The following is a 57,671-nucleotide window of genomic DNA, read 5'->3' on the forward strand; positions in this document are numbered from 1 at the left end:
TGATGATATCGTGTTGTATGCTGAAGACTATCAAGAAAGCCATGAAGTCAAATTAACGGATATCGCTATTTCAGACAAGCATTGGCCGAATTATATTCTCGGTGTAGTGGATCAATACCAAAAAAGAGGTGCCGTATTGGGTGGGTTTAATCTTTATATTGATGGTGATGTGCCATTGGGTGCCGGCTTATCTTCTTCAGCAGCAGTAGAATGTGCTGTTACTTTAGCCCTTAGTGAGTTGTTTCAATTAAATGTGGAACAGATTGATATCCCACAAATTGCACAAAAAGCAGAGCATACCTATGCTGGCGTGATGTGTGGTATCATGGATCAATTTGCGTCGGCCTTTGGTAAAGAAAAAAATGTCATTAAGCTGGATTGTCGCTCCTTGGGATTTGAATACGTGCCACTTGACCTCAAAGGTTATGAGGTGGTCCTATTAAATACAAACGTGAAACACTCCCTTGCTTCGACGGCTTACAATACACGTAGAGAGCAATGTGAGCAGGCATCGGCATGGGTAAGGGAGCAATATCCGGAGGTGAAAAATCTGCGAGACGTTACAGTGGACATGCTGGATGAACTGGTTAAAGATAAAGATGCAGATATCTATGCCAAAGCAAGTTTTGTTGTCCGTGAAAATGAAAGGGTAGAGAAGTCTTGCGAAGCATTACGTTCAGGGGATATTGAACAGTTGGGACAATATATTTTTCAGAGTCATGAGGGCTTGAGCAAAGTATATGAGGTCAGTTGCCCCGAATTGGATTATCTGGTTGATTATGTCAAACAATTCCCCGAAGTCATTGGTGCACGGATGATGGGCGGCGGCTTCGGTGGCTGCACAATCAATATTGTTAAAGAAGGTGCCGTTGCATCAATTTTGCCAACCTTGGAGAAAGAATATCAACAAAAATTTGATAAGGAACTTTCAGTCATCCGGGTAGAAATTGCGAATGGTACGCGTGTACTTTAGCTAATAAACGGATAAAACAGAACAGAGCGGACAGTCTATAATAAGTGTCCGCTCTCTTCTATTTTATGGGATTAAAGCGGAGCCCCCGCCCGAATTTAGTCAAGTTTCCTCAGCGCCTGCTCTATGTCTTCAATTAAATCTGCTATATTTTCAATACCAACTGAGATACGCAGCATGCCCAAAGTAATACCGGAGGCTTTCTTCTGTGCTTGTGTGTGATGGCCGCCCCACATGCTGGCTGGATGTACAATAAGCGATTCAACACCACCCAAACTGGCGGCATTGATAAATATTTCCAGGTTGTTAATTAAAGATTGTGCATTTTTGAAGGCCTGCTCTTCATCCTGTCCATCAACTTCAATACAGACCATTCCTGAAAAGCCGCGCATCTGGCGAGCCGCCAGTTCATACTGGGGGTGGCTGGAAAGCCCCGGATAACTTACGTTCTTAATCTTAGGATGCCGATCAAGGAAGCTAGCGAGTTCTAACGCATTTGAATTGATTTGTTTGACACGTAGACTCAGCGTTTTCAGTCCGCGGAGCAACAGCCAAGAATCCAATGGTGCCAGGGACGCACCCAGAGCAACACTGCGTTTCCATACTTTTGCAATATAGTCATGACTTCCACAGACAATGCCAGCCGTTAGATCGCTATGCCCGCCCAAATATTTCGTGGCACTATGAACAACAATATCAATCCCAAAGTCTCGCGGTGTCTGGTTTATGGGGGATGCAAAGGTATTGTCAACCATACTCAAAATATCATGTTGCTTAGCTAATTCACCTACGGCCTTTAGATCCGTAATATTTAAATTGGGATTGGAAGGAGTTTCGATATAGATCAGCTTGGTATTTGCCTGAATAGCCCGGGCAAAGGCTGCGGTATCCGTTTGGTCCACGGCTGTGACGGTGATGCCATAGTCGTTCAGAAATTCTTTAAAAAAAATAGCTGTTCCTGAGTAATGGGCAAGCTGTGCAACGATATGGTCACCGGATTTCACAATAGCTAATATAGCTGTACTGATAGCGGCCATGCCCGTAGCAAATACGAGTGCATCTTCTGTTTTCTCCAGTTTGGCGACTACCGCCGCAACTTGGCTATTTGTTGGATTGCCATGACGGTGATAAAAGTAAGGATGCTTGGGTTCGGTCGCTGCCTTGATGTATTCCGTGGGATCACTGTCGGCAATATAAGTTGATGTCTGAAAGATAGGAGCCGTTACAGCAGCAGTTGAATTGAAGTGTTGTCCTTCATGGATGAGTATCGTTTCGGTATTGGATGCCATGCTAATTTTTATTGATAAGTGTCCTTTTTTTAGCTTCAATAAACACATCACATATATGTCTGTTCCTGATAGCCAATAAGAGCCTTCAATATCCTTTCATTGCACTTGGCGCAGATTGCTATAGGAAGGTTTCTTGTATACCCAAATATAAATAAAATCTACACAATAAGTAGATTTTATTTATAGCTGAGTGCCAAGAGTATTATGATAACATCTGTTTGAGTAGGTTTAGCGCGTAGCTTATTGTATTTACATTACTTAGCGCAAGGCGAAGCTGCCCTTTAACCTCTTTGAGATTGCTGATTTCAGGGTGGGACTGCACAAAAGACAGGACCCGACCAAATTGATCCGATTCGAAATAACTCGATTTTGGGTTATTGACAAAATATCCTTTTAAAGTATTCTTCTTATAAGATATCTTTTCGAACCCAATTGTTTTTCCAAACCATTGCAGACGTAAAGTATTGAATAGTTCGAATACTTCGTGCGGGATCGGGCCAAAGCGGTCTTCGAGTTCTTTCTCAAATGCCGCCAGCTGCTGTTCGTTATCGAGTTTGGAAAGCTCCGTATAGAGATTATAGCGTTCGGTGATATTCGTTACGTACTCATCGGGGATTAATACTTCAAGATCTGTGTCTATTTGTGTAAAATTAACATATTTGCGTTCTTGTTCATCCGCAAACACCTCCGAGAACTCATCGTCTTTCAGTTCTTGGATGGCTTCATCCAAGATTTTGTGATACATTTCAAAACCTATTTCAGCAATAAAACCCGATTGTTCTCCGCCCAGTAGATTGCCTGAACCCCGGATATCTAAGTCTCGCATGGCAACATTGAATCCCGAACCTAGTTCTGAGAATTCCTCTATCGCCGAAAGCCGTTTGTATGCCTCCGATGTTAATGTCGATAATGGTGGACTCAATAAATAACAGAAGGCTTTTTTATTCGAACGACCTACACGGCCCCGCATCTGGTGAAGGTCACTCAAACCGAACATATGCGCATGGTTGATGATAATGGTATTGGCATTCGGAATATCCAGACCTGCTTCAATAATCGTAGTTGCGATAAGTACATCAAAATCATGGTTGATGAATTTGAGCATCACGTCTTCCAATTCATCACCCTCCAGCTGACCATGGGCCACACCAACACGTGCCCCGGGTACGAGCTTGCGGATTAAATTGCCCAATTGAGGAAGGTCAGCCACGCGGTTATGAATAAAGAAAACCTGTCCGCCTCGATCGAGTTCATAACTGACTGCTTCACCGATCAATGATTCATTAAATACGTGAAGCTCGGTCTGTACCGGTTGACGATTGGGTGGAGGAGTAGATATAATGCTTAGATCTCGCGCTCCCATCAAGGAGAAATGCAATGTCCTTGGGATAGGGGTTGCTGTTAAGGTCAACGAGTCCACATTGGCGCGCATAGCCTTTAACTTCTCTTTCGCGGCAACACCAAATTTCTGCTCCTCATCAATAATCATCAAACCCAGATCCTTGAACTTGACATCCTTACTCACCAAGCGATGCGTACCGATAATAATATCTATTTTTCCTTCCGCAAGACGAGTCAAAGTATCCTTGATCTGCTTCGTCGTTTTAAAACGGTTGATGTAGTCAATATTGCATGGAAGCCCTTTTAGGCGCTCTGTAAATGTACGGTGATGCTGTAATGCTAAGATGGTTGTTGGAACTAACACAGCAACTTGTTTGCTATCTGCAACGGCTTTAAATGCTGCCCGGATGGCAACTTCTGTCTTTCCAAATCCGACATCACCACAGATCAACCGGTCCATTGGATGTGGCGATTCCATATCTTTTTTTACATCTGCAGTAGCCTTTTCCTGATCTGGGGTATCCTCATAGATAAACGATGCCTCCAGTTCATTCTGCAAATAGCTGTCTGGAGAGAAGGCATTCCCATGCTGAGCCTTCCGTTTTGCATAGAGCATAATCAGGTCACGGGCAATATCCTTGACCTTCTTCTTGGTCGTTTTCTTTAATTTATCCCAGGCATCCGTACCGAGCTTGTTCATTTTCGGAACCGTACCCTCCTTGCCCGAATATTTTGAAATCCGGTTTAACGAGTTGATATTGACATAAAGCAAATCATTGTCTGCATAGATCAGCCGGATCATCTCCTGTGACTTGCCGTTGACATCGACCTTTTCAAGACCGCCATATCGGCCCACACCATGATCAATATGGGTGATAAAATCTCCGGGTTTAAGATCCCGTAGATCTTTTAGCGTGATTGCCTGCGAACGTTCGTATGCTTTTTTTCGTTTGTATTTGTAGTACCTGTCAAATATCTGATGATCAGTATAACAAGCAAATTTCAAGCTGTCATCCCTAAAGCCTTCACGCAATGCTTTATGAATAGGGATAAACGTAGCCGCTTTGTCAAGATCCTCCAATATCGTATAGATCCGTTCAACCTGTTTCGTTGAATCCGAAAAGATCAGATTCTGGATCCGATGGCTCTCATTTTCCTTGAAATTATGGATCAGCAGATTAAAGTCTTTATTAAAAGATGGTTGTGGATGAATATCAAACTTGATCGTGACTTCCCCCTTATAGAAAAACTGTTTTCCAAATTCAATGATCGGGAAATCAAAAAATAGGGCATTGAGGTTTTTCTCATCGGTAAATTCATACTCTGGATTATGCCATTCCGGATTATCTTTTTTCTGTTTATCGGTCAGACTGGCCCAAAGTTGTTTCGCTTTTTTCAACCCGTCCTTGACAATATCCAGTGTAAACTGGGCATCTTTAATCCAGATGGAAGCCCCCTGATCGATATATTCCAATAAGGAAATGTGCTGCGAGGTCAGGAACTTGGCCTGAACATTCGGAACAATGGTAACCTTATGGATTTTATTGACCGAGAGCTGAGATTCAATGTCAAATGTTCGAATGCTTTCGATATCATCGCCAAAGAATTCGATGCGGTAGGGAAGGTCATTCGAGAAAGAAAAAATATCTACGATACCACCTCGTATTGCAAATTGCCCAGGTTCATAGACAAAATCTACACGTTCGAAATCATATTCGATCAAAAACTCATTGATAAAATCAATACTTAAAGCAGTGTTTTCTGTAATCTCCAGCGTGTTTTTCTCCAGATCGGTACGATTGATTACCTTTTCAGCAATTGCTTCCGGGTAGGTGACTACCATCTTTGGTAATTCAGACGTATGATTGAGCGAACTTAATGTTTCAGCACGCTGTAGTACGTTTGCCGAATCCGTCTGTGTGAAATCAAAAGCTTTTCGGTAAGAAGAGGGGAAAAAAAGTACCTGTTTGTCCAATAAGCTTTCCAGGTCACTCAGAAAGTAGGAGGCATCTTCATGCGTTGGCAAAATAAAGACCATTGGACGCTCCTGCAATTTGTAGGATGAGACGGCAATGAATGCATCCGAAGAACCGATAAGACCTTTCAGTTGAATCTTTGGATTTTTGGACTGCATAGCCTTTGTAAGCGACTGGACTGATTCGCTTTGGCTGTATTTTTCTAGTATTTCTTGAATTCCCACGAGCAAAAATTTCGAATAATTGCGAATTTAATTAATTCCTCGAAAGTATATGGTATATTGTGCTAAATTTTTTGGTAAAAAAACTTGTCGAAAAGATAACTTTTGCTACCGGGACAAAAAGGGAATATCCCATGAATGGCGAGCGAGAGTATTTTGGCAAACGACCAGTTGTGCTGCCTCTCATTGAAGACTAACAATTGAGGTTCCGCAATGAATTATTTTGCTAAGTGGAATGTATAAGCAAAGGCTAATAAGATTAAAAGGATCGCTAAATAGATTAATTTATATTGCTCGTAGGCAGTAACACGATAGGATCCAATTTTAACACGGTTTTTGCTGTTTCTCATAATTAATTCAGGTCGAGCTCAATTCGCTGTTCACTAATATAGCTTTTTAATGTTGTATTACCAAAAGCATGTAGTGCGTTTTGAAAATCTTCCCGATAATCGAACTGAAAGTCCTCATGAAGTTTATCATATTTACCGACAGCATGTTTAATACGGCCCGTGATATATTTATGCAATTTATGGGCTGCCGATTGATAAGATGAATCAAATAGTCGCTCATAGTCGCTGATGACCCGTTGTAGGATATAAAAACGGAATTCAGCTTCACTGGTTTTGTCTTTGGTGACTTTCTCATGCTCGTTCACCAGACCGCTTGCCTGTTTGACCAGCTTGCTCAGCCCGATAAAATTGCTGTGATGCGGTGTATTGCCAATCTGACTTGTTCCAATGTCAAACAATTGAGCTAATTGCTTCCGCAATTTATCAATACGTTCCTCCAGATCATATTCATTCTCCAACAATTGAAAATGCAATTGTTTCATCAGCATTTTGTCCTTACTGATCAGACGGACAAGTAATTTGTCTTTTTCTTTTTGAGGTAGCTCTAGGACAGCTTTCTTTAACTCGGCATCTTGATGTAGAGACATAGTGTTTGCGTAAAATTATCTTGTTATTAGCGATTAAAGAGCAAAGATGAAAGACTCCTGATTGTTCAGCTAATAGTCCGTTATCCTTGCTCCTTTATCCATATCTTATCAACCGTCCTGAATATGTGGGCAGAAAGTGTCATCCTGATCCCACACTATAGGTCAGCTGGTTGATTGTTAATACAATATTCTAAATTTGATCGTATTGTCAATCTGCTTCAATTGCTTCAATAGATCTTTATCATATTCGCCCTGGATATCTGTAACGGCATAGCCAATATCGCTCCTAGTCATTAAGAACTGTGCAACGATATTGATGTTGTTTTGTGCATAGACCTTATTGATTTGGGCCATGATACCCGGTACGTTTTTATGGATATGCAGTAATCTTGTCACCTGTTTTACTTTTGGTAATACGAGATTCGGGAAATTACGGCTGAGATAGGTGTCACCATTGTTGATAAACTCGGCCATGCGACGTGGTATAAATTCCGAATTTTTCTTTTTACTTTTCTTATCATCAAATACGACAATTCCCTTAGCATTGCAAATATCTTTATTGATATGCCCCTTGATGTCGCCCAAATAACCGATTGTTTTTAATTTATCTGCCTGTTGAAGCTGTTCATCAGTGATATCGATATTGTCGCCTAGCAAAAGCATGCCAACATCTTTTATATATTTCTCTTCGAAAGTTTCTTTTGTACGGATCGAGAAACCATCTCTTTTCAGAATATGAGCAGCAATCTCCGGAACATCCCCGACAATGAGACAAAGGATGCGGTTTTTAGGATAAGAGATCGCACGTGGCAGATCATTGACATATAGGAATTCATCAAAGCTAGGCGTGATGAAATCCGCTTTTTCAGTGACACTTTTACGTTGGATGTTCTCGGTGAAGGCAAAAAACTTTTCGATTAAACCCGATTCTTTCAATTGGAAATCCGAATAACCATCGCCAATACCAAAAAGCCGACCCTCGATATTCAGTTGTTTTAAGAGCTGTACTTTTCCGCCTTCAGTGGATAGCGGATTATCCTCATCAAAACCGATGATATTGCCTTCCTCATCAAACCTAAAAGTGTTTGCGTAGATATTTTCGGTTTTGATATGATAAGGTGTCACCACGGGCGTGATAAATTCCTTAAATCCACCAGAAACAATCCAGGCCGTATCCGAATTTTTTTTGAAAAATTCACGATTACGTGAGAAAGACGTTGAAACCTTTTTCTTGAGGTGAGATACCAATTTATCCAGGTGGCTTTTGTTCGCGTTTAGCAATTTCACACGACCAGCCAAGGCTTCACGGAAAGAGAGTTTTCCCTCCATGGCAAGATTGGTGTATCGTTCAATTTCATTGTAGATAGATTCGCGGTCAGGATGATTTTCGAGTGAGATCCGGGCGAGCTCATCGAGCGCTTCTACTTGGGTAAATGTACTATCAAAATCAATGATGTAATAGTTTTTCATCTTAATTATTTGTTTTTTAATGGCGATGAAGCTATCAGGAGCAAACTGTTCATTTCCTTGGTAAGCAATTGGAGCTTTTGATGGTTTCATCGGGATACTGTTTAGAAAATGAAACAATCATAAACACGCAGGCTTTATTTTTAATCGGATAGTTTGGTAAGCTCATGACGGGTTCAGGGTTCGGTTGTTTAATATTTTATATTGTCTTTACTGTTTGCTGTACAAATTTGCAATTTCTTTTAATGTCTGTTCCAATGGACGGTAACTGTGGTTCAGGAGTGATTGTACCTTCGTATTGGAATACTGTAATTTGGCACTTGACGCTGACGCTGTTTCTTTGGTCAGGGAAGATCCTGATTTCTTGAAGACAGCGAGCATGCTGGAGACAGTGGATGCGATCTGAAGAAGAGTCTCGGAAACTTCAATCGTAGGTTCGGGCTTGTTCATCAGGACGCTGGCCACACTGAGTAGATCTTTATTGGGAATATTGAGGTGATTGATAATATAGCGTTCAGCGGTAATCTCGCCTTTTTCCATCAATTGGATCATAATCGACGCGACATCCTCAACATCGACGATACCGACACTCCCTTTTGGATAAAACTTCAATCCCTTATTGATCATTGAGAATATGGCTCCAGATCCCTTGTCTTTAGCTGCCGCTCCCAATATCACCGAAGGGTTTACAATAACGGCATCGAGCCCCTCAGTAATACCGCGCCAAACCTCCATTTCTGCCTGATATTTAGACAATGAATAGTTGGAGGTGCTGGGGCTATGCTCCCAATGGTTTTTTTCAGATACGGGTAAGTTGTCTTTGTTGGTGCCCAATGCTGCGATTGAACTAACATGGAGTAGACGAATGTTTTTCTCCAGACAAAGGTTGACAATATTTGCTGTTCCTTCTACATTGACCTTAAAGAGTGATTTAGCATCTTTCTTCTGATAGGAGACCAGTGCCGCACAGTGATACACTTTCGTTACACCCTCCAACGCGTCTTCCAGTTCAAAATAATCGTTGATATCTGCATCAATCCACTGAATCAACGAAGAAGATAACAAGGAGGCTGGAATAGTCGATTGAGCTCTCTTGGTCGCAATGACGTCAACTCCTTGATCTATCAGTTGTTTGATCAATGTAGATCCTAAAAAACCTGTTCCTCCTGTTATTAATATCACTTGATAAAGATACTGTTAAAAATAATGTTTTCAAAAGTTAGTTAATAAATGGATATTTGTGTGAGTTGCATCCCGAAAAAATAAGATGTTTTAAACAAATTATAGCTTATGTCGTCATTGTCCGTATTCTTTAGTCCGATTTCAATTGCAAGTATCTCTCCAGAACATGGTTTCTTAAATTCCCAATTAGGGAATGTGATTCAGGCCTATGAAACAGATTTTCCTGGCTGGGAGGAAAATGAACAACCTCAATTGGCTATTATCGGTGTACAGGAGGATCGGGCATCGGTCAATAATAATGGAACGGATAAAGCTCCGGATGCGGTACGCAAACACCTTTATACCTTGTATCAAGGTGATTATAAGATGAATATTGTCGATCTGGGGAATATTAAAGCAGGCAATACCATTCAAGATACCTACGTGGCCTTGAAATCTGTGGTAGAAGAATTAGTAAAGACGAATATCCTCCCGATTATTATCGGTGGTGGGCAGGATCTGACCTATGCACAATACCTGGGCTACCAGAATTTGGAAAGGAAGATCGAATTGGCTATTGTAGATTCGCGTTTTGATCTCAATCAGGAAGAAGCTGAAAATGTCAGCCTCAATTCTCGGTCTTATGTCAATCACATTATTTTGCATCAGCCCGATTATTTGTTTAACCTGAATTCCATTGCTTATCAGACCTACCTCGTCAGCAAAGAATCCATCAATATGTACGACAAATTGTTTTTCAATGCAACCCGGGTGGGAATGATCGCAGGTAAAATGGATCAATCTGAACCACTTATCCGGGCGGCTGACTTGATCAGTTTCGATATCGGAGCCATACGGGCATCAGAGGCACCAGGCAATGCCAATGCGATTCCAAATGGCTTGTACGGAGACGAAGCCTGTCAGCTTGCACGTTATGCAGGTATGTCGGACAAATGTACTTCTATTGGTTTCTATGAATTGAACCCAACATTTGATCCAATGGAACAGACCGCAATGTTGGTTTCTCAAATGATCTGGTGTTTTATCGATGGCTATTATAATCGTAAGCAAGATACACCGTTGTATCCTAAATCGTCCTATATTATCTATCGTACCACACTTGAAAATGAAGAACATGAATTGGTTTTTGTGAAAAGCAAAAAATCAGACCGCTGGTGGATACAAGTGCCTTATTTTGGATCAAAATCTGTCAACGAAAGGTATTACCTTGTGCCATGTCGTTATGAAGATTATCAGATGGCCGTATCTGGGGAGATGCCTGATCTATGGTGGAAGACCCATCAGAAGTTGCAGTAAATCAGAATAAAAAAACATCACCCAATTGCAGCAGCATAAATCCATCAGTCAGTAGTGATATGATCAGTCAAAAAAGACTGTTGTATACTGCTGTTGACACTCAAAACTTAACGTAAATCAAATTTGATAGCAGATGTTCTGTCACGACAGGTAAGAAGTTGCTATTCTCGTAAAATATAAATCATGGAAATATTTTTCTTTGCAGGAATTGTCTTGTTGTTGGTCATTTTGATCATATTGGTGTTGAAAAGAAACGGCGTCTCCGCTGTGGATGTGGGTCAGAATAAGGAAGTGGAGGCATTGAAAATAGAACTGGCGCGTTCACAACAACGAGAGCAAAGTTTGCTGGAGGAACGTTTAATGCTAAGAGATGAATTGGACAAGGAACGTGAGAGTGTATTGGTTGCTGAGCGTTCGCTGGAAAGCACACGTTCTTTCTATGAGGCCCAAATGGATAAATTTCAGGAGCAAAAAAATGAAATTGCCGAAATAAAAAGGCAGTTTAACAATGAATTTCAGGTTATCGCCAATAAAATATTGGAAGAGAAAACCCAGAAATTTACCGAAACTAACCACCGCTCACTCGGACTGATCCTAGATCCGCTCAAAGAGAAAATCAAGCTGTTTGAAGAGAAGGTAGATAAAAATTATAATCAGGAAGCGGCCGAACGAAATTCCCTAAAAGGCGTCGTGTTGCAGTTGGTCGAACAAAGCCTCAAGATTAAAGATGAAGCCAATAGCCTTACCAAAGCTTTAAAAGGAGATACGAAAAAGCAGGGTAATTGGGGTGAGGTGATTTTGGAAAGAGTCCTGGAGCGTTCGGGGCTGATGAAAGACCGTGAGTTTAGGTTACAGGTTTCTTTAATGGATGCTGAAGGTCGGAGAATGCAACCCGATGCGATTATTGACCTTCCCGAAGATAAACATCTTATTGTGGATTCTAAAGTCTCCTTGATCGCTTACGAGCGTTGGGTAAATGCGGAGACTGATGAAGACCGAGCGATTTTCGCGAAGCAACATGTACAGTCCGTAGAAAATCACGTGAAGGAACTTTCCGCCAAAAACTATCATGAATTGTATGGGATAGAATCGCCAGAATTTGTCTTGTTGTTTATGCCGATTGAATCTGCATTGAGTATGTCGGTCGCAGAAAAACCAGATCTATTCAGCGATGCTTGGGACCGTAAGGTCGTTATCGTTAGCCCTTCGACGCTTTTGGCGACATTGCGTACCATCGCCAGTATCTGGAAGCAAGAGCGTCAGACACGCAATGTGATTGAAATCGCCAAAGAAGCAGGAAGTTTGTACGATAAATTTGTGAGCTTTCTGACGGATATGGAGCAGGTTCAAAATCAGCTGGAGCGCGCGCTGAAAAGCCATGAGGATGCGACCAAAAAGCTGTCCACAGGTGCCGGAAATGTCATCGGTAAAGTGGAGAAGCTGAAACGATTGGGGGCAAAAGCAAATAAACAGATCGATGCTAAATTTCTGGACGAGGACGAATAATTAAGTCCTCCCTGTCCGACAGATTCTGCAGGCATAACAATAAAGATTGAAGAGCTGATCATAAAAGCGTTAGGCTTCTTGCAGATAAGCTCTTCAATCCTCAATCTAAGGCCATAAGCCGGAGGCTTGACCCTACTAAAGTCTCAATAGTAATAGATAAAGCCAACCCACCTATATGACATAAGCCTTAGGCTTGACCCCATCAAAGTCTCAATACTAATATCTCAATACTAAATACAGTATTACCCTAGAGTTCTTTCATACGTTTATTGATCGAAACATCTACATAAGTATCCTTTAAGCGATCAACAGCCTCTTTTTCGACAACGAGATTTGTGTCTGATTCGTAATCATGTAGAGTTCTTAGATTTTGGATTTCATTGTCATAAGGGTCACGTCCGGCCAACAATTTGACAATGACAGGAAGACATTCTAAAAAGACAAAAAGTAGTGCGATAAAGAATACCGCATTCGCATTGGATTCATTGACTTTTCCATTGGCATCATAGCGTAGATTGCCTAGCGCTGAATTGCGATCGGCAAAACCTGCGACGTTGACAGCACTGTCCAGCGAGGCATTGGACAAAACCTTTTGATCCAATATTCCTTCAAATTTCTGCTTTTGACGGATAGCATTTTGTTGTGCTGCTATCTTATTACGCAGGGTGTCCAGATAAGCTTCTTTCTTTTTGAGTTCTTCTTCCTTCATTTTAGCATAAGGGCCATAACCCATCACACCCGATGTCTCCGTGGTTTTATTCCCATAGATTTCATAATTCAATTTGGTACGATCAGCCTTGATACCTGATTCCACTGAATCACGCTCTACACTTATCGCTTTTAGTTGATTGACCTCATTGCTGTATTTTTTATTGAATGTACTGTTCAGTGTATCAATTTTTGCACGTTGGTCAGCGAGGAAACGTACACGTAAATTCTCGCGGATTTCCTTGTCAAAAATTTTCAGTTCCAAAGGCCGAGAAATAACTAAACCAATTAAAATAGCCAAGAGAATACGGGGTAGCGCCTGCAAGAGCTGCATCCAGCCACTTTTTGATTTGTTGATACTCAGTACGATATAGCGATCCATGTTGAAAATTGCCAAGCCCCAAATTATACCGAATACGATCGCCAGGAACCAATCTAGTGTTCCCCCACTAAACACAAAATACATGGCATAGCCGCCAGAAAGACTGGCAAACAAACCGGTAAAAAAAATAGTAGCACCTATGGCTGTGTACTTACTATGCTCCTCCGGATACTTTTCAAGAGTTTCTTGATGTACACCTGCACATCTCCAAAAGAAACGGTTAATAGCGTTCATTTAAATATTTTTACTCAAATTGACAGATTATTTTTAACAAGGTTACGAATAAGTTTTTGTTTTACAATAGGATGACGTTTTTTCAGTTGCTTGCGAAGCAATGAAGCGGGGCCTCCCGTATTTGCCTAATTTTATTATCTTTGGAAAAAAATCAGGAATAATCAGACGATATGAAGAAAAGACAACTTTTGCCATTTTTAATGATAGTGGCAACTGCGATTGTTGGTTGTGAGGAAAAAAAAATGATGACAGATAATCCTCTTTTGTTAGCCTATGAAACACCCTTTAATGTTCCACCATTTGACAAGATCAAAACCGAACATTTCAGGCCTGCCTTTGAAGAGGCAATAAAAGTACATAATTTGGAAATTGACTCTATAGTCAATAACTCCGATAAAGCAACTTTCCAAAATACGATAGTAGCCCTTGAAAATGCTGGAAGCTTGCTAAATAATGTATCTACTGTATTTCATAATCTCAATAGTGCCAATACTAACGATAGCATTCAGGCAATCGCAAAAGATCTAGCCCCAATATTGTCTAGCCATTCGGATGAGATCTCGATGAACGCCAAATTATTTGATAAAATCAAGGAAGTTTGGAATAGCCGTACCACACTTGGTCTGGACGCCCAAGACAACAAGCTTTTGGAGGAGACCTATAAGAGCTTTGTACGTTCTGGCGCAAATCTAAAAGATGCAGATAAGGAGAAAATGAAAAAGATCAATGCCGAACTTTCGACATTGACAACACAGTTCGGACAGAATCTATTGGCTGAAACCAATGCCTACCAACTGGTGGTTGATTCGGCGAGTCAATTGGAAGGCCTGCCTGAATCTTTAAAAACTGCGGCTGCTGAGGAAGCTGTTGCCAAAGGTAAAAAGGATAAATGGGTATTTACTTTACAGAATCCTTCGATCATGCCTTTCCTGCAATATGCCAAAAATCGGGAACTGAGAAAGCAGATTTGGGAAGCATATCAAATGCGCGGGAACCACGATAATACAAATGATAATAAAGAAATCATTCAGAAAATCGTCAACCTTCGTCTTCAAAAAGCGAAGCTATTAGGTTATAAATCCCATGCGGCCTATGTCTTGGAGGAATCTATGGCTAAGACACCTGAATATGTATATGCTTTATTGAATAAGTTATGGACACCGGCTTTGGCTAAAGCAAAGGGCGAAGAGGCGGATATCGCAAAAGAGATTAAGGGCGAAGGTGGTACTTTTGCGGTTGCGCCATACGATTGGAGATATTATACAGAGATTATCCGCAAAAAGCGCTTTGCACTGGACGAAGATGAGATCAAGCCTTATTTGAGCTTACCAACAGTACGTGAAGGCGCTTTTGCAGTAGCAAACAAACTATATGGTTTGACATTTGTTGCCCTTAACAATGTACCGACCTATCATAAAGAAGTCGAGGTGTACGAAGTGAAAGACAAAGATGGCTCGCATCTTGGACTTTTGTATGCAGACTTCTTTCCGCGTGAATCTAAACGTGGTGGTGCCTGGATGACATCTTACCGCGATCAATCCACAAAAGATGGTAAACGTGTTGCTCCGGTAATTTCTATTGTATGTAATTTCACAAAACCTGTTGGTAAGAACCCTGCATTGCTGACATTTGATGAAGCGACTACGCTATTTCATGAATTTGGACATGCTTTACATGGACTACTTTCTAATGTCAGATATAGATCAATGGCCGGTACTTCCGTACCACGTGACTTTGTAGAATTGCCATCACAGATCATGGAAAATTGGGCAGCAGATCCAGAGGTATTAAAGACCTATGCAAAACATTTTAAGACCAAAGAGGCCATGCCAGATTCATTGATCCAAAAAATGGAAAAAGCAGGTACTTTTGACCAAGGCTTTGCAACAGTGGAATACCTTTCAGCAGCATTGTTAGATATGGATTACCATGCGACAACCAAGGAAATTTCCAAAGATGTCAATGGATTTGAAAAAGCAGCCATGAAGAAAATAGGTATTATTGACGCAATTATCCCGCGTTATAGAAGTACTTATTTTCAGCATATCTTTGCTGGAGGTTATTCAGCTGGATACTACGCTTATATCTGGTCGGAAGTATTAGATTCAGATGCTTTTGCAGCCTTCAAAGAGAAATCATTATACGATAAAGCAACAGCAGATTCATTCCGTAAGAATGTCCTCGAAAAAGGAGGAACAGATGATCCGGCAAAAATGTACCGTATCTTTAGAGGTGCAGACCCAGATCCGAAATATTTATTGAAAAAAAGAGGATTGAATTAATCCACTACAAAACAAAAAAAGGAGATATATAAAAATATATCTCCTTTTTTTGTTTTAATACTTGTTATTCTAAAAACAATGCTTACATTTGGATATTATTTATAATGAGTCTAAATAAATGTATATAGTATGTGTGATACCAAGATTCTAAGTCAACGCGGAGATACCCACATTAGTGTTTGCCATAAGTGCAGAACATATTATATCTGGCAACAAAGTTTTGTACTGACATTTACACAGAATAAGTTTTTCGATTTTCTGAACATCATTAAGAGTAATGGTGACGAACTTTTCTTCAGTTCGTTCCCGGATGGTGAATTTCGCTTGATTATGAAGACCCCTTATCCCGACATTGTTTTCTCGTTTGATGAAGAGCAATGGCAAAACTTTAGGGACGCGCTACAAGAATCGTATTACATGAATGAATTTTATGGCATGTTAAACAATTAAGATAAAAAGTCCTGTTGCTTCGCTTGTGTTTCATCTCTCTTTCCTTATGCGTTGCTAACAGGCACAAACAAAACCCTCAGTGATATCCGTATTAACATACAGATAGCTACTGAGGGTTCTTCTTTATCTCGTGATGCGGTTATTCGCCTATCGCATAATATTTAAAATCGAGATCTTCAAGCTGTTTCCGATTCAATAGTTTCCGCCCATCAAATACAAAGGCAGGTTTCTTCATCTGATCTTTGATCTTCTTCCAGTCATAGCTTTTGAATTCATCCCATTCTGTTAATATGGCAACAGCGTGTGCGTCGTCACAGGCTTCATAAGGCGTATTGACAACTTTGACCAAGAGTCTATTTTCTTCCGATGAACGTGTGTTTAAATAATCCAAGTCAGCATAAATACGTTCCGCAGACACTTTTGGATCGTACACCGTGATTTCTGCCTGCTCATTTAATAGATAATCAGCAACATAGATCGCTGCGGATTCACGAGTGTCATTGGTATCTTTTTTAAACGCCCAGCCCAAAAAAGCAATCTTTTTTCCTGATACCGTATTGTACAATGTCTGGATGATATTGTCAGCAAAACGCTGCTTTTGATAATCATTCATTAAAATAACCTGATCCCAGTATTCAGCGACTTCCGTAAGTCCATAACTACGTGCGATATAGACGAGGTTGAGAATGTCTTTCTGAAAACATGACCCCCCGAAACCAACCGATGCTTTTAAAAACTTAGCACCAATACGTGTATCCATACCGATTGCTTTGGATACCTCATCGACATTGGCTCCCGTTTTCTCACAAAGAGCAGAGATCGAGTTAATAGAAGAAACGCGTTGCGCCAGAAAAGCGTTAGCGGTCAATTTAGAAAGCTCAGAAGACCACAGATTTGTCGTCAAGATTTTGCTTTGATCTACCCAATGCGCATAGATATTCACTAATGCTGTAATTGCTTCTTCATTTTCACCGCCGATAAGTACACGGTCCGGATTGATCAAATCCTGTATTGCCGTCCCTTCGGCGAGGAATTCAGGATTTGATAAAATATGAAAATTTACACCGTTACCGGTATTGTCAAGGATACTTTTCAATGCAGCAGCTGTACGTACCGGAAGTGTGGATTTTTCGACAACAATCTTATCATCTTTGGCGACTGAAGCGATTTGACGAGCGCATAGCTCGATATATTTTAAATCCGCAGCCATCCCCTTTCCTTTTCCGTAATTCTTGGTTGGGGTATTTACCGAAATAAAAATCATATCAGCCTCATCAATAGCCTTGTTGATATCGGTTGAGAAAAACAAATTGCGCCCCCTCGCTTCAGCAACGATTTCTTGGAGCCCCGGTTCATAAACAGGAAGGTTTTCCAGGCTTTCATCATTCCAGGCTGCAATACGCTCGGCATTCATATCAACGATGGTGATCTCAATATGAGGACATTGTTTCGCAACAACCGACATTGTTGGCCCACCCACGTAACCAGCTCCTATACAGCATATTTTCTTGATAGTTTTACTCATTTTGATTATCTTAATCAGCTATAAATTGAACAACAAATGTAAAGAATTCGAAATTGTTTTTTGTCGATAAAAGTCAATATTTCATTTCGGAAGTGTAAAAACAGGACGTTATTGTAGCATAGAGGTTCCATCTAAGCCTTTGTCCGGCTCATTTTGAAGGTATAAGAACTGAGGTGGATGGATTAGCTGGGGGGTAAATCTCTTTTCGAGTAGTTTGATTAGACAGCAAAGGGTCGGTATAAATAATTGAATCGGGACTAAAATCTATCAGATTTATACTAATTTTACATTAAAAATAGGAGCACGATTTTGATAAAGCAAGAAGTTATTGACAAAGTACTGGAAACGGCACGGATAGAGGAGGTGGTAGGTGACTTCGTTGATTTAAAGAAGCGTGGTACCTCATTGATCGGAAACTGTCCATTTCACCACGAAAAAACACCATCATTCCACGTTTCTGTCTCAAAAGGTATCTACAAATGTTTTGGCTGTGGTGTCGGCGGGGATTCCCTCAAATTTGTGATGGAACTGGAAAAGTTCTCCTATCCCGAAGCGATTCGTTATCTGGCTGATAAATATTCCATTGAGATTGAAGAGGTTGAACGGTCTCCAGCACAGCTCGCTGCGCAGGATAAAAGAGAAAGTCTGTATGTCTTGAGTGCCTGGGCCGGTAAATTTTTCGTAGAACAGCTCTGGAAAAGTGAAATGGGGCAGGTCATCGGACTCAACTATTTCAAAGAGCGGGGATACCGTGAGGATATCATCAAGAAATTCGAACTGGGTTATTCACCCGAAGAGTGGACGGCACTGGTGGATAAGGCCCAGGGAGCCGGCTTCCATCCGGATTACCTGGCTGCAAGTGGTCTTGCTATTGAACGTGACGATAAATCGCTCTATGATCGCTTTAGGGGACGTGTCATGTTCCCAATCCATAATTTAACCGGACGTATTATCGGTTTTGGTGGACGTACGCTAAAAACGGATAAGAAGGTCGCCAAATATGTGAACTCACCCGAAAGTGAGATCTATCATAAGTCAGATGTACTCTATGGATTGAATTTTGCCAAAAAGGCAATCATGGAAGAGGACAACTGCTATCTCGTCGAGGGCTATGCAGATGTTCTATCTGTACATCAGGCTGGTGTTGAAAATGTGGTTTCTTCCTCGGGAACCTCCTTGACCACAGGCCAGATTAAATTGATTTCCAGATTTACCAAAAATGTAACCATACTCTATGATGGGGATGAAGCTGGTATAAAAGCTTCATTGCGTGGTACTGATATGTTGCTGGAGGAAGGCCTGAATGTAAAGGTACTGCTCTTCCCGGATGGGAATGACCCCGATTCCTATGTGCAAACATACGGAGCCACAGCCTTTAAGGACTATGTGAAAACCCATCAGCAGGATTTTATCTTCTATAAGACTAATATTTTACTTCGCGATGCCAACAACGATCCGATCAAAAGGGCCGAAGTAATACGCGATGTTGTTGAAAGTATCGCTTTGATCCCGGATGAGATTAAAGTTTCTGTTTTTATTCGGGAATGTAGCAGTTTATTGGATATTGAGGAGCGTATTTTGCTTGCCGAGCTCAACAAAATAAGGCTGAATAAGGCAAAAAAAGCCGATAAGGATGCCTCTCGCAAGGCCCAAAATACTCCCGCAAACACGGGAATGCCGCCGTTTGGAATGGATGGCCCGCCGCCTGATTTCTTTATGACAGACGATGAGCGTGGAGGAGTGCCGGCCATGGAAGCAACAGAGCAGCCTACACAGCTTACTGCTGAGATCCTGCAAGAGCGTGAGATCGTCCGTATCCTGATCAACTATGGTGATTACCTGGCGACCTGGGAAGGGGATGGCGATATTCCGGTTGCAGGTGTCTTATTGGGTAATATTGGCGATATCGAATTTAAAGATAAGGCCGCCGCATTTATTCTGAAAGCTTATCGGGATGCTGCTGAAAATTATGAAATCCCCGATGCAAAATTATTTTATTCCAATGCTGATGCCGCAGTTTCCGAGCTGGCGATCAATTGTGTGGCGACGAAATATTCGCTCAGTGAAAATTGGAATGATGATAAACGCAAGATCTATGTGACTCAGGAGTATGAACATCTCAAGCAATTGGTTGTAGAGGCTATCTATCGGATAAAAAAGCAAAAGATCGGCGCGGAAATGCATCATATTCGTGAGGAAATGAAGCAAGAACAGGATGTTGCTAATCTGGAAGTGCTTATCTTTAAGTATCAAAAACTCAAAGAAGCGGAGCGTCTTTTGGGGGGATTTTTGGGAAATACGATTGTAAAGTAATTCGGATAATATGGCGAAACATCTTGAAATAGGATTACAGGGCGAACAGTTGGCCATGGAATACCTGATCGAGATGGGCTATAAAATAGTGTTAAGAAATTGGCGATTTAAGAATTTAGAAGTAGATTTGATCGCCATGGATGGGAATACCCTAGTATTCGTGGAGGTGAAAACACGGTCGACGACAGATTTTGGTGAGCCTTATGAATTTGTGGATGTGCGCAAACAACGGCGACTGATTCGGGCAGCGCAAGCCTATATATTAAAACATGCATATAGTGGTGAAGTGAGATTCGATGTGGTAGCTGTAACGAATAGCACACATTCAAAACTTACTTATATTAAAGATGCATTTTGGGATAGTTGAGAATAGTATTGAGCTATCCCATTTGAAATAAGAGATCTTGGGTGTATAAGCCATCAGTTTGCCAAGTTTCTGGTTGTGAATCAGACTTTTATATTATAAAAATGAAACGATCATGATTTATTAAACATACGTTTTATAACAATGCGATCGTTTCATCAGCTTTAAAAATAGATTATTTAGATGAAAAAAATCACGTATTTTATTGCGATAGCAACACTTGCTTTTGCTTCCTGTAAATCGAAAAAATCCGCTTTGGAATTTGCGTCGCCTGGTGCAAACCAAGCCGTTTTAAAGGGCAGTCAAGTGCAACTAAAATTGAAATTTGACGCAATTACCATGGATTCTGTCGCTTACTTTGTGGATGATAAACATGTGGGTTCTTCTACGGATACTGTAGCAATTACTGTAGAGACAAAAGATATGGCCTATGGTTCACGCAATATTTCTGCCACAGTCTATAGCGGTGGTAAGTCAGATTCAGTCTCCAGCACATTCTATGTGGTTCCTGCAAGTGCAAAGAACTATGGATTCCAGGTTGTCAACAAGTATCCTCATGATACCACAGCATTTACCCAAGGACTTCAGTTTGCCGATGGAGTATTGTATGAATCAAATGGACGATATGGTGAGTCTAACCTTAGAAAGGTAGATCTGACAACTGGAAAAGTCCTGAAAGAAATCAAATTCGATGAGAAAACTTTTGCTGAAGGGATGACGTTAGTCGGTAATAAATTGTTTATGCTAACCTGGCAGCAAGGTGAGGGATACGTTTTTGATAAAAATTCATTTACAAAAGAGAGCTCATTTAAATACGAAAATAGTAAAGAGGGCTGGGGCATTACCTACGATGGGAAGCGTTTGATCAAGTCAGATGGTTCCAATAAATTGTTCTTCCTAGATGCAGTTACTGGTAAAGAGTTGGGCTCAATTGGTGTATATGATGAGAACGGTCCCGTAGATCAACTGAATGAATTGGAGTATATTGATGGAAAAGTTTACGCGAATGTCTATCAAAAGGATGTTCTCGCAATTATCAACCCAGAGACAGGTGCAGTAGAGGGGAAGATTAATCTGGTCGGAATCTATGAGCATACTTCAGCTTATGATAATGAGCTGAATGGAATCGCCTATGATCAGACCAATAAACGCTTGTTCGTAACTGGCAAGTTGTGGAACACACTGTATGAAATCAAAGCAATAGAAAAGTAACGTATTAAGCGAAATACATAAAAAGAAAAGCGATGTCCCTGGATATCGCTTTTCTTTTTACGGTGAGTCTAACAGTGCCAATATCATGTAAAGGGTATTGATCGTTCATGTGAGGCGATTTGGTCCACGCAAAACGAATGCATTGACAGACCTTCTGAGAAACATAAACTCGTATCAATTCATCGCGGGACCTTGATGCATGGATCCTTCAAACATTAAAAAGTAGCCGCCACTCTATATCGCAGGGACCACTTTACATCTTGGCTCCAACAAATCAAAAGATCAGACATAAGCCAATAACGACAGATCTTGTCGTAAAAACTGCATGCTTTCACAAATGCAAACAGCGATGGAAATCAACTGAAAGTTCTTTTTGGCCAATAAACCTAGGGCTGTGAGCTTATTGATGCCTTGATGAAAAAACGCGAATCAATAAAACCTTCATGCTCTTATAAGCATCAATAGCCATGAAAATCAACTGAAGGTTCTTTCTGACCAATAGAAAACAGACACTACCAGAAAAAAAACAGACACTATAAAAAAAGGGATGAAACATATGTTCCATCCCTTTTCTATTGATTTATATTTTGTTATTAATAAACAGGAACAAAGCTCCAGTTATCATCAAAACGAGTTGTACCATTTAGCCCTGTAGCAACATAACCAGTTGATCCGATTGTGTAAGCAACAGCATCTTGTCTTGCACCACCACCAAGGGCTGTATTGTCACTTGTCCAATAGTCGCTGCTGATATTATATTTCACAACTGAACTTGTTGCAGTTCCTTTTAATCCACCAACTAAGAAACCACTATTGCCGATAACGAAAGCAGCAGCATTAGAACGAGTCATATCATAACTATATGTGCCATCGTTTCTGTTTAGATCTGCTAATTGTGTCCATTTGCTACCATCAAATTTGTAAAAATCTGCTGGGTAACCACCATTGGAAACTCCGCCGCCAACATATGCAGCATTACCCGATACAAATACAAAAGCACCTTTTCTCTTAGCTGTAAATGGAGCATCAGGAATCGCTTCCCATTTATTTAAATCTGGGTCATATTTGAAAAATTGATTGGTAAAGGAAGTACCATTTGCAATCGTTGTTTCTCCTGTACCCACATAGGCTTTTCCTCCGATAGTAAATGCAACAGCATTTGCTAATACGATAGGTAAATCAGCAACTTTAGTCCATTGTTTTCCTTTGTCTGCTGAAGGGTCAAATTTATAGAAATCTTTCAAGAAGTTTGCGCCATCATTACCGCCACCTACATAGCCAAAATCTCCGATAGCAAAAGCAATTGCGCCACGACGGCCACTACTTTCTACGTTATTATCAGCTAATGGATCTTTTTCGCTCCAGGTGTTAGATGCTGGATCATAAGCATAGGTGTTTTTTAGGTTAACAGGCTTGCTACCTGCATTGTTTGATTGACCTGTAGTTACATAAGCGATGTTCTTTATTACAAAACTTGCTGCAGAGGAAGTTTGTGGACCTTTGTAAGCTGCTTTTTGAAACCACTCAGTAGATTTATCTTCAGTGTTGTCGTCGCTTTTTTTACAAGAAGAGAATGATGTAACTGTAACTACAAAAGCTGACAATACGAGTAGCCAATTTTTCTTGTTCATAAATTATTGAAATTTAGTATAAAGGATGTTTAATTTAATTCTTGGATCATTACCATCTTTTGCCAATATCAACCGATTCGCTGTACTTGATAGCTGTGGAGGTATTGCTACTGAAGTCCCACCTACAGTTCCAACTGGTACTGGCAATGGGGGTAAAGATAGATATAATGAAGTGTTTTTATATGCTGTTGTTTTAATTTTATTTAAATAATCAATCAAATTAAAGGTGTATTTACCATTTGCGTCTCCAATTTTAATCAATCGGGCCACTTGCATGGCGTTTGCAGTCTCTAATGATGCTAAGGCACTAACAGGCGTCCCTTCGCTATTTGCGACCATAAGGACCAAATTACTTGGTTGCTCATAGCCTTCCAGCGGGTTGTTTTCTGCTTCAATGACAAGTTCCACCTTATTTATTGAAATTGTTGGATCATTGACCAATGATAATAACGTAGGGAACTCAATTTTCGCTACAACACCACTTGAACCTTCCAAGAATGTATTTCCGTCGGTTTTTTCAACATCAATCTGCGGATTTGATAGCGTCATAGATGCAAATTTTGTCGCAGAACGATCTGTCTCAATTTGGTTATATTGGTATGCTTTGCTGTCGATAGCAAAAAACTGTTTGCCTTTTGTCTTGTTTCCTTCATTGTTTTCAAAAGAATAATGTACCTGAAGGAAAACGGTATCTTTAAAGCCGATAAGCGCTGTATTGTTATTATCTGGAACAAGCGCTAACCCTTTGAAATATTCTTGAAAACTAGTGTTATTTTGAATCCTGATATCGCCATCTTTGATCAATCTAAAAAGTTCATTGCTAATGGTACTATTGAATTTAAAGAACAATGAATCTGTTGATTTGACACGTGGGTTAAAGGAAAGCTCTGCTAATGGCGTGTTTTCATAAGCAAATTTTTTATTGCTGAATATACTGGCTGCAGTCACATAAAATGGTCGTGCAGTCGTTGGCTGTGTTGGATCAATTGGTGTCAGGGTGATATCTTCCGTAACACGATGAACAGCGATTTTCTGAACTTTGGTTGTATCACCAGCATAGTATTTGTTCGGACTTAGAACCAAAGACACAGAATCCAATACCGCATCATCTGGAATGGCGGTACTGTTTATTGTACCAATTCCCAAACGCATATAAGAAGTTGATTTGACACTACCAGTGACAGCATTGCTATTTTTTCCTACAAGAATCGTCCCCGTATTTGAAGTTGGAAGAGGATCCAATTGGTAAGTGGAAACTTTCACGGAAACAGTATCAATTGGTACTACGCCAATCGTTTCATCTCTTGAGCTATCCAAAGAAAGTGAAATGTCTTTATTACAACCGACAAAAGCTGCCAACGTAAAAAGTGGAAGTAAAAATTGTATACTACGTCTCTTAAAGTTTTTGATCATATTAATTTTTGAATAGTGCAAAAGTAATCAATGCTTACTGTTAATCAGTGTTATATTTTGTTAAATATGGTTAATTACCACAGCGATTGCAAATCTAGTAATTTAAATTTGTTTTCATTATGGGTAGAAGATTTAAATTGCTGATCAGCTTGATCGTTTTAATAGGCACAGGAATCACCATTGTGCTGGGCATCTGGCTTTACGGAAGTTATACCAATCGGCGGGATCTTTTTCTGTCTACGGCTGAGCGGTCGCTCTTTAATGCGGTGCAGGAGGTATACCAGGCAGAAAATGGTGATCAACGATTGGATGGGCCTGAGACCGAAAGAGATCAGCTTCTCAATGACGTGAAAAAAGAACTTCTACCTGCGGTACCGGAGACGGAGCTTGATCAGGCTTTGCAAAGGGTACGCGCCCGCCAGCCGCGCAAAGAACATGCTTTTCGTGGCGATCCTGATCGAAAAGGTAAAATGTATTCCAAAGATCGTGATCATCAGAATGCCATTATTCCACCCTTTTTGTTCCGTGATTTTGAAATGAACAAAACGAATCTAGACCAGATCGACAATAAATTCAAGGAATCACTGAGCAATAAAAGCATTTCCGTACCCTATGAACTAAGTATCGTAAGCATTCCACGTGAACAGGTGAAGGATGTACGTCGCGAATATCGGGAAAAGAACCTGGCCTGGACCAGACCGATGATGGTCAATCCCCTAAAGAATGAATTCCTCGTTGTCAAATTTCAGGAGGATTGGAAATATCTGCTGTACAGCTTGAGCTGGCAATTACTGATTTCGCTGCTGTTGATTGGGCTTTTGTTAGGAACCTTCTTTTATCTGATGAAAACCATTTTTAACCAGAATAAAATGGCCGAGCTCCGAAAGAACTTTGTTGACAATATGACCCATGAACTGAAAACTCCAGTATCCACAGTGATGGCAGCGATTGAAGCCATACAATTATACGGGGTGCGGGAAGATAAGGTAAAGATGGACCGTTACCTTGATATTTCAAAAAAGGAACTTGAACACCTCTCCGGCATGATTGAAAAAGTCTTGCAGATGGATATTGACGCCTCTCGGGGAATTGTATTGCAACGGTCGGATTTTGATATTGTCGCGATGGTGGCAAGTGCGATTGAAGTGGCTCAGCTCAATAAAACAAAAATAGTCGAGGTGGAGCTCTTTGCTGATCCTGGATCGATCCTGATCAAAGGAGATGAGTCCCATCTGAAAAATGTTATCAATAATCTATTGGAGAATGCCATTAAATATGCTGGACCGCATGTTAAGATTAAAGTTGAAATAAAAGGGGCTAAGGAACATGTTCAGATCCATATTACGGATAATGGCAAAGGTATTGCAGCAGAATACCATCAGCAGATCTTCGATATGTTTTTTAGGGTACCTTCGGGCAATCTACATGATGTGAAAGGTTTTGGACTGGGGCTTGCTTATGTCAAGCAGGTTGTAAAACGCCATGAGGGCAAGATCAGTGTAGAGAGTGAGCTGGAAAAAGGGAGTATTTTTATGATCAGGTTACCATATTAACCTAAAGAAAGCGACCTTCAACATAACGTTAGTATAGAAAAACATTATTATTGAACAACAGGAATTATGATTAATATTTTATACGTAGAAGACGAACCGAGTCTGGCGATGATTGTTGCAGATAGTTTGGAGGCCAATGGCTTTCAGGTTGTACACTGTAACAATGGGGAGGAGGCCTTGGAATCTTTTAGCATAGCGAAACCGGATATTATGGTCGTAGATGTGATGATGCCTGTCATGGATGGGTTTACCTTGGCGGCAAAAATCCGTGAGATGGATACCTTGCTTCCCATTATCTTCTTAACAGCTAAAGTGCAGACAGAAGATGTGGTCCGGGGATTTCGTCTCGGGGGAGATGACTATGTCAAAAAACCGTTTAAAATCGAAGAATTGGTCGTAAGGATAGAGTCCTTGTTAAAGAATAGTCCCAAGATGCTGTTTGGACAGAAACTGATGATCGGTGATTATACACTGGACAGTTTGAAGCACCAGCTGATTTATCAGGAGGAAATGCTCAAGTTGTCTTTTCGTGAAAGTGAGCTCCTCCGTAAACTCTACGAACAGAAGGACAAGGTAATCCCTAGAGAAGAGATCATGCGTGCTTATTGGAGCCATGATAAGTACTTTACAGGACGAAGCCTAGATGTATTTATTAGTCGTATTCGAAAGTATTTAAGTCAGGACCCAAGGATCAAAATTACCAATATACGGGGGGTCGGATATATGCTTACAGTGGATTGATAACAGCGTTCCACGTGGAGATTTTTTATTCTTTTCGCATTCGATTAGCCTTCCCGCCCATACCCCGTATATGATAGGTGAAACTTAAGATTGCATATCGGGTAATTGCATTGGATTGGGATACGCGTACCCAAAGGTCATTGACCTGTTGATTGATGTTTTTATTGTCATTAAAAATATCAAAAACCGTTAAATTGATCTCTGCATTTCTCTTTTTGAACAGCTTCTTGCCGACGGAAACATTCCACAATAAACTTGTCGTACTGGGCGCGTTAAGAATACTTCCGTTGTACAGGTAATTGAAAGTCGAATTTAACGTCCAGCTGTGTAATAACGTCAATGCGATGGAATTGCTGATGGTATGTTTATAAACAGAATAATTGGATTTTTCAGTTGCCGAATTTTTTGAATACGATAAATTCCCATTATAATCCAATCCGATGATCAGCTCCTTGCTGAAGGCTGTGTTCACGCCGACGCGTTGATTTATACCGTATGTCTTTGCATTAACTTTCTCTAGATTCAACAAGGTAAAGTTCTGATTGAAATATAGATTATTATTCAGGTTGACATTGAGTTTTAAAGGTTCGATGCGATAACCGAGACTATTATGCCACTTTAAATTGTAGACCCCGTCAAAATTTTCCGGTTTGATATATTGGCCTCCTGGTCCCAGTATGACATCATTCTCAATGGTAAATGCCGAATCAGTTGTAAAGATCGTGTTTGAAATCTTGTTCTGAATAAAATCGGCTGTAAAGTCTGATGTAAAGCTCCGGCCAGAAGCCTTATTGATAGACCTAAACTGCATGACCAGGTTATGATCATATTCCTGTTTTAGGTTCGGGTTGCCCGAAGTAATGCGTAGTGGGTTCTGATTATCGATAAAATCCTGTAGCTGCTCAATGGCAGGTGTATTCGTTTTGGCATTATAGCGCAACTCAATACGTGTTTCCTTGTTGAAATTATACTGGAAATTCAAGTTTGGCAGCAGGCTATTGAAATGGCTCTTTGTTTTTAATTTGTTCGGAAATAGCTTGTCATTTGTCTGATTGGCGGTCTGGTAATCCAATCCAATTTGAAACCGTATGCTATCTTTTTTATTGAATAAATAGGATACCCCAGCACTATGGTAAACGAAGTCATTGCGAAATTCATTCGAAAGGCGGTTTTTCAACTCCCCCAATTGTTCGGTTTCCGCCAGAAATTCATACGTTTTACGGTCAGAGTAGCGCGCCGTATTTCGGAAGGTGTAATTACCTTGCAGACGCGAGTATTTATTCAGCATCTCCGTATAGGCAATTTTTGAGCGAAAGCCATTATTGTCACCATTTGAGTAATTACGATTGTTTGCGGTGTCAATTCGACTAAACTCCCCATTTCTATAATAGGTATTCAAGGCATAGTTCGCAGCATCCCCCTTGTTCGTGCTGAAAGAACCATTAAAATTGACGCTAATAGTTCGTCCCGGTTTGTTTAGCCTGCGCATATAAGTCAGATCCCCACCCCAGTTGAAATTTTCGCCAAAAATACTGTTGTTCCTGTCGGATTGGTTGAGCATTTCGCTCAGGTTTAATAAGGTACTGCCCAGCGAGCTGCTATGCCTATTATTGCTCTGGTAGGAGAAATTGGGCTGTATGTCCAGCTTTTGAATAGAATCTATTTTCCAGTTCGCCCGCAGGGAGAAGGCGTGATTATTTGTGTAGGTGCTGCCAGATTGCTGTTGATTGTTGATCTGGTTGGCTCTATTGCCTGCAGTGTATTCCGTTTTGTTTTGGCTGATGGTATTATTGTCGGTATAGTTGTAGGTGTAATTGGCGTTGAAATCCATCCGGTCCGCAAAAAAACGGTCGAGATAGTTAAATCCAGCATTGAAACGTGTTGTGACGCCCTGTCCTGTACGCCCACGTGTGTTGCCTCGTGGCGCAAAACCATTGGGCTGATTGACGTTATTGGTATTGATATCAATGGAATATTGACGCTTTGGATTCATTTTGGTAACCTGCGTATTGATCGCATACTTCTCATCCGGACCAGCTCCGCCACTGATTTTGCCAAAATATGATTTCCTTTTATCCGGTTTGGTGACAATATTAATCACTTTCATGCGCTTGCCATCATCAAATCCACTGAATTTCGCTTGTTCGGTTTTGTCATCAATAAGCTGCACTTTGGAAATGACATCCGCGGGTAAGTTTTTAAGGGCCACTTTTGGATCAGTGCTAAAAAACTCACGACCATCAATGATAATCTTACTTACGGCTTCTCCTTGCGCCTTTACATTACCATCTTCGTCAATTTCTACACCTGGGATCTGTTTGACCAGTTCGTCAGCATCTGCAAAATCAGGTGTAACATATTTTTTGGCATCAAATTCTAACGTATCGCCCCTTACCTGTACGCTCGTCGGTGAGATGCTGATTTCGTCCAGCACGATCTCCGAGCTGTTGAGCTTAAAGTTGATCTCGACAGTTTTACCTGCTAATTTGATCTTCCGAATATCTGCCGTATAGCCCATTGGCTGTACCGAAATCAGATAATCACCATTGGGAAGTGCGACACTGGTAAACTTGCCCAAGATATCCGTTGGTGTTTGCAGTTTACTGGAGTCTTTTAAGGCAATGATCGTAATACTGGCTCCCGAAATTGGTTTTGAACCGTTGCTGTCCATGAGCTTCCCTGAAATATATTGCTGGGCAAAAGCATTGATCTTTAACAGCATTAAACTAAGCGAGAGGATAACGATTGTCCAGGTCTTGATTTTCATTGGTTGATGATGTCTGCGTGGTTTTAGGCGCTGTTGTTGGTTCTATTTTTTTATTTGTCAAATTTATGCGACTATTTGATACGAATTACTATCATTTTAGTTACAATAATCCTAACTGAACGGAAAGATTAGATATATTTGCAGTAGAATTAGAAATCAACTGAACGGCATAGTATATGAAAGAAAGTGTTTTGAGTAGAAAAGAGCGTATTATGAAAGAAGCATTACTGCTTTTTTCAGACCAGGGCTATACCAATACGTCTACCAAAACAATAGCGCAGAACGCTGGCGTTTCTGAGGCTTTGATATTCAAACATTTTGGTAACAAAGATGCACTCTTGGTCTATTTGATCAAATCCGGATATCGCAAGGTCCTGACCCATCACCGTGGGATGATGACCTATCGTGAGCCCAAAGACTTCTTACGTACCATGATCAATCTTCCCAATAAGTTGGTCAGTGCTGAACCGATATTCTGGAAATTGCAGGAACGACTGTCACATCATCCCTTTTCCAAACAACAACATGAGCAGTTTATGAAACCAGTGCAGCCGATTATCCATCGTGCTTTTGAGGAACTGGGTTATGAAAATCCTGAATTGGAAACGCAGTTTCTCCTCTTGATCATTGATTCATTTTGGAAAAAGGAAGCTATTGGCGAATTGGAGCATGTCATGGAATTGACCCTGTTTCTGGAGAAAAAGTATAATTTGATTTAGATTATAGTATTGAGTATCTAGTATTGAGTATCTAGTATTTAGATTCTGGCTGTTCAAGCTTATTGCAGGTACTTAGCTTGTTTTTACTCTCGGTTATTTTTTGTTTGCTTAAGCTTACAGCTGATACTTCGTTTGTTTTTACTCTTGGGTATTTTAGGCTTGCTTAAGCTTATTGCAGATACCTAGCTCTAACTGGCGTTCATTAGCTAATCAAATCCATCACCAGATTCATCCCGAAGACGGTTCCCGGCAAAATCAACGATAGACAATAGGTACATCCCGCAGTACTTCTCAGGTATTGTATCCTTATATTCCCCTTTGTTGCGCTTGAAATGCGTCTTGTTGCATGTTTTAATAAAATTGTTGCAAAAACAATTTCATATTATCCAAAATAATAACGTTATTAGTATTCTATTTAAGACATTATACAAACTAATTTATGTTCAAAAAATTCAGTCTGGGCCTATTGGCATTGGCCAGTGCGCTATCATTTGCGAAGGCACAGGACAAGAAAGATTTTGTAAAATACATCAATTCCCAGCATGATTGGGTAGATGCCGTATTTAATACCTTGACTCCAAAGGAAAAAGTTGCGCAGTTGTTCCTTGTAAGGGCGCATACTAATCTTGGTCAGAAATATATTGATTCCGTTGCACAGGTTGTTCAAGATGAACATCTGGGTGGTCTGGTGGTTTTTCAAGGCGGTCCCGTGCGCCATGCGGACATGTTCAATCGTTATCAGTCTTTATCTAAAGTGCCCTTAATGATCACTTTTGATGGAGAATGGGGGCTTGGTATGCGTATGCCGGATTCTACGTTGTCATTCCCTTATCAGATGACGCTCGGTGCTGTGCAGGACAATCAATTGATCTATCGCATGGGACGTGAGGTTGCGCTAGATTTTCATCGTATCGGTATGCATTTCAATTTTGCACCAGATGTGGATATCAATAATAACCCGAAAAATCCGGTCATCGGTATTCGTTCTTTTGGCGACAATAAATATAATGTCACCAAAAAAGCAAAAGCTTATATGGACGGTATGGTGGATGGTGGTATCTTGGCTTCCATTAAACACTTTCCGGGACATGGCGATACAGATGTAGATTCACACTATGACCTACCTCAACTCCCTTTTGATAAAACCCGATTGGATACACTGGAAATGTACCCTTTCAAAGAACTTATTAAAGCCGGTGCACCAGCGGTTATGGTTGCGCATATGAATATCCCTGTCTTGGATGATACTCCCAATATGCCGTCTTCTATTTCTAAAAAGGTCGTTACAGACCTATTGCGAAATGAGCTTGGCTTTAAAGGCTTAACAGTGACTGATGCGATGGACATGAAAGGCGTCAAAAAATTCTTCCCGAATGGTGAAGCCGATGTTCAGGCAATCATTGCCGGACATGACCTCCTTGAGGTATCCGAAAATAGTAAACGCGCGATTGACCTTATTCTGAAAGCAATCGAAGAAGGTCGGATTTCACAGACAGATATTGATGCACGCGTGAAAAAAGTATTGGCTGCTAAACTATGGTTAGGCCTAGACAAATACCAGGCAACCCCGCAGCAGAATCTGTATGCCGATTTACATAGAGCGTCTGCAGTTCAGCTGATTGATGAGTTATCCAATGCTGCTATTACAGCCCTCAACAGTACCGAAAAATTAAAATCCTTTAAAAAGGATCAGCCTACAGCGATTATCAATGTCGGTGTTGCTGTCAATCAAACATTCCAGAACGAACTGGCGGCGGGATTGACCAACGAAACACAATATTTTGTGCCAGACAGCTTGAGCAAAGATGATATGAAACGTCTTGTGAAAGAAATCAAGAAAAACAAGCAATACATCATCGCTGTACACGATACACGACTACGTCCACGTCCTACAATGCAATTGAATGAAAATGTGCAGGACCTGATGAAGAAATTTGCAAAAAAATCCATCTTGACCCTATTTACAAATGTATATGCATTAGATGGGGTAGAAGCATCCAAGAAAGCGAAGACAATTTTGCTAGCTTATCAAAATGATGCTTTTATGCAGAAAGCTGCTGCCAAAACGATATTGGGACAAAATACTCCTAAAGGAAAATTGCCTGTTACCATCAATAAAAAATTCAAGTACGGACAGGGCAAATAAGGTCGCTATAAAATCACACCAATAAAAGAGCCCTCCCGGATAGCTGTGCTGTTGTCATCAGCACAGCTATCCGGGAGGGCTCTTCTTATTTTTTGTCAATGCTAATCGTTCTTACGAAGATTAGCTCTCCTCATTTTCTTCCCGACTGTCAGAAGGACGACTTTCATTTTTCATCCGGTCTATTGCGGTGACGACATATTTATAACGTTGATTCTGTTTGATGTCATCATCCGTATATTGGAGTTTATCGGCATCGAATGTGATAAAGATAATTTTGCTAGGATCTTTGATATTGACCCGCTCACCTACGACAAATCGATAGACGACATAGCCATAGGCCGATTGACCATCGCTGGCTACATCCGGTTTCTGCCAAAAAAGTGTATTCATTTTTCCGTTAGCGGATGATTTTACCAGCAATCCGAAAGGAGCGTTTGGTGGGATGCTGTCCAGCCAAGGCATTGTCGGGGGTAAAGCAGGGGCACGATACAAGTCATTTCGCATGGAGTCTTGTAGTCCAGCCAAGTTGTCCATGAGCGATTTGGAACTGAAATATATACTTCCTTCCACATCATGTTCTTCGCGTAGGTGGCGTACCTGTCGGGGGATCTGACTTTTGTCGGTCCATCCGGTCTTATTTTCTGTTACCCGGTAGGCTCCATGACCTACATAAAAATGCCGACCATAGGTATGTCGTTGCCACCAGGATACCAGAACCTCATACGCCGCTGCGCGGTTTTTAAATGGAAAGTAGATTTGTGGATTGATATAGTCGATCCAGCCTTCCTGCATCCATTTTACACCATCCGCATAGAGCTCCCGATACGCACTTAGCCCACGTGTTTCCGAACCAATACTATTGTTTTCCTTATTATCCCATACACCACATGGACTGATCCCATATTTAACATAAGGTTTTATTTTTTTTATGGCAATGCCGAGGTCGCGCACGAGCATGTTCACATTATTGCGTCGCCAGTCTTCAATATTTTCGATGCCATTATTATACTGGGCAAAAGTCAGCTGATCCGGGACGGATGTACTCCGGCTATCGGGATAAGGGTAAAAATAATCGTCAAAATGAATGCCATCCACATCGTAATTCTTGACAACATCCATAATGACATCGATGATATATTTACGGACATCGGGCAGTCCCGGGTTGAAAAGTTTTTTTCCTGCGTATGTAAAGAACCATTCGGGGTGACGTTTGGTGATATGGTCCTCTGAGAAATGTGCGGGATTCAATGTGGTCGAGGCCCGATAGGGGTTGAACCAGGCATGCAGTTCCATGCCTCTTTTATGTGCTTCCTCAATGGCAAATTCTAAAGGATCATAAAATGGGGATGGGGCCTGCCCCTGTTTTCCTGTCAGGTATCTGCTCCAAGGTTCACGACCTTTACCATAAAAAGCATCTGCTGCAGGCCGTACCTGTAGAATGATTGCATTTAAACCCGCACTACGGTGCTGGTCGAGGAGGTCTATAAATTCCTGCTTTTGCTGGGCAACATTATTGCCGGCTCTGACCGAAGGCCAGTCTATATTACCTATGGTTGCAACCCATACACCACGAAACTCTCGCTTAGGTATTTGTTGGGAATATGTTCTGATCGAAAATAAACAGATAAAAAAGGCAAAAAAAGAATATAAATATGTTTTTCCCGTCATTCTATAAATTGTAGCCAACAAAGATAGGGAAGCATTTCTTACTTTTTCCCTAAAAAATGTAAGATGTTTGTTGGATACTTGTTAAAAGAATGTCAGCTTGGTTTTCAAATTGATAATAATGCAAATACAGGTAACATTGTACACTTATTTGTGCTAATTTAGATGCGGTTTTCACAAAAGCTATGCAAAGCGAGCTAACCGCAACAATAAAGATTATGAGCAAAGAACAAATATCCGTTTTTGATATGTTTAAGATAGGTATCGGACCATCCAGTTCGCATACCTTAGGTCCTTGGCGTGCAGCCCAGCAATTTACCCATGTCCTCAAGACAAAAGGTGTATTGAATGAGGTCGATCAGGTCAAGATTTTGCTTTATGGATCTTTAGCCAAGACCGGTGCTGGACATGGTACAGATATCGCTGTTCTGCTTGGACTGAGTGGCGATGATCCGGTTACCTTTGATGTAGATCAGGTGACACCAAAGGTGGCGCATATCAAAGCGGTAGGCGAACTGGTGGTTGCAGGTGAGCGCACGATTCCATTCTCCTATCAGGAAGACCTTCTGTTTTTGTACACGGAGAGTTTGCCCTTCCATCCAAATGCCGTTACTTTTCAGGCTTTCCTATCGAGTGGTAAGGCCATTACCGAAACCTATTATTCAATCGGTGGTGGATTTGTCGTTCAGGAAAATGATACCGAGAGTGTATTATCCGAAGTAGATCTTCCTTTTCCAGTGGATACCGCACAGGAGCTACTGCACTGGACGATGAAAACAGGCTTGAAAATATCAGAACTTGTTCTTGAAAATGAGTGTGCATGGCGGGAGGAAAGTGAAACTGTTGCTGGTGTCCTGAATATCTATAAGACGATCTATGAATGTATCTATCGTGGCTGTCACACTGGTGGTACACTGCCCGGAGGCTTGAATGTAGAACGGAGGGCTGCGAAATTAAATAAAAAATTGATGCAGGGGCGTAGCTACCAAGATTATGAATCATGGATAACTGCAATTCGTGAAGGTGGACAGAATTTTCAATATATCCTAGACTGGGTAAGCTGTTTTGCGCTTGCTGTCAATGAAGAAAATGCATCGTTTGGACGTGTTGTTACTGCTCCTACCAATGGCGCTTCGGGGGTAATACCAGCGGTTTTACAGTATTATATTACTTTCCATGACGGTATGCGAGAAAATAAAATTGTGCAGTTTATCCTAACAGCTTCGGAGATCGGATCCATCTTTAAAAAGAATGCGACTATTTCAGCCGCCATGGGTGGTTGTCAGGCAGAAATTGGGGTATCCTCAGCAATGGCTGCCGGTGCGCTGACGGAGGTGCTGGGTGGATCACAACGCCAGGTGCTGATGGCTGCGGAGATCGCAATGGAACATCACCTCGGATTAACCTGCGATCCTATCGGAGGACTGGTACAGATCCCTTGTATCGAACGCAATACCATGGGGGCGATAAAAGCAATTACAGCAGCGCAGCTGGCTTTACAGTCAAATCCCGACAAAGCCAAAGTAAGCTTGGATACAGTGGTCAAAACCATGTGGGAGACCGCTTTGGATATGAACGCCAAATATAAAGAAACTGCAGATGGCGGCTTGGCGGTCAATATCCCATTGAGTTTGCCGGAATGTTAAGGTTCAACTGATTTTTCTTGTTTTTTGTATCTTTGCTGTTGTAGAACATATATACTCATAATTAGTATACGCGAATGAAATATTGTGCAATCGCCTCCGGGAGTAATGGAAACTGTTATTATATAGCCAAAGATGATTCGGCTATCTTAATTGATGCTGGTATCAACAGTAAACATATTCATCTTCGGATGTATAATCTTGGGATTATTCCGACCCAGATTAAAGCAATTTTCATTACGCACGAACACTCCGATCATATCCGCGGATTGTCGGTTTTTGCAAAAAAATACAATCTACCCGTGTATATCACGAAGGGAAGTTATGAAGGATCCAGACTACATTTACCTTCCCACCTGGTCAATATCATTGCGCCCAATGAGGAAGTTGAAATAGGAGGACTTAAAATTTATGGGATCCCCAAATATCATGATGCAAAAGAACCCTGTAGTTTCCTTGTCTCTGATGGAGTTCATAATATCGGTGTGCTGACCGATATTGGACGGCCCTGCGAAAATGTGCAACATGTGATCCAACATTCGGATATTCTCTTGCTGGAATCCAATTACGATGAAGATATGTTGCATACTGGAAGATATTCTTATTTTTTGAAGAATAGGATTAGCAGCGGATGGGGGCATCTTTCCAATCGTGTTGCGGTTGAACTATTCAATCAATATAAAACCGATCGTCTCAAGCATCTGATCTTAACACACCTCTCCGGTGAAAATAATACGGTCGATCTTGTTCATACGACATTTGAGCCCCATTGTGAGCATATCAAACTTCATGTGGCTACACGCTATCAGGAAACGGAATTGTTTGACATTACCCATATCTTAAATAAACAGGCGGTTTCATCGCCGACGGCCTGTCTTGGATAGTTAAGCTAAGTACTGCTTCTAATAAAGCGACCGTCACTCCTAATAAAGTCAACGACCATTTCACTTTTATTGCTGATACTGATCCGATATGAATGCTGCTACATACTCAGACGGTTTCAACGCCAAAGGACCTTCCGCGGATAATTAAACTGACTGCTTCTCCTAATAAAGTCAACGATTACTCTACCTTTTTTGCGGATATCGATCCGCTATGGGGCGTCCTATTGGCGCGACTTAAAGAAACGGGCCAGCTGATTTTATTGATAAATATCTTGTAAGTTTTTGTTTTACAGTGGTGTTTCGTGAAAAAAATCAAAGAAAACTCCAGAAGTGAAAAAATTAAAATATAGTTGATATCCAAATAATTCCTTTTATATTTGCTTTGTTTTTAATCAGTCTAAATTATTAAACAAGAATTTGCTGGTCTGGTTAAAGACAAAAACACCATGCAATAGACGGCAATCTATCACATGGTGAAAAAGCTAAAGACAGCGGCAACTGCCTTTAGCCGACTGAAGCAGCGCGCTGCTCCAGTTGCTTCCGATATAGGATATGGAAGAACTTGCAAGATAATGAAATTTGCGGTTTTATTCGTTAACCGTTTTTTTGGCTGTAAGATCCTCCATAATAAGTTGAAAAACTATACGCATCAATCAACATATTATGAAAATTTTAACTTCACTCTTTACATTCCTTACAGTATTGTTTTACTGTAACAGCAGTTCCGCTCACGCACTTTGGATAGAATCCGCTCCTCATGGTACAGTCAATCAGTCTCATGAAGTAAAAGTCTATTATGGTGAATATGTTACCAATGAAAGAGATCAAATTGAAAAATGGTATTCTGATGTAAAGGATTTTACCTTGTTATTGTATGTTCCAGGAAAAGCCCCTGTTAAAGTACAATTGACCAATAAAGGAGATCATTTCAGCGGTTCATTCCAACCAACTGAGCAAGGAACTTACTTTTTATCGATCGTAAAGGCACCGAAAGATCTAGGTGGCCAGACAAAATATGAGTTTTCCTCACTAATGCCCGTTGTTGTTGGCAATTCAAGCAAATTGGATTATAGCGCATTAAAAAATCCGTTACAGGTTGAGTTGCTCAATTCAGCAAATGCAAAAAAAGGCACTAGCTTACAGGCTAAGATAACCAGCGAAGGAAAAGTTGTTCCAAATGCCAAGGTATCTGTTTTCTCGTCCACAGGTTGGGGAAAAGAATTTGTTGCTGATGCCAACGGTGTTGTTACGTTCGATGCTCTTTGGGCTGGTGCTTATGTACTCGAAGCAAGTACATTTGTCGAAAAAGCAGGCGAGCATGAGGGAAAACCCTATGTATCGTCTTGGCAGGGAAGTACAACCTTTTTTGCAGTAAAATAAAAATTGATACCTACAAATTAGATGGATTCATTTTAAATCCCATATTCCAAATGAATCCATTCTTTATTACATATCTACCAGTGAAATACTCATGAATAAAACTTTATCCTTTCTAGCTATTCCGATGATCAGCTCAATTTTTTCTGTAGCGCAAGCGCAGAGTAAATTGAAGATTGACGGTATCCTTGTCAATGAAAAATCCGAACCTATTTCGGGTGCAACGATTAAACTATCGAATACAGGGGTGACTACCAGTACCGATAGCGAGGGACACTTCACTTTTTATAAACTTGCTCCAAATACTTATACGGTCGAGATCAAAGCATTTGGTTACAGTAAGCATACGATGACAGTGGTCCTCAATGGAGAAGACAGTCATCTGGGGCAGATTAAGCTCAGTAACCAATCTGAATCTATTGATGAGGTGGCCGTTTATGGAAAATATTATCAGAACTATAAATTCGACAGCATATCCGGATCACTGCGTTTAAAGACGCCTATCTTGGAACTGCCACAAAATATCCAGGTGATTTCCTCAGATCTGATGGCCGATCAACAAGTTTTCGACATTGTTGATGGTATCACGCGTAATATTAGCGGTGCAACACGTCAGGGACACTGGGACAATCAATATGCCAATATTCGTATGCGTGGATCCAAGATCCCGGCATTTCGTAACGGCATGAATATCGAAGCATCATGGGGGCCCACGGCTGAGGACGCATCTATGATTGAGCGTATTGAATTTGTAAAAGGCCCAGCTGGCTTTATGCTCGCTAGTGGTGAACCGGGAGGTTTCTACAATGTGGTAACGAAAAAGCCAACAGGCCATACCAAAGGGTCCGTGACACTCAATACCGGAAGTTTTGACCTCTATCGTGGAGCTGTCGATTTGGATGGTCGGATTACCAAAAGCAATAAATTGATTTACCGTCTGAACGTAGCAGGCCAGAAAAAAAAGTTCTTTACCAAATACAATAATAGTGATCGTCTTGTCATCGCTCCGGTATTGACTTATAATATCGATTCATTGACCGCTATCACGGCAGAATATACTTTTCAGGGATCTTCTTACTTAAGTAATGGAAACTATACCTTTTCACCAAAGGGCTTTGCCGATCCGGGGATTGCCAACGACTTTTTCTATGGTGATCCGGGGATGGAACCCGGTAAACTGAGAGATCATAGCGCCTATCTTTATTTTGATCGAAAACTTAACCAAAAGTGGAAATTCCATGCACAGGCTGCATATTTTAATTTCGATATGAAAGCAACCAGTACCTGGCTGAACTATATGACCGCGGAAGGTAATATGCCGCGATACTATAGTATCGCTGATGAGCATGGCGAAAATAAATTTGGACAGCTCTCTTTTAATGGTGAAGAGCGGACAGGAAGTATTAGACATCGGATCTTGGTCGGTGTGGATTATGGTAATAAAAAATTCTGGGGCGATTTCCGTTCTTTGTTGTCAAGTATCCCCGGAGATCCATTGAACGTCTACAACCCTGTTTATGGTATTCCGGAATCTGTTTTCCCTAAAGTTGACCGTTCCTTAAATATTAAGGAAAGAGCGAAAAGCCAGGACTATGTTACCAGTTCGTCCTATACATCCTTTTATGTACACGATGAGATGGCATTCCTCAGCGATCGACTGAAACTATCATTGGGTCTACGTTACACGTCTTCCAATGTTGTCTCCAAGACAAATGCAGACCCTGCTAAAGACAAAGTATGGAGCCCAAGGGTGGGGATAAATTATCTAATAGATCCGTCCATGAGCGTATATGCTTTGTTTGATCAATCCTTTGTACCTGTTTCGGGACTAGATTGGCAAGGAAATGCACTGAAACCTGTTCGTGGAAACAATTTAGAAGCGGGACTGAAGAAGGAATGGGGCGGCGGAAAGTGGATTTCTACGCTGAGCGCTTATCAAATTAAAAGAAAGAATGCTCCAGTTGAAGATTTTGATCATCCGAACCCGAATGGTGGTTTCTTCCTGATGCAACTGGGAGAGACAACGACGAAAGGAATTGAGTTTGATGTCACGGGGGAAATTGTAAAAGGATTAAATGTCAATGCGAATTATGCACTGACGGATTCAAAGATATCGCAGGATTCAAAAACCGAGAAAATTGGGAATATTACGCCAAATACGGCGAAGCACACCGCGAATGCATGGATATCCTATCGCTTGCAACAAGGCCCGTTGAAAGGTGTAGGCCTTACGGGCGGAATGCAGGGGATGTTTGACCGTGCGATCGGATCGGCAACCAAAGTAAGCAATTTTAAAAATTATCTGCGTACAGATGCGGGTATAAGCTACCAACGCAGCCGGTATAATATTTCTTTGATGGTCAACAACCTGCTGGACAACCGTAAGCTTATGACTGCGGGGTCAACAACTGCGAAAAATGCTAAAATTCCGGAAAGTGTTGCCTATTATAGCTACATCGTTGAGGCAAGACGCAACTTCCGCCTAGGTGTAATCTACAAGTTTTAATTAAGCGATTCTATATAAATCATTTATGCGATGTATAGCACACTTTTAATAATCATACTTATTGGCGCTTATCTTTTTTATAACAGCAGTAAAAAAGTGAAGTTTCATCATAGACCCGAGTGGTTGAAAAAGCTTTGCGCACAGACTCAGTCTGTGCGTATCTTGAGCATTGTGATGCTCCTGCTACCATTTGGGGTTATCCTCTATCTGCAGGGGCTTGGTGCAGGATTCTTTGCTTTTTTTGCCTATGTCATGTGTATGATGAGTCTTGTCGTTTTACTGAACCCTTACCGTTATTTGACAGGGTACCAAGTTCTCGGATTGTATGCAGCCAGTCTCTGTGTTGAATTTTTGATATCCTAATTGATTCCTTATGCCAGCAAATAAAAAATACCTGAGTTCGCCCTTGCAACGATTCCTGAAGATTACGGCCGGATTTATCGGCGGTTATGTTGTTATGCTCTCTTTTCATGTATTGTTGACTAACCTTTTTGAGAAAAAAGATGTTGTTATGACTGCCGGATTCACAGGTTATCTACTTTGGGCAGTCCTGATGCTTCTGGCTTTTCTTTCCAAAAGCGGATGGAAAATATGGGGAATTTATTTACTCTTGGCTGCGGTTTTTTCGTTGCCTTATTTGTTAAAGATGTAATCAATCATGAACAACAGAAATTACAATATCTATTTTAATACCCATACCATCAGTGGCATTATCATCTGTGCGCTTCTGTACGTGATATTTTTTGCAGGTTCCTTTGCATTTTTTAGAAATGAGATCGCGGCTTGGCAAAATAATGCGTCGTACAAAACATACAAGGAAAACCATCAAAGCTTTGACAAACTTTTGGATTCTCTAAAGGGAGAAGCCAACCTACATGGGCGTGATATCAACTTCTATATGCACCGGGAGGGGACTTCTGCTTATGTGGGGTACACAGCGTCAAACGACACGATACTCAATAAGGAAAATCTATCCAAGATAACGCCTAAACAGAAAGCTGAAAAAAAGAAAGGCCGGAGACGGAGAGGCGGAGATGATGACTCGAAAAATTTTACCTATAATTTTGTCAATCAAAAAGTAGGAGACTATGCGCAGAACTATGATATGGGCGAGTTTTTATTCCGCTTACATTTTCTGGCCCAACTCAATCAAGTCCCCATTAGCGTAGGAATAGCGCCATTTGGATATCTCGTTGCAGGAATTACAGCCTTTATCTTTTTATTTGCATTGATAACAGGTTTGTTATTGCATTGGGACAAATTAGTATCGAACTTTTTTGTTTTTAGGCCATTCAGCAAGTGGAAGACTGTCTGGACAGATATGCATACTGCCCTCGGGGTGATTGGATTTCCTTTTCAATTTATTTTTGCCGTTACAGGTACATTTCTGATTGTTAACTCGGTTTTGGCACTACCTTTCAGCAAATTGCTGTACGATGGTGATCAGCAGAAAATGTATCAGGATATTGGTGTTTCAGCTAATGAAGATTATGCGTATAGCTATAAATCCTTGAACAGGGATGTGAAAATCGCTCCTTTCTTGGATATGGCAAAGACAAAGTGGCCAGAAAGCGAGTTCCTGCGTATTGTCGTAAAAAACTATGCGGATTCAAATATGCATGTTATCATGGAGCTTGAACCGCATTTTAACAACAGCTTTGCCGGATCTGGAATATTGACCGTGAAGGTGGCCGATAATAAAATTGTAGAAGAGAAATCACCTTTAACAGGAGCGAGCTATGGGGACTATGTCCGAAGCATTATTTACCGTTTGCATTATGGTGACTATGGTGGGTACCCGCTCAAAATGGTCTATTTTATCTTAGGAGTAATGGGCTGTCTGGTTATTATTTCAGGAATTCTGATCTGGTTGGTTGCGCGGGATAAAAACAATGTCATTCCAAGAAAACGCAAATTCAACTTTTGGGCAGCTAATGTCTTTACCGCGATATGCTTGACGATGCTCCCGGTTACAGCGATTACATTTATTGCGATCAAGGTCAGTCCTAAAGTTGATCAGGACTTTATTTATCGGGTCTATTTTTACGCATGGTTGGTGCTGTCACTTTACTATATCATTCGTCGCAGTATAAGAAGAACAAACCGCGAAACGCTATTGGTCGGAAGCATCCTTGCATTTATCGTCCCGATAGCCAATGGTTTGGTAACACATAATTGGCTTTGGAAAACATTTGTTGATGGCCAACGCGATTTATTTATTGTCGATTTTCTTTGGTTGATGATTGGTATCATCGGATTACTGGCCTTCTATAAGACAAAAAAATTCTTCCAAAAAATTCAGTAATTAGAAGGCGTCGTTTGGGACGCCTTCATCATTTTTGGGATTTTTTAAAGCCTCTTTTGACGTTTTATAGGCTAATATTTCGCACCTGAAAGCAAAAATTCTTTGGGCAAACATATAATTCCAAGTCATGTAATGTTTGTCGTTGGGTACGTCTACATTACGTATTATAAAATATATGCCAAGGGGCTGCTTTATCCAAGCAGCCTCTTGGCATATATAAGATACAGCTAAATCACCTGTAAAGTACTTTTCGCCTTATACAATCTGTGAGGAGATACGGTACTGGAGGGTTAGAGCGTTTTCGCTGATTTGTTACTCCTTGTTCGATAGTTGTTCGGGGATCCTTCGGGTGTGCATTGCTACTGCTTCGGGATTTCTTCGGGGTTGGTTTGACCGTTCTTCGGCTGTTGTTTGCCTTGTTGTCGATGAATGACCGAAGCGGAAGCGACCAGATGTCGAACCAGCCCCGAAGAAATCCCGAAGTTGGTACGAAGTATGTGCGGAGCCTACCCGAACATTGTTGGCACTTGAACGGACTTGAGGGGATTTAAAGGGAGTTGAAGGGACTTTTAGCGCCTTAGCGATAATGGTCTTATGTGTTGTTGAACGAGCTGTTGTTTAATTCATACGATTATTGTATTTTTAAAGTACACCAATTTAACTTAATGAAATGAGTAAATCTTCTGGTAACCGCAATATAGGAGGAAAGCAGGGGGTATCATACGAGCTGAGTGAAAATAGTCGTTTAGCTGGACTTGATTTTACCTATAACAGTGGCTTAACCAGTCGTTTGTATCAGATTCTAAAATCCATTCAACCTCGTGCCTGTGAACGCAGTACCTATATACGATTGCAAAATGCACTGTATGAAGCTGTACGTAATGACCGGGTGCATGATCTCGGGAGCTTACGGCTCGGATATGGATCAGTACTCCCCTTGAAAGGTTTCCGGTACTCCAAACGGCTCAGCTGGAACAATTTCTTTATGAATCACCCAGTCGCACATTTTGATGAAGCCCAGCAACAAGTTCGGGTTCAGCTCCATTTGGTAGGTCTCCGTAAATTTAATTTAATCCATGAAAAGCTTCGTAAAATAGACATAAAAATATATTGTGTGGTGATTCAACTGGATGATCGTAATACTATATTTTACCATTCTAGCAAAGCCTTGGAGCTAAGAAAAGAAGATCACAAAGTGGACCGTGGCATTACTTTCACATTGGAGGATTGCAAAGATGCCGTCATTTTATGTCTGGGCACAGTAAGGTGCTGACTGACGAGCCCTGATGGGTGTGACGAATTTATGTCCAATAGTAGTACCCTGATGACTGGTGAAATTTTCGATGTGATCCTGATCCGTGGAGGTAAGCATACTATATTCCCGGAGGAAAAATCCGATAAACTGCCACCACCTATTTCACAGAGTCATGATGATGAGGTTGACTGGGATTAACCGATTAGATGACAGCCTTAAAAAAACGGCCCAATCGCATCAGGTCGTTCGCTGTCTTTTCGTTCCAATCGACGGCATAGTTGAGCCGTATACAATTTTTAAATTGATCATGTTGGGTAAACATTCGGCCTGGAGCAAAGCTCAATTTTTGTTTTAGCGCGTAATCATAAAGTACGGTAGAATCAATTTTTGGATCCATTTCCAACCAGAGTACAAATCCACCTTCGGGTTGAGACATTTTGGTGTTATCGGGAAAATGGGCCTGGATACTATTTCTAAAATTGATATAATTGCTGTACAACTTCTTCCTAAAAGTATTGAGGTGATGGTCATAGCGACCGATCTGCAAAAATTTGGCTACGGCCTCCTGGTAAATGGCCGGTTGCGAGATGGTCTGGATAAGCTTTTGTTTGAGGATTTTGTCTTTGTATTGTCCGGGTTCAACCCATCCGATGCGAAAACTTGGCGCCAATACTTTGGTTACAGATCCGCACCACATGACCAAACCTTCTTCATCAAAGTATTTACAGGGTTTGGGTCGTGAGGTACCGAAATAAACATTTCCATAAAGGTCATCTTCGATCAAGGGGATATGATGGAAAGCAAGGAGTTTGACAAGTTCTTTTTTATGTTCATCGGGCATCAACGCGCCCAAGGGGTTGCTGAAATTGGAAACAAAACAGCAGACATCGATTTTATGGATCACTTTTTTCAGGGCGTCCAGTTCAATGCCCGTAATGGGGTGGGTCGGTATCTCAATGGTCTTTAAACCCAACACCTGAAACGCCTGGATAAAGCCAAAATAGAGGGGGCTTTCCACGGCAATGGTGTCATCGGGTTTCGTGACCGCACGGAGGCAGCTATAAATGGCATTCATAGCACCCGAAGTGATAATCAGGTCTTCGTCGCTTATTTTTCCTTCTAGTACGAGGGACCATTTGGCAATCTCTTTACGTAAAGTCGGACTACCCTGCACCTGCCCGTAATGATCACCGTAATCATGCAGCTCGTGTACGGTCTCCAGGATACATTTGTTGAGCTTCTGAATGGGGAGCAAAGAAGGGCTGGGTAATCCCAAAGAGAATCGCGTAATTTCCTTATCCTCCAATGAGTGGAAAACTTTATCAATCAATGCTGCGGGATCTTGCTTCTTTTCGTCAATCTTAAATGTTGAGATGGACGGTATAGACATCCGGCGTTGGCCGGCCAGGCTGACAAAAAATCCCGATTTGGGGCGAGACTCGATCAGGGATCTGCTCTCGAGCTCCATGTAGGCGCTCTTTGCCGTATTTAAGCTCACATTATACAATTTTTGCGCACTACGGACAGAAGGAAGACGATCACCGTAGGTCAAAGAGCCATTTTTGATCTGGTTCTCTACGATGTTTGCAATTTTCTTATACAATTGTTGCTGCTCCATACTTATACTAATTTACTGTTTCCCTTTGGATTTACCCAATCATGAAAATGACGGATTCCCCTTTTTAGCGATTCTTCGTCGCCAAACATATTTAAAAGCTGCTGTTCGAAATAAACCTGCGCTTTGCGCTTAAATACCGTTGATAAGTCTTCGGAAACTTCAGTTCGATACGAAATTTCGACAGTGAGGTTGTTGTTTTCGGAGACTGTAGCAGAAGAAACAGCTGCTATTTCCTCGTTTTGGGCAAGCAAGAGAAAAGGCATGTGCTGCAGGTTTTTGTTGGTCACTTCGGACTGAGCCTTTTTTAGTAGGGAGAGATCAGAGAGATTAACCTGTCTGATGGAATACGATTGATGTGTTGTAGTCGACATGGCAATAAATCTTTTTTGCTAATTTAAGAAGGGTACAGACCGAATTTGAGGTACAGAATTAGGGTAAAACTAGGGTACAGATGAAAAAGTAAAAAATATGACCGGGAGTTGATGGTTTTTAATTTCCATTTAAGATCTTTACAAGAGTTAATGAAATGTCTCAAGACCAATAAATTATGACAGCCTATGCATAACTTGTTTCCGCTATTTATTGCCATGATTACGGCCATCGTTCTACTTGAAATGCTGGCCACGAAACTTCGGGTTGCTTATCCCATTTTATTGGTTTTGGCGGGCTTGATTGTCAGCTTTATTCCAACCTTGCCCGTTGTTGCGATCGATCCGGATGTTATTTTTCTGATTTTCCTTCCCCCCTTATTATGTGAGGCTGCATGGTCGATTTCGTATAAGGAGATGAAGAAATGGTGGCGTATTATTGGAAGTTTTGCCTTTTTGGTCGTTTTCTTCACTGCGCTATCCGTTGCGGTGGTTGCCAATCATTATATTCCAGGTTTCACGCTCGCAATGGGTTTTCTACTGGGTGGGATTGTTTCCCCGCCAGATGCCGTCAGTACGGGTGCAATCATGAAGTTTGTGAAAGTTCCAAAATCTACTTCTGCAATCCTGGAAGGGGAGAGTCTGTTGAATGATGCTTCCTCTTTGATTATTGTCCGTTTTGCCCTGATTGCCGTGGGTATGGGACAGTTTGTATGGCAGGAAGCAGCGGTATCGTTTATCTGGATGTTGGTCGGTGGGGTTGGTATCGGTGTCCTTTTGGGCTGGTTTTTTATTCAGGCACATAAACGCTTACCGACGGATGCACCATCGGATATTGCTCTGACCTTGATCGAACCTTATTTTATGTATTGGATTGCCGAGCAGTTTCACAGTTCAGGGGTGCTGGCCGTCGTTGCGGGAAGTCTGTTGATGTCCAACCAGCGGCTTAAATTTCTGAACAGTACCAGTCGCGTGCGGGGGCTGAGTGTCTGGGAGAGTTTTGTGTTTATCCTGAATGGCATTGTATTTTTCATTATCGGTCTTGATCTCCCCGAAATTGTAGCTGGTTTGCGCGCAAATGGCACTTCACTGCGGGAGGCGATCGGTTATGGTCTTTTGGTTACAGCAGTCCTTATCTTTGCTCGTATGATCAGTGCCTATGCTGCGATGATTGCGACGCTTATCTTTCGTCCAAGTGTGGCACCTAGGGCGCGGTCTTCAAAACAACGTTTCTTTATGCCACTTTTACTGGGCTGGACGGGGATGCGGGGAGTAGTTTCCCTGGCAGCTGCGCTTTCCATTCCTTTGGTCATGAATGGTACCGTGATACCTCAGCGTCATCTGATTCTATTTATCACCTTTGTCGTCATTCTCTCAACCCTTTTGATTCAGGGATTGACGTTACCCTATCTGATCAAGCGGACGAAGCTCTTTGATACTGTTCTTGCAGAGGAACCCGAAGAGGTAGCCAAACAGCAGATGAAGCAAGGCTTAAAACAGCATGTCTATCAGTTTCTCAAGGATAAATATGAGAAAGAAGAACATAATCGGGAGGCAATGGAAAGGATTTTGCGACATTGGGAGGAAAAAGTCAATGCTGCGGATGATTCTTGGATGAATGAACGCACGAAAGTGATTTTCATTGAGCTTTTGGACGTACAGCGCGAATACCTGGAAAAATTGAATAGTGAATCGACGATTGATGAGGATATTGTCCGTGCGCAGCTCTATCAGATTGACCTGGAGGAAGAGCGCTTGCGCATGATATAATGCCGTGCTATCCTATTGATCTGAATAAATAATAATAATTGTAGCCCTTTGGGCTTGATACATAAGTTGAATTGCGATGAAAGTAATAATAACAGGGGCCACAGGGATGGTCGGAGAAGGTGTTTTATTGGAATGTCTTCAAAATGATAAAATAGATGCAGTATTGAGCATATCACGCCGTACTGCTGATATACAGCATCCAAAGTTAAAGGAGCTTTTGGTTAAGGATTTTACGGATCTTTCCGAAGTTGAGACGGAGATCGGCGGCTATGATGCCTGTTTTTATTGCGCAGGTGTCAGTTCAGTTGGCATGAAAGAGGATAAATACCGCTATATCACCTATGATACGACGTTTGCATTTGCAAAATCGCTGTTGAAGATCAATCCCGAAATCAGCTTTATTTACGTGTCTGGAGCGAGTACAGATAGTACTGAACAGGGACGTGTGATGTGGGCGAGAGTGAAGGGCAAGACGGAAAATGATCTAGCGAAATTGCCGTTTAAGAAAGAATACAATTTCCGACCGGGCGGAATGACCACCGTTGCGGGACAGAAGCATGCCAATCCATTCTCGTTTGTTGCCAAGATTATAAAATTCTTTGCCCCTTCGGCAGTGTTGTCCCTACATGAGGTGGGGCGGGCGATGATTCATGCCGTGGAGCGAGACGATGTAAAAAATATATTGGAAATCAAGGATATTAGAGCTTTGGCTTAGTGGATGGGTGGATATAAGGTCTTTCAACCGTTATTTCCATTTCCAGTCCAGCTCCTCCTGATAGGCGATATGAAGACGTTGGCTGAGCTGTATCAGGAAAGCTTTAAATTCGGCGGTATCTTCGATCTGCTGTTTTGGAAAAAACAGTTGATCGGCCATTTTTAGTTTGATAAAAAATGCGAAGGCCGTTTCGGTGATATATTCAAACTGATCGTATTGATATTTGGATTCCATTTGAGAACTTTTGATCTGGAGATAATTGTCTTCAAAAGTAATTGTATGGAGGATACCGATTCGATTTTGGAATTCGGGGCTTTTGACATATTTGCTGAAATAGCGCTTATAGTATATCCCAAGATATTTGGGAAAGAACAGAAAGGCGATTATGCTCACTCCGATAATCAGAATTGCCAGTTGACGTTCATAGTAGAAAAACGGGATGGCGAGTATCAGCATGAGCAGCATAAACATGAATCGTGATTTTTTGCGTGCTTTAATTATTTGGGGTGATTTAGACATACTGAACAGCAATGCATCCAGTTGATCTTGCTCGGAAAGGGTTAGTTGAAGTTCTTTCATAACGTAAATGTATTAAATTGCTGAGATAATCGGAATATTTCCGACTATCTGCAAATAATTTGACATGTCTGTTTTTGCACCAGCGGAGATCCGATAATATAAGGTTGGGATGGTCGCGGGTGGGCTTCCAGGGCTCGACGAATTAGGTAAGAATCATGCTATTCACCAAAAGTAATGCTTTTTGGTGAGTTCGTTCACTGAAAAGCATTACTTTCAGTGAATGGAGTGGTAGGATTTTGATGTAGTGACTGATTAAAAGTAGCCTGACGTATATCGGTATTTATTTCTTATTCTATTTTCTCGACCTGAATAGCGCTTGAGATTTTCTCAAAGTAATCTTCCATCTCTTCGTTACATCTTTCGATAAACAACTTTGTAAGCTCCTGTAATCTTATAATAGCGGATGGATCCCCTTTATAGTTCGCGTTATACCTGAATTGCTGTTGGGCTTTGATAATTTCTTTAAAGAGTTTAATATGATCAGTATTGTTCAGACAAAAGGTCGCATGCGCTTCGGGAACAATTAATCGGCAGAGGTTCATTAAAAACGGAAGACCTACAGATTGAGGTTTGTATTGAAGGATTGTATTGATAACTCCGAGACAGGTTTGTTCTAAAACTTGTGATAGTGAATGGTATCCGGCCTCAACGCTAAGAGTCCAATTATCCTCAAAAGCATAGTAGATGCAACGGGCGTTTTTATAGCGACTATCCCATTGTTTGCGCGCATACTCCAAGTCGAGTTGGGGAACTGCGATGCTATCTAGTGCTAAGTTTTCTATCGTTGCGTTTTGAAACCATATATCACCGACTTTCATCAGCGATAGAAAGAAAGGATGGCCTTTGGAGAGTTTTTTGATAAAGTGCGCTGTTTCTTCCGTCACTAAGGTCAGCGAAACATTTCTCGGCAGCAGATCTATGGTCTTTTGTTGCAGGTTGGCGAGGTCAGTATTTAGGCTGTCATACGCGATAAAGAGGTAGTAAGCATGCGTTATCTGCTCTTCTTTATTGTTTTGGAGCAGACTATTGTACTTATGTTGATCGGAATGATAACCGAAGCAGGCAACTAACGAAGGAGTACAGTATAACTCCAGAATATTTAAGATCAGGTCTTGATAACTGCTGTTGCAATGATACTTATTGTAAATAGAGGTGTTGTTTTTGAATTTTTCAATCTTCCTGTGCTGAATTTGTTTTGGGCTAAGTTTTTCTCTGATTTCTTCGAATAAAAGATTGGAATAATCGTAGATCCAATTTAACGCATTTATAGCAATTTGGTATGCTGTTTCTAATAAGCTTTTGTCAATCGTGTAATCGTGATTATATCTGTAATCAATATAAGCTTTCTCAATCTTATTAAGCGCTCTTTTTTTATCTTCTGTATCCGCTAATTTTGCTAATTTGGAATCAAATGTTTTGAGATAGTTGATATTTGCTTTAAGCGAATGTGATTTTTTTTCATCACTTATCAATAGATTTTCTGCTGTTCGGAGTGATAGTTCAATGGCTTGGTGGAGCATAAATGCTGCATGTGAATGGTCTCTGTGCTCCAGATAAAAATTATAGCCATCAATAAAAGAACGGATCTTTGTTTTCTCTTTATTGATATACACTTCAGTTTTCTCAATGACTTTTTCAGCAGAATCGTTAGGTACTACAAGTTGTATTTCCTGCGCTGGGTTTTGATAAATGCGGTTCCCGGTTTGACATATGAGTTGAGTTCGGCCCAGTCCTTGGTCGATTTTCTTTTGTACCTCGCGAGGTAAATGCACATTGAAGTAAAGATTAGTATAGTTTCCGATCGCTTTGTTGATTAGACTACGGGCTTTGTCAAATCTGGTAGCAGAATTTGACGAAAGATTAATCTGTAGCATCTGATATTTTTTGCCATCGCGGGCATAGATCCATTGATAGATTTCATCAACGGCGACTACGCGAAGAATAGCTTCAATAATTGGAGTAAGTTCGGTGTTCATAATTGATTGGTGTTGTGTTGTGGTTATTTTTTAAAGTCAAATGGGTTAGTTGTCTCCCACGATGCTGGACAAAATGATCGGTTGAATAGGAAGCTGCTATATTCCTGTTTCTATAGGGGCTGTTTGATTTTGATTTAGAAGATCTATTTCGTCCGAGAAGGCTACTAAATAAGCGAGCTCTATTATTTTAATAATGGTCTGATAGATTCGTGTACTGTAATCTGCATAGTCTCCGGTATATCGATTTTTATCGAGGCCATAGTTGATCCAGTCATATAAGATCTCATCCCATTGTTGTTGACTGTAGGTGCTAACAGTCGCTAATAACGATGATAATGGGTGCCCCAATTCTTCGTCTGATATATAATAAAGTATAATCTCCTTATTTTCATGCCTAATCAAAATTGATTGACATTCGGGCAATATGGAAATAGGGTTTTCTATATCTATTGAGCCGATGGGAGACTCTTCAAGTTTATTGGACAGCATTTCCAATAAAGAGTAAATGCAGGAATAGGTATAGAGGAGATTTGCTCCAGAGAATTTATTGTTTTCGTTGTTAGCGGACCAGAATTCATTTTCGGTAATAACTGTCCGGTACCAATATCGAATGTCTTCTTTCCAACCATTTAGGTCATCTCTATCAAAGAAGTTTTTGAGTGCTGAGATGGAGTAGGGTTGGGGAGCAAGCCACGTGGGCAATGTGATCCGTTCCTTTGGGTTCAATATTTCGTTTTCTACCGCGTCATCGGAAGGTTCCTTCTTTGTGTCTATGCTGTTGATCTGTTTCAAGGACTTTTGGCCTTGGATTTCCTCATTTTCAATCTCTTCTTGATTGTTTGCAATACTGTCTGGAAGTGATTTATTTCCATATATTTTATGCAGAGATATAGCTAATCTTTGTAATAATTCTCTAACGGCAAGGATTTTATTCCCCTCATTTCCTAGAAAATCACCATTTCTATCGCAAATATTTATCCAGATTTCATCTAGCGTTTCGTACCATTGCCATAATGATTGATACGAGAAAAATCGGCTGATCTCATCTTCCGGCGATTCAATATCATTTACACTGAGACATTCTCCTGAAACATAATTCCAATAGTCAGAATCACATTGAATAAAATCCAAGGGATTTTTCAACTTTTTCAAATTACATTTTTTGAAAATCACGTATGTTATTTCTACTAGCTCAATTATTTTTTTTGTGTTGTAGCCTGAATTCGCATGTGGATAGTTCATTTTCAGGCTTGAAGCGGCATTGATGAGCAGGTTTATATCCATCAGGAGATAACGAATGGATGTCTCTTGCTCAAAAAAGGCGTTGAGATATTTCAGCGGATCTTCAATATACTCCTTGCTTAAATAGCGAAAATGTTTCGCTTTTAGTTTCTTTTGCGTATTTTTCATGCTAGGAATGTTTTTTGGTTAAGTACTGTGTTTATAATTATCAATGACAAAGCTAATTTAAACACTAATTTTCGATAAAACAAATTATATATTGATAATTATTGATTATGAGTTCTTTTTTAACGAGAATTAAGGTTATTGCTGATAGGGAGGGATTAAGTGTAACAGCGTTTGAATCGGCTATTGGGGCCAGTAGAGGCGTATTTACACGTGCACTAAGCAATAATACAGATGTTCAGGCTAAATGGCTGATTAGTATTGTCGAAAAATATCCCAAATACTCCTCAGAATGGTTATTAAAGGGGGAAGGAGAAATGCTTAAGCCTGTTTTAGCTAAGGAGGATGAAGAGACGTATCTAACACCTGATTTGGAAAGAATCACTAATGGGGAGATTCATGCGTTAAAGCAATTAATTTTGTCACAAAATATCACTATTAAATCTCAGGAAAAGACAATTATATCATTAGAGCGATTATTATTGTCGTTGGAGCGCGAGATTGAATCGCTGCGGAATAAATAGATTATCATCGGCAGAAAGGCAATTGATTATTATTTTCATGGGGATAAGTTATTCAATCGCTTGGAGTCAACAGGAACTAGTGAGCCTTTTTTTTGTGAAGATAAACTCCGATACAAACGGAAAACTTGGTTTGTGGTTTGGTTTAAAATAATAGCGTCTTAAAAGTAGAATAATTGTGAACGTAAAAGAACGCGTATTGCTGATCGCTGAAAGAAAGGGCATCAGTAAAACTGAATTTTTTAAAGATGTGGGGCTTTCCTATGCCAATTTTAAGGGCGGTCAGAAAAATACAGCGCTGAGTTCGGATGCAATGATTGCAATATTGACCCGCCATCCAGATATTAGTCCTGCTTGGCTATTAATGGGTGAAGGTAAAATGATGCGTAGCGCGGAAACCGTTAGCCCTGAACCACAGATTGCTGCTGCAAGTTCCGAAGGTTCGTCAGTTTCCAAACAATTGGTCGCCGCACTTGAGCAGACGATCAAAGCGCAGGAAAAGACAATTTCTGCTTTGGAGGGACAGGTTGTGCTGCTGAATCGGAAGTAAGCGCTGGGCGAGATACTGTGTTAGTTCCGATGAGAGTTCTTTTTCTTCAACGGAGATATTCTTTACCCCGAGAGCTTTTAAAACAGCAATTTTTTTTTGTTTCCGAAGAACTAGACGCGTGCTCAAATGGAAATACTGCTGTTGTCATCATGTTTCATTGTTAAAATTGGGATTGTGAAACTTATGCCTTGATGCAAAGATGCGAAAACTATTTTTCATTAGTAAGGCCACTTAGTTATTGAAATAGGAACAGATCTGCTCTTCGTTTACGAAATAGCTGATTATAGCGATTTCCTTGGCCTCCTTTTTGCCTATTTTTGTTAAGTATCAGGGATGCTATTGTTAAGCTAAAAATATTGAGCTACCCTTAGGGATGGGTTTCAACGGATTTAGGCGACTTTGATGGATATCTGCATCGCTATTTAAAGAAATAAAGCTATATGTTTAGAAAAGTATTACTCCTGTGCTGTATCCTATACAGTTGTTTTGTGAACCGAAGCATGGCGCAGCCAGCGGGTGAACGGCCTGTTTATACATCCAAGTGGGGCTATCTCTATCGGGAGTCCGGAAATAACAATGATCCTTTGGGGGTATTTAGTACCGAAGCACCGATTTATCTGCTCGACTCGACCAATATGCAGTATAAGGTGCAGGTCAGCAACGGTGATATTGGCTTTATCGACCGACAACCGCTGAAGAAATTCATGGACGGGAAAAAATCTGCTGGTGAGCCCGCCAAGTATTTTTATCGGGGTGTCGAGGGGTATCAGTGCCCACACTATTATGTGCAGGTGTCCGAACTACGTGTCCGTAAATCACCTTCAACGACAAGCACCGCTGTGCGCCGCGCACCGCTCAATGAGTTGCTGTGCATTGATTATGTCCCTTTATATACCGACGGTTGGGTGTATATCGGTGATCATTTTCATGAGAATCCTGAATATGTTCAATTGAAATTTTTAGGCTCCGTCCTGACCTACGATAAAGTACTGAAAGATTATTTGGCGGTAAAAGGTAAGGATCAGGAGAAAGAACTGGTTCAGGTAGGAAGATTGCGGGAGCTGGCTTGGCGGGAGGAGAAAAACTTAAAACAGGCCTTTTCCTATTGGAAGGAATCTTATACCACCTACGGGGTGGAAAATCCGAAAGTCGATATTGATTTTGAATTGCTGCTGGCCAGTAAACTGGATAAAAAACCTGACTTTGAAGCCTATGAAAAGAAAATGAAGGCGCTGAACTTGCATTTTATCTGGAAAGGGCTGTCGCTCGTGGACGGAGAAATCAAGGATGCTCAGATGAATCAATTGAAGATGCAACGTGTTGCTGAGATACCGGATATGCCCGAATGTGGCTGGGAACCGCGTTACTTTTATAAAACCCCGAATATGATTGTGGCATTTGAGGAAAATTATAAAAAGAAGATCGTCGGAACGGTTTATAAACTATATTTTACGGACGGTGAGATCTTAGCACTAGGGGATCAACGTATGGATGCCAACTATGACGAAAGGGATTTTGTCAATCATTTTGGTGATATGATCTCTACGAATATGGTCGAAGAACCACATGTGTACCGTTTTCAAAATGGCGACGCAGGCCAACTGATCATCACGTTTAAAGATGGTAAACTGTTTAGCTATGACTGTATGTATTATTGTTAGCCGACCAGAGTAAGGCGCTAAATAAAGAAATGTATTCTACAGGGATTTCCTGTTTTTAAGGATAGCATAATCAAACAAGGACCTGTGTTGAGCAGGTCCTTGTTCGTTTCTATGATTTCTAATGCTAGATTACTTCCATTTCAAAAAGTCTGGCAATGTGTCCGCGAAGTTTTTCCTTCACTTCATCCATATCGACTTCTTGACCAAGTTCCCGCTTCAATGAGGTCACGTCTTTGTCGTCTATACCACAGGGGATGATATTGCTGAAATAATCCAGGTCTGTATTGACGTTAAACGCAAAGCCATGCATGGTTACCCAGCGTGAGGCACGCACACCCATCGCGCAGATCTTGCGGGCCGTAGGCTTGTCCGGTTCAATCCAAACACCTGTAAACCCTGGATATCTCCCCGCGTGAACACCATAATCGGCACAGGTCAGGATGATGGCTTCCTCCAATGTTCTTAAATAAAGGTGAATATCGGTAAAGAAGTTGTCGAGATCCAGAATCGGATATCCTACAATCTGACCAGGTCCATGGTAGGTGATATCACCGCCACGGTTGATCTTATAGAACTTCGCTTCTTTTTCTTCCAGGCCTTTTTCATCCAGCAGCAGGTATTCTTCGTGTCCGCTTTTTCCTAAGGTATAGACATGGGGGTGGGCTGTGAAAATCAGGTAGTTTGGCGTGTCTGTCGTTGTCGCATTGACCCGATTGTCATGTTTGACGTCTAATACGCCCTTGAAGATGGACTCTTGTCTGTCCCAGGCTTCCTGATAGTCTACAAGTCCCCAATCTTGGAACTGCACCACTTTATTCATTGCTTATTTTTTTAAGAAGACGGATCGTCAGTAACGATCCGCCGTCATGTTTGTCAAATTAATACAACAGGTTGTTGTATGGATAACGTTCATTGTGCATCTTCACGATAATATCGTAAAGTGTCTGTTTGAACTCTTCGATATTTGTCTTGTTTGTTGCAGACAGGAAGATCGCCGGATCTGAGTTTTTCGCCATCCATGAATTGCGGAAATCGTCCAATGTAATTTCTACCTCTTCACCATCGTGTCCTTCTTCAACAGCCGGTTTGTACAGATCGATTTTGTTGAACACTGTAATAACGGGCTTATCTAAAGCTTTCAGATCTTCCAATGTTTCATTTACCGCCTGAATGTGGTCTTCAAAGTTGGGGTGTGAGATATCCACCACGTGGATCAGCACATCTGCTTCTCTGACTTCATCTAATGTAGATTTGAAACATTCCACCAAGTGATGCGGTAATTTGCGAATAAAACCTACCGTATCGGACAGCAGGAACGGAAGGTTGTCGATAACGACCTTACGTACCGTGGTGTCAAGCGTTGCGAAGAGTTTGTTTTCGATCAATACATCAGATTTGGAGATCATATTCATGATCGTTGATTTACCAACGTTCGTATAACCTACCAGAGCTACGCGGATCATCTCGCCACGATTTTTGCGCTGGGTTTCATTCTGCTTGTCGATCGTTCTCAGTCTTTCCTTGAACAACGAAATTTTGTCCAAGATAATCCGTCTATCGGTTTCGATCTGCGACTCACCGGGACCACGCATACCGATACCCCCGCGTTGGCGCTCCAAGTGAGTCCACAAGCGGGTCAATCGTGGTAGTAGGTATTGCAATTGTGCCAGTTCCACCTGGGTTTTTGCCTGTGCAGTTTTCGCATGTCGGGCAAAGATATCCAGGATCAGATTGGAACGGTCCAAGATTTTGCGTTGGAGTTCTTTCTCGATGTTACGCAGTTGGGATGGGGATAACTCATCGTCAAAGACAACAATGTCGATCTCTTCGGCTTCGACATAGGCTTTGATCTCTTCAAGTTTTCCGCTACCGACAAAGGTCGCCCTATCCGGAAAAGCTAACTTCTGCGTAAACATGCCTTTGGTCTCTCCGCCGGCTGTTTGTACGAGAAATTCAAGTTCTTCCAGGTATTCCCTTGCTTTTGTTTCAGTCACGCCTTGAGTGATCACACTGACCAAGACGGCTGTTTCGGGTTTTATTGCTGTATCGTGTATTTTAATTCTGGCCATTTTGTACTATTAAGTATATTGTAGCGTATGGAGCGCGTTCAACTATGAGTTCATAGCGATCGTCTGCCTCTTATCATACTTCCACTTTTAATTTTTGTTTTGAAAAAGGTGAATTTAAGAAAAACCAATAAGTTTTTTGTGGTTTGCTTACCAGGGGCAACTCAAAATAAGTAAGCG

The 57,671-nt window shown here is 41.0% G+C and carries 45 protein-coding genes (1 of these 45 cut by a window edge); 27 read left to right on the top strand and 18 right to left on the bottom strand.

Going from position 1 to position 57,671, the window contains the following annotated elements; translation table 11 throughout:
* On the top strand, positions 1-973 hold the 3' portion of the coding sequence (gene galK, locus OGI71_RS21210; protein ID WP_282251735.1) for a galactokinase. 179 nt of this gene lie to the left of the window's left edge; only the last 973 of its 1,152 coding nucleotides appear in the window; the start codon falls outside the window, past its left edge; it ends in the stop codon at positions 971-973.
* 95 nt (positions 974-1,068) lie between these two features.
* Here galK and OGI71_RS21215 read toward each other — a convergent pair whose 3' ends face one another.
* The 5 genes from OGI71_RS21215 to OGI71_RS21235 form a co-directional block, all read right to left on the bottom strand.
* Entirely contained in the window at positions 1,069-2,259 is a 1,191-nt protein-coding gene (locus OGI71_RS21215; RefSeq protein WP_282251736.1) for an aminotransferase class I/II-fold pyridoxal phosphate-dependent enzyme, read from the bottom strand.
* A 202-nt stretch (positions 2,260-2,461) separates the two neighbouring features.
* The gene (gene mfd, locus OGI71_RS21220; protein ID WP_282251738.1) at positions 2,462-5,800 is read right to left on the bottom strand and encodes a transcription-repair coupling factor; all 3,339 of its coding nucleotides are present in this window, start codon (positions 5,798-5,800) and stop codon (positions 2,462-2,464) included.
* Positions 5,801-6,149: 349 nt separating this feature from the next.
* Positions 6,150-6,734, bottom strand: a complete 585-nt coding sequence (locus OGI71_RS21225) for a hypothetical protein (RefSeq protein ID WP_282251740.1) — start codon at positions 6,732-6,734, stop codon at positions 6,150-6,152.
* A 177-nt stretch (positions 6,735-6,911) separates the two neighbouring features.
* Positions 6,912-8,204 carry an HAD-IB family phosphatase gene (locus OGI71_RS21230; RefSeq protein WP_282256157.1) on the bottom strand — a complete coding sequence of 431 codons (1,293 nt, stop codon included), beginning with the start codon at positions 8,202-8,204 and terminating at the stop codon, positions 6,912-6,914.
* A gap of 207 nt (positions 8,205-8,411) precedes the next feature.
* Positions 8,412-9,383 (bottom strand): NAD-dependent epimerase/dehydratase family protein, encoded by a 972-nt coding sequence (locus OGI71_RS21235; RefSeq protein ID WP_282251741.1) that lies wholly within the window; start codon positions 9,381-9,383, stop codon positions 8,412-8,414.
* A gap of 108 nt (positions 9,384-9,491) precedes the next feature.
* On the opposite strand from OGI71_RS21235, the gene OGI71_RS21240 reads away from it, so the two are divergent.
* Together OGI71_RS21240 and rmuC are read left to right on the top strand one after the other, a co-directional pair.
* A complete protein-coding gene (locus OGI71_RS21240; RefSeq protein WP_282251743.1) occupies positions 9,492-10,679 on the top strand; it encodes a formimidoylglutamase in 1,188 nt (395 codons plus the stop codon).
* Positions 10,680-10,862: 183 nt separating this feature from the next.
* Complete coding sequence (gene rmuC, locus OGI71_RS21245; RefSeq protein ID WP_282251745.1) at positions 10,863-12,185, top strand: DNA recombination protein RmuC; 1,323 nt, start codon at positions 10,863-10,865, stop codon at positions 12,183-12,185.
* A 247-nt stretch (positions 12,186-12,432) separates the two neighbouring features.
* On the opposite strand, the gene OGI71_RS21250 is transcribed toward rmuC, so the two are convergent.
* Positions 12,433-13,509 (bottom strand): DUF4407 domain-containing protein, encoded by a 1,077-nt coding sequence (locus tag OGI71_RS21250; protein WP_282251747.1) that lies wholly within the window; start codon positions 13,507-13,509, stop codon positions 12,433-12,435.
* 170 nt (positions 13,510-13,679) lie between these two features.
* Here OGI71_RS21250 and OGI71_RS21255 point away from each other — a divergent pair, with 170 nt between their 5' ends.
* Both OGI71_RS21255 and OGI71_RS21260 read left to right on the top strand, forming a co-directional pair.
* Positions 13,680-15,791 carry a M3 family metallopeptidase gene (locus tag OGI71_RS21255; protein ID WP_282251748.1) on the top strand — a complete coding sequence of 704 codons (2,112 nt, stop codon included), beginning with the start codon at positions 13,680-13,682 and terminating at the stop codon, positions 15,789-15,791.
* A gap of 129 nt (positions 15,792-15,920) precedes the next feature.
* Positions 15,921-16,241 (top strand): hypothetical protein, encoded by a 321-nt coding sequence (locus OGI71_RS21260; RefSeq protein WP_120260384.1) that lies wholly within the window; start codon positions 15,921-15,923, stop codon positions 16,239-16,241.
* Between the two features lie 139 nt (positions 16,242-16,380).
* Here OGI71_RS21260 and OGI71_RS21265 read toward each other — a convergent pair whose 3' ends face one another.
* Positions 16,381-17,766, bottom strand: a complete 1,386-nt coding sequence (locus OGI71_RS21265) for a nucleotide sugar dehydrogenase (protein WP_282251749.1) — start codon at positions 17,764-17,766, stop codon at positions 16,381-16,383.
* Positions 17,767-18,075: 309 nt separating this feature from the next.
* Between OGI71_RS21265 and dnaG the strand changes: the two genes are divergently transcribed.
* The 3 genes from dnaG to OGI71_RS21280 all read left to right on the top strand — a co-directional run bounded on the left by dnaG (position 18,076) and on the right by OGI71_RS21280 (position 21,655).
* Positions 18,076-20,079, top strand: a complete 2,004-nt coding sequence (gene dnaG / locus OGI71_RS21270) for a DNA primase (RefSeq protein ID WP_282251750.1) — start codon at positions 18,076-18,078, stop codon at positions 20,077-20,079.
* 10 nt (positions 20,080-20,089) lie between these two features.
* A complete protein-coding gene (locus tag OGI71_RS21275; protein WP_282251751.1) occupies positions 20,090-20,446 on the top strand; it encodes a YraN family protein in 357 nt (118 codons plus the stop codon).
* A gap of 180 nt (positions 20,447-20,626) precedes the next feature.
* Complete coding sequence (locus OGI71_RS21280; protein ID WP_282251752.1) at positions 20,627-21,655, top strand: glutaminyl-peptide cyclotransferase; 1,029 nt, start codon at positions 20,627-20,629, stop codon at positions 21,653-21,655.
* 593 nt (positions 21,656-22,248) lie between these two features.
* On the opposite strand, the gene OGI71_RS21285 is transcribed toward OGI71_RS21280, so the two are convergent.
* The gene (locus OGI71_RS21285; RefSeq protein ID WP_282251753.1) at positions 22,249-23,286 is read right to left on the bottom strand and encodes a kelch repeat-containing protein; all 1,038 of its coding nucleotides are present in this window, start codon (positions 23,284-23,286) and stop codon (positions 22,249-22,251) included.
* Between the two features lie 3 nt (positions 23,287-23,289).
* Positions 23,290-24,699: a DUF4270 family protein gene (locus OGI71_RS21290; protein WP_282251755.1), complete on the bottom strand. Its 1,410-nt coding sequence runs from the start codon at positions 24,697-24,699 to the stop codon at positions 23,290-23,292.
* Positions 24,700-24,818: 119 nt separating this feature from the next.
* Between OGI71_RS21290 and OGI71_RS21295 the strand changes: the two genes are divergently transcribed.
* Together OGI71_RS21295 and OGI71_RS21300 are read left to right on the top strand one after the other, a co-directional pair.
* On the top strand, positions 24,819-26,252 hold the full coding sequence (locus OGI71_RS21295; RefSeq protein ID WP_282251757.1) for a HAMP domain-containing sensor histidine kinase: 1,434 nt from the start codon (positions 24,819-24,821) through the stop codon (positions 26,250-26,252).
* 66 nt (positions 26,253-26,318) lie between these two features.
* Positions 26,319-26,993 carry a response regulator transcription factor gene (locus OGI71_RS21300; protein ID WP_282251758.1) on the top strand — a complete coding sequence of 225 codons (675 nt, stop codon included), beginning with the start codon at positions 26,319-26,321 and terminating at the stop codon, positions 26,991-26,993.
* A 25-nt stretch (positions 26,994-27,018) separates the two neighbouring features.
* On the opposite strand, the gene OGI71_RS21305 is transcribed toward OGI71_RS21300, so the two are convergent.
* Positions 27,019-29,760: a TonB-dependent receptor gene (locus OGI71_RS21305; protein WP_282251759.1), complete on the bottom strand. Its 2,742-nt coding sequence runs from the start codon at positions 29,758-29,760 to the stop codon at positions 27,019-27,021.
* Positions 29,761-29,936: 176 nt separating this feature from the next.
* Between OGI71_RS21305 and OGI71_RS21310 the strand changes: the two genes are divergently transcribed.
* Together OGI71_RS21310 and OGI71_RS21315 are read left to right on the top strand one after the other, a co-directional pair.
* Complete coding sequence (locus OGI71_RS21310; RefSeq protein ID WP_223581494.1) at positions 29,937-30,479, top strand: TetR/AcrR family transcriptional regulator; 543 nt, start codon at positions 29,937-29,939, stop codon at positions 30,477-30,479.
* Between the two features lie 439 nt (positions 30,480-30,918).
* A complete protein-coding gene (locus tag OGI71_RS21315; protein ID WP_282251763.1) occupies positions 30,919-32,625 on the top strand; it encodes a glycoside hydrolase family 3 N-terminal domain-containing protein in 1,707 nt (568 codons plus the stop codon).
* Between the two features lie 120 nt (positions 32,626-32,745).
* Here the strand turns inward: OGI71_RS21315 and OGI71_RS21320 are convergent, their stop codons facing one another.
* Positions 32,746-34,293 (bottom strand): family 10 glycosylhydrolase, encoded by a 1,548-nt coding sequence (locus OGI71_RS21320; protein WP_282251764.1) that lies wholly within the window; start codon positions 34,291-34,293, stop codon positions 32,746-32,748.
* A 215-nt stretch (positions 34,294-34,508) separates the two neighbouring features.
* Between OGI71_RS21320 and OGI71_RS21325 the strand changes: the two genes are divergently transcribed.
* The 10 genes from OGI71_RS21325 to OGI71_RS21370 all read left to right on the top strand — a co-directional run bounded on the left by OGI71_RS21325 (position 34,509) and on the right by OGI71_RS21370 (position 44,458).
* Complete coding sequence (locus tag OGI71_RS21325) at positions 34,509-35,936, top strand: L-serine ammonia-lyase (RefSeq protein WP_282251766.1); 1,428 nt, start codon at positions 34,509-34,511, stop codon at positions 35,934-35,936.
* A gap of 74 nt (positions 35,937-36,010) precedes the next feature.
* On the top strand, positions 36,011-36,817 hold the full coding sequence (locus OGI71_RS21330; RefSeq protein ID WP_282251768.1) for an MBL fold metallo-hydrolase: 807 nt from the start codon (positions 36,011-36,013) through the stop codon (positions 36,815-36,817).
* A 92-nt stretch (positions 36,818-36,909) separates the two neighbouring features.
* Positions 36,910-37,095, top strand: a complete 186-nt coding sequence (locus tag OGI71_RS21335) for a hypothetical protein (RefSeq protein ID WP_282251769.1) — start codon at positions 36,910-36,912, stop codon at positions 37,093-37,095.
* Between the two features lie 385 nt (positions 37,096-37,480).
* Entirely contained in the window at positions 37,481-38,197 is a 717-nt protein-coding gene (locus OGI71_RS21340; protein WP_282251770.1) for a DUF4198 domain-containing protein, read from the top strand.
* Between the two features lie 91 nt (positions 38,198-38,288).
* Complete coding sequence (locus OGI71_RS21345; RefSeq protein WP_282251771.1) at positions 38,289-40,700, top strand: TonB-dependent receptor; 2,412 nt, start codon at positions 38,289-38,291, stop codon at positions 40,698-40,700.
* 30 nt (positions 40,701-40,730) lie between these two features.
* Complete coding sequence (locus tag OGI71_RS21350; RefSeq protein ID WP_282251772.1) at positions 40,731-41,063, top strand: hypothetical protein; 333 nt, start codon at positions 40,731-40,733, stop codon at positions 41,061-41,063.
* Between the two features lie 10 nt (positions 41,064-41,073).
* Positions 41,074-41,352 (top strand): hypothetical protein, encoded by a 279-nt coding sequence (locus OGI71_RS21355; protein ID WP_223581510.1) that lies wholly within the window; start codon positions 41,074-41,076, stop codon positions 41,350-41,352.
* Between the two features lie 6 nt (positions 41,353-41,358).
* Entirely contained in the window at positions 41,359-43,005 is a 1,647-nt protein-coding gene (locus OGI71_RS21360; protein WP_282251773.1) for a PepSY-associated TM helix domain-containing protein, read from the top strand.
* Positions 43,006-43,675: 670 nt separating this feature from the next.
* Entirely contained in the window at positions 43,676-44,278 is a 603-nt protein-coding gene (locus tag OGI71_RS21365) for a hypothetical protein (RefSeq protein WP_282251774.1), read from the top strand.
* Between the two features lie 30 nt (positions 44,279-44,308).
* Positions 44,309-44,458 carry a hypothetical protein gene (locus OGI71_RS21370; protein WP_282251775.1) on the top strand — a complete coding sequence of 50 codons (150 nt, stop codon included), beginning with the start codon at positions 44,309-44,311 and terminating at the stop codon, positions 44,456-44,458.
* A gap of 4 nt (positions 44,459-44,462) precedes the next feature.
* On the opposite strand, the gene OGI71_RS21375 is transcribed toward OGI71_RS21370, so the two are convergent.
* Together OGI71_RS21375 and OGI71_RS21380 are read right to left on the bottom strand one after the other, a co-directional pair.
* Positions 44,463-45,878, bottom strand: a complete 1,416-nt coding sequence (locus OGI71_RS21375) for a PLP-dependent aminotransferase family protein (protein ID WP_282251777.1) — start codon at positions 45,876-45,878, stop codon at positions 44,463-44,465.
* A gap of 2 nt (positions 45,879-45,880) precedes the next feature.
* A complete protein-coding gene (locus OGI71_RS21380; protein WP_282251779.1) occupies positions 45,881-46,249 on the bottom strand; it encodes a hypothetical protein in 369 nt (122 codons plus the stop codon).
* Positions 46,250-46,435: 186 nt separating this feature from the next.
* On the opposite strand from OGI71_RS21380, the gene OGI71_RS21385 reads away from it, so the two are divergent.
* Both OGI71_RS21385 and OGI71_RS21390 read left to right on the top strand, forming a co-directional pair.
* Positions 46,436-48,016 carry a Na+/H+ antiporter gene (locus tag OGI71_RS21385; RefSeq protein WP_282251781.1) on the top strand — a complete coding sequence of 527 codons (1,581 nt, stop codon included), beginning with the start codon at positions 46,436-46,438 and terminating at the stop codon, positions 48,014-48,016.
* 76 nt (positions 48,017-48,092) lie between these two features.
* Complete coding sequence (locus OGI71_RS21390; RefSeq protein WP_282251783.1) at positions 48,093-48,731, top strand: NAD-dependent epimerase/dehydratase family protein; 639 nt, start codon at positions 48,093-48,095, stop codon at positions 48,729-48,731.
* 30 nt (positions 48,732-48,761) lie between these two features.
* On the opposite strand, the gene OGI71_RS21395 is transcribed toward OGI71_RS21390, so the two are convergent.
* From OGI71_RS21395 to OGI71_RS21405, 3 genes are all read right to left on the bottom strand, one after another.
* Positions 48,762-49,310, bottom strand: a complete 549-nt coding sequence (locus tag OGI71_RS21395) for a YcxB family protein (RefSeq protein ID WP_282251784.1) — start codon at positions 49,308-49,310, stop codon at positions 48,762-48,764.
* Between the two features lie 287 nt (positions 49,311-49,597).
* The gene (locus OGI71_RS21400; RefSeq protein WP_282251787.1) at positions 49,598-51,286 is read right to left on the bottom strand and encodes a HEPN domain-containing protein; all 1,689 of its coding nucleotides are present in this window, start codon (positions 51,284-51,286) and stop codon (positions 49,598-49,600) included.
* A gap of 96 nt (positions 51,287-51,382) precedes the next feature.
* Positions 51,383-52,696 (bottom strand): hypothetical protein, encoded by a 1,314-nt coding sequence (locus tag OGI71_RS21405; protein ID WP_282251789.1) that lies wholly within the window; start codon positions 52,694-52,696, stop codon positions 51,383-51,385.
* Positions 52,697-52,803: 107 nt separating this feature from the next.
* Here OGI71_RS21405 and OGI71_RS21410 point away from each other — a divergent pair, with 107 nt between their 5' ends.
* The 3 genes from OGI71_RS21410 (at position 52,804) to OGI71_RS21420 (ending at position 55,425) form a co-directional block, all read left to right on the top strand.
* Positions 52,804-53,217, top strand: a complete 414-nt coding sequence (locus tag OGI71_RS21410; RefSeq protein WP_282251790.1) for a hypothetical protein — start codon at positions 52,804-52,806, stop codon at positions 53,215-53,217.
* 175 nt (positions 53,218-53,392) lie between these two features.
* Entirely contained in the window at positions 53,393-53,764 is a 372-nt protein-coding gene (locus OGI71_RS21415; protein WP_282251791.1) for a hypothetical protein, read from the top strand.
* A gap of 440 nt (positions 53,765-54,204) precedes the next feature.
* Complete coding sequence (locus OGI71_RS21420; RefSeq protein ID WP_282251792.1) at positions 54,205-55,425, top strand: hypothetical protein; 1,221 nt, start codon at positions 54,205-54,207, stop codon at positions 55,423-55,425.
* Between the two features lie 124 nt (positions 55,426-55,549).
* Here OGI71_RS21420 and lipB read toward each other — a convergent pair whose 3' ends face one another.
* Both lipB and hflX read right to left on the bottom strand, forming a co-directional pair.
* Entirely contained in the window at positions 55,550-56,245 is a 696-nt protein-coding gene (lipB, locus tag OGI71_RS21425) for a lipoyl(octanoyl) transferase LipB (protein ID WP_282251793.1), read from the bottom strand.
* A 58-nt stretch (positions 56,246-56,303) separates the two neighbouring features.
* Complete coding sequence (hflX, locus tag OGI71_RS21430; RefSeq protein WP_282251795.1) at positions 56,304-57,494, bottom strand: GTPase HflX; 1,191 nt, start codon at positions 57,492-57,494, stop codon at positions 56,304-56,306.
* Positions 57,495-57,671 lie beyond the last annotated feature (177 nt).

This window comes from Sphingobacterium sp. ML3W (assembly GCF_029542085.1).
In the GTDB taxonomy this organism is placed as follows: Bacteria; Bacteroidota; Bacteroidia; order Sphingobacteriales; family Sphingobacteriaceae; genus Sphingobacterium.

What these genes read in the sequence shown, in the direction of transcription:
- OGI71_RS21215 (WP_282251736.1), bottom strand. Translation starts at nt 2,259, where the DNA reads ATGGCATCCAATACCGAAACGATACTCATCCATGAAGGACAACACTTC.
- OGI71_RS21225 (WP_282251740.1), bottom strand. Translation starts at nt 6,734, where the DNA reads ATGTCTCTACATCAAGATGCCGAGTTAAAGAAAGCTGTCCTAGAGCTA.
- OGI71_RS21230 (WP_282256157.1), bottom strand. Translation starts at nt 8,204, where the DNA reads ATGAAAAACTATTACATCATTGATTTTGATAGTACATTTACCCAAGTA.
- OGI71_RS21240 (WP_282251743.1), top strand. Translation starts at nt 9,492, where the DNA reads ATGTCGTCATTGTCCGTATTCTTTAGTCCGATTTCAATTGCAAGTATC.
- rmuC (WP_282251745.1), top strand. Translation starts at nt 10,863, where the DNA reads ATGGAAATATTTTTCTTTGCAGGAATTGTCTTGTTGTTGGTCATTTTG.
- OGI71_RS21250 (WP_282251747.1), bottom strand. Translation starts at nt 13,509, where the DNA reads ATGAACGCTATTAACCGTTTCTTTTGGAGATGTGCAGGTGTACATCAA.
- OGI71_RS21255 (WP_282251748.1), top strand. Translation starts at nt 13,680, where the DNA reads ATGAAGAAAAGACAACTTTTGCCATTTTTAATGATAGTGGCAACTGCG.
- OGI71_RS21260 (WP_120260384.1), top strand. Translation starts at nt 15,921, where the DNA reads ATGTGTGATACCAAGATTCTAAGTCAACGCGGAGATACCCACATTAGT.
- OGI71_RS21265 (WP_282251749.1), bottom strand. Translation starts at nt 17,766, where the DNA reads ATGAGTAAAACTATCAAGAAAATATGCTGTATAGGAGCTGGTTACGTG.
- OGI71_RS21275 (WP_282251751.1), top strand. Translation starts at nt 20,090, where the DNA reads ATGGCGAAACATCTTGAAATAGGATTACAGGGCGAACAGTTGGCCATG.
- OGI71_RS21280 (WP_282251752.1), top strand. Translation starts at nt 20,627, where the DNA reads ATGAAAAAAATCACGTATTTTATTGCGATAGCAACACTTGCTTTTGCT.
- OGI71_RS21285 (WP_282251753.1), bottom strand. Translation starts at nt 23,286, where the DNA reads ATGAACAAGAAAAATTGGCTACTCGTATTGTCAGCTTTTGTAGTTACA.
- OGI71_RS21290 (WP_282251755.1), bottom strand. Translation starts at nt 24,699, where the DNA reads ATGATCAAAAACTTTAAGAGACGTAGTATACAATTTTTACTTCCACTT.
- OGI71_RS21295 (WP_282251757.1), top strand. Translation starts at nt 24,819, where the DNA reads ATGGGTAGAAGATTTAAATTGCTGATCAGCTTGATCGTTTTAATAGGC.
- OGI71_RS21300 (WP_282251758.1), top strand. Translation starts at nt 26,319, where the DNA reads ATGATTAATATTTTATACGTAGAAGACGAACCGAGTCTGGCGATGATT.
- OGI71_RS21305 (WP_282251759.1), bottom strand. Translation starts at nt 29,760, where the DNA reads ATGAAAATCAAGACCTGGACAATCGTTATCCTCTCGCTTAGTTTAATG.
- OGI71_RS21310 (WP_223581494.1), top strand. Translation starts at nt 29,937, where the DNA reads ATGAAAGAAAGTGTTTTGAGTAGAAAAGAGCGTATTATGAAAGAAGCA.
- OGI71_RS21315 (WP_282251763.1), top strand. Translation starts at nt 30,919, where the DNA reads ATGTTCAAAAAATTCAGTCTGGGCCTATTGGCATTGGCCAGTGCGCTA.
- OGI71_RS21320 (WP_282251764.1), bottom strand. Translation starts at nt 34,293, where the DNA reads ATGACGGGAAAAACATATTTATATTCTTTTTTTGCCTTTTTTATCTGT.
- OGI71_RS21325 (WP_282251766.1), top strand. Translation starts at nt 34,509, where the DNA reads ATGAGCAAAGAACAAATATCCGTTTTTGATATGTTTAAGATAGGTATC.
- OGI71_RS21330 (WP_282251768.1), top strand. Translation starts at nt 36,011, where the DNA reads ATGAAATATTGTGCAATCGCCTCCGGGAGTAATGGAAACTGTTATTAT.
- OGI71_RS21335 (WP_282251769.1), top strand. Translation starts at nt 36,910, where the DNA reads ATGCTGCTACATACTCAGACGGTTTCAACGCCAAAGGACCTTCCGCGG.
- OGI71_RS21340 (WP_282251770.1), top strand. Translation starts at nt 37,481, where the DNA reads ATGAAAATTTTAACTTCACTCTTTACATTCCTTACAGTATTGTTTTAC.
- OGI71_RS21345 (WP_282251771.1), top strand. Translation starts at nt 38,289, where the DNA reads ATGAATAAAACTTTATCCTTTCTAGCTATTCCGATGATCAGCTCAATT.
- OGI71_RS21350 (WP_282251772.1), top strand. Translation starts at nt 40,731, where the DNA reads ATGTATAGCACACTTTTAATAATCATACTTATTGGCGCTTATCTTTTT.
- OGI71_RS21355 (WP_223581510.1), top strand. Translation starts at nt 41,074, where the DNA reads ATGCCAGCAAATAAAAAATACCTGAGTTCGCCCTTGCAACGATTCCTG.
- OGI71_RS21360 (WP_282251773.1), top strand. Translation starts at nt 41,359, where the DNA reads ATGAACAACAGAAATTACAATATCTATTTTAATACCCATACCATCAGT.
- OGI71_RS21365 (WP_282251774.1), top strand. Translation starts at nt 43,676, where the DNA reads ATGAGTAAATCTTCTGGTAACCGCAATATAGGAGGAAAGCAGGGGGTA.
- OGI71_RS21370 (WP_282251775.1), top strand. Translation starts at nt 44,309, where the DNA reads ATGTCCAATAGTAGTACCCTGATGACTGGTGAAATTTTCGATGTGATC.
- OGI71_RS21375 (WP_282251777.1), bottom strand. Translation starts at nt 45,878, where the DNA reads ATGGAGCAGCAACAATTGTATAAGAAAATTGCAAACATCGTAGAGAAC.
- OGI71_RS21380 (WP_282251779.1), bottom strand. Translation starts at nt 46,249, where the DNA reads ATGTCGACTACAACACATCAATCGTATTCCATCAGACAGGTTAATCTC.
- OGI71_RS21385 (WP_282251781.1), top strand. Translation starts at nt 46,436, where the DNA reads ATGCATAACTTGTTTCCGCTATTTATTGCCATGATTACGGCCATCGTT.
- OGI71_RS21390 (WP_282251783.1), top strand. Translation starts at nt 48,093, where the DNA reads ATGAAAGTAATAATAACAGGGGCCACAGGGATGGTCGGAGAAGGTGTT.
- OGI71_RS21395 (WP_282251784.1), bottom strand. Translation starts at nt 49,310, where the DNA reads ATGAAAGAACTTCAACTAACCCTTTCCGAGCAAGATCAACTGGATGCA.
- OGI71_RS21400 (WP_282251787.1), bottom strand. Translation starts at nt 51,286, where the DNA reads ATGAACACCGAACTTACTCCAATTATTGAAGCTATTCTTCGCGTAGTC.
- OGI71_RS21405 (WP_282251789.1), bottom strand. Translation starts at nt 52,696, where the DNA reads ATGAAAAATACGCAAAAGAAACTAAAAGCGAAACATTTTCGCTATTTA.
- OGI71_RS21410 (WP_282251790.1), top strand. Translation starts at nt 52,804, where the DNA reads ATGAGTTCTTTTTTAACGAGAATTAAGGTTATTGCTGATAGGGAGGGA.
- OGI71_RS21420 (WP_282251792.1), top strand. Translation starts at nt 54,205, where the DNA reads ATGTTTAGAAAAGTATTACTCCTGTGCTGTATCCTATACAGTTGTTTT.
- lipB (WP_282251793.1), bottom strand. Translation starts at nt 56,245, where the DNA reads ATGAATAAAGTGGTGCAGTTCCAAGATTGGGGACTTGTAGACTATCAG.
- hflX (WP_282251795.1), bottom strand. Translation starts at nt 57,494, where the DNA reads ATGGCCAGAATTAAAATACACGATACAGCAATAAAACCCGAAACAGCC.